Origin of the sequence: Sulfitobacter sp. W027, assembly GCF_025143985.1 — a bacterium.
GTDB lineage: Bacteria > Pseudomonadota > Alphaproteobacteria > Rhodobacterales > Rhodobacteraceae > Sulfitobacter.
Genome location: NZ_CP083564.1, coordinates 2,080,794 through 2,136,116, shown reverse-complemented (window position 1 = coordinate 2,136,116; position 55,323 = coordinate 2,080,794). Strand labels below are relative to the sequence as shown.

Below are 55,323 nucleotides of genomic sequence, written 5' to 3'. Positions count from 1 at the left end.
GGGGCTTCAAGGTGCGGGTCTTCCGTATCTCTTTCTCGGGCGAGCTGAGCTATGAGATCGCGGTCGAGGCCGGGCAGGGGCAGGCCTTTTGGGACGCGCTGCTGATCGCCGGGCATGACTTGGGCGTGATGCCATATGGCACCGAATGCCTGCACATCCTGCGCGCCGAAAAGGGCTTTATCATGATCGGGGACGAAACCGATGGCACGGTGATCCCGCAAGACCTCGGCCTCAACTGGGCGATTTCGAAAAAGAAAGACGACTATCTTGGCAAACGCGCGCAGGAGCGCAGCCATATGCAGGATCCGACCCGCTGGAAGCTCGTGGGGCTTGAAACGACCGATGGCAGCACCCTGCCGGACGGGGCCTACGCGCTTGGCGAGGACAAGAACGAGAACGGGCAGAAAGTGGTGCAGGGGCGCGTGACCTCAACCTATCATTCTCCGACGCTCGATCGGGGTATTGCCATGGGGCTGGTGCTGCATGGGCCGGACCGGATGGGCGAAGTCCTCAGCTTCCCCGGCACCGATGGCAAGACCTATGAGGCCAGAATCGTCGATCCCGTATTTTACGATCCCAAGGGGGAGAAGCAGAATGCCTGAAGCCGTTACCGCCCTGAAGAACGCGCGTTATGACGCGGGAATTGCAACGATTTATGAGGTTGGCCCTCTGGGGATGATCACCATTCGTGGCGATCTGGAAGCGGCCTTTCTGCGTAAGGTCGTCAAGAAAACCATCGGGTTGGAGCGTCCCGAAAGCGGCATGTGCAACAGCGATGGCACGTCGGCGGTGGCGTGGATGTCGCCGGACGAATTGCTACTGATTTGCCCCCATGCACAGGTGGCTGAGGTGCTTTCGCGGCTGCATGCAGCCTTTGAGGATACCCATACGCTGGCCGTCGATGTCTCCGGCGCGCGGGCGACATTTCGTATCGAGGGCACCCATGCCCGAGAGGTCTTGGCCAAGCTTGCGCCGGTTGATCTGGCCCCCGCGAAATTCACGCCCGGCATGTTTCGCCGCACCCGCGTGGGTCAAATCCCGGCAGCCTTTTGGCTCCGCGAAGATGGGGCCTTTCAAGTGGTCTGCTTCCGCTCTGTCGCGCAATATATGTTCGATCAGCTTAAAGTCGCAGCGCAGCCGGGCAGCGCGGTGGGGCATTTTTCAGCGCCGTAAACCGGGAAGAAATCCGACTAAATCGCTCGGAACAGATATGATTTGCGGACGTTGATCTTGACGTTACCGCTTGATGCACATCAAGTGGCCGCAGCGAAATTCCAAAATGAGGAGGCCCCCGAAATGGCTTTTCAACTTCCCGATCTTCCCTATGCCCATGACGCGCTTGCATCCAAAGGCATGTCCAAGGAAACGCTGGAATACCACCACGACAAACACCACAACGCCTATGTGACCAACGGGAACAAGGCGATTGAAGGCACCGAGTGGGAGGGCAAGACCCTCGAAGAGATCATCAAAGGCACCTATGACGCGAATGCGGTCGCCCAGAATGGCATCTTCAACAACATCAGCCAGCTGTGGAACCACAACCAGTTCTGGGAAATGATGACCCCGAACGACAGCAAAATGCCCGGTGAGCTGGAAAAAGCGATCACCGAGAGCTTTGGTTCGGTCGACAAGTTCAAGGACGAGTTCAAAGCCGCAGGCGCGGGTCAGTTCGGCTCCGGTTGGGCATGGCTGGTAAAAGACAAAGACGGCGGCCTGAAGGTCACCAAGACCGAAAACGGCGTGAACCCCGTTTGCTTTGATCAGACTGCGCTGCTGGGTTGTGACGTGTGGGAGCACTCCTACTACATCGATTTCCGCAACGCGCGTCCCGACTACCTGACGAACTTCCTCGACAACCTTGTGAACTGGGACAATGTCGCCTCGCGTCTGTAATCTGACGATGCGGCCGTCATCAACGTCCGCGTTTGTAGCGGATGTTGCTCTCCCAGTCACCGACGCCCACGGCACGCCGCAGGCTGGGTGAATTGGGAAAACGTCGCCTCGCGTCTGTAATCTGACGATGCAGCCGTCATCAACGTCCGCGTTTGAAGCGGGCGTTGCTCTCCCAGTCACCGACGCCCACAGCGCGCCGTAGCCTGGGTGAACTGGGGACAACGTCGCCTCGCGCACGATCATTGGGCACCAGTTTGCTTCTGAACCCCGCAGGTTTTGCCTGCGGGGTTTTTGATTGTCGGCTCAAAACCAACGCGCACGGACTTTTCCCACCCCACTGACAGGCGATACCCCTCTCAAGCCGTTCGCCGCAGCACCTTTTCATGGAACGCCCCAGCCCCGTGCAGGGTTGGTCCAGTGAAACAGAGCAGCCAGAGGAGGACGATATGGCCGAGCGGAAACGATCTAACGACGGTACCAAGGAAACAGAAAAATTCCTCTCCGACACCGAAACGCCAGCGCAGGGTGGCCGCGCAGGGGGGGATCTGCAAAAGGACGTCGGCACCCAAGATGCCAAACGTCGCGCCGAAAAGGGTGAAGACGGGGTGACCCGCGTCACTGGCGAGGACAAACGCAATCACGGAGAACCCTCATGACAAAACTGAGCCAAGACACATGGGTGCTGATCGCGGACGGCGAGAAGGCTCTTTTCCTACAAAACCATACGGATGGCGACGATCCTTATCTTCAGGTCGTGCGCAAAGAAGAGCAGGATAACCCGCCCACAAGAGAACAAGCCGCCAACCGTCCCGGTCGGATGAGCGATGGGCCGAGCGGCCACCGCTCTGCCTTTGACGACACGGACTGGCATGAATTGGAAAAAGAGCGCTTTGCCAAAGACTTGTCAGACATTCTTTATAAGCTGGCGCACAATGGGAGGTTTGACCGGATTGTGCTTGTGGCGCCTCCGGCGGTGCTGGGTGACCTGCGCGACAACCTCCACAAAGAGGTTCAGAGCAAGGTCGTGGGCGAAATTCCCAAGACCTTAACCAACCATCCTATCGACGAGATCGAAAAGATCGTTGCGGGGGAGTTGGCAGAAGCCTGACTTTTCCCTTGGCGCGGGAATTGATTGCCTTCACAAGTGGGCAGTCTACCGCGCCAAGGATTTCAAATGACCGACACCACTAAAGGTTTCGCCGCGATGATCGTGGCATGCTGCATATGGGGGCTGTCGTCGATCTTTTACAAATTGCTGTCGCATGTGCCTGCCGCCGAAGTTCTGGCGCATCGCACGCTGTGGTCGCTGGCTTTCTTTGTGATGGTGCTGACCCTGCAGGGGCGTTTGCGTACGATCCTGGCCGCTATGGCCGGGCCGCGTGCGTTTGCCCTGCTGGGATTTGCAGCAATGATGATCGCGACAAATTGGTATCTCTTCATCTGGGCCGTACAGAGCGGGCAGGCGACCGAGGCCGCATTGGGATATTACATCTTTCCGCTGGTGTCTGTGCTGCTGGGCCGCTTGGTTTTTGCCGAACGGATGAACCGCGTGCAGCTTTTTGCGGTGGGGCTGGTGGCTGTGGCCGTTTCGCTGCTCACCTACGGTTTGGGCACCGCCCCGTGGCTTGCAGTGGCGATTGCGGCGTCTTTCGGGCTTTACGGTCTTGCGAAGAAGCGGTTGGCGGTGGGGCCGGTGGTCTCCGTCACGGCGGAGGTCATGCTTTTGTTGCCCCTCGCGGTGCTCGTTCTGTGGCAAACGGGTGACAATGGGGCCGGGGCCTTTGGTGCGTCATTTCGCGATACGGCGCTTTTGGTGTTGGCCGGTCCGATCACGGCGACACCACTGATCTTGTTCAGCTACGCCGCGCGGCGGCTGTCAATGGCAACGGCCGGATTGCTGAGCTACATCAACCCGACCTTGCAGTTTTTCTGTGCCGTGGTTCTCTTCCGCGAACCGTTTACCGGCTGGCATGTGCAGGCGTTTATGCTGATCTGGGGCGCGCTGGCGCTCTATTCCATCAGCACTTTCCATCAGGATAAGGCGCGGCGCAGGGCGCTGAGGGCGGCATCCGCATCCGCCACCACGGTGACGTAATCAAGGAGCGTCGCATCGGCGAAACCATGCGCCACGACATGGTTCATCAGCGACATGAAGGGATCCCAGTAGCCATTTGTGTTTACTAGGAAAATAGGCTTTTCGTGCAGGCTAAGCTGACGCCATGTCAGCACCTCGAACAGCTCATCCAGTGACCCCGCACCGCCAGGCAAAACCGCCACGGCATCGCAGTTCATGAACATCACTTTTTTGCGCTCATGCATCGTCTCGGTCACGATGTAGCGGGTCAGATCGGTCTTGCCGACCTCCCATGCCACCAAATGCGCGGGGATCACGCCAAAGGTGTCGCCGCCCGCTTGCTGCGCCGCGCGTGCGACGCTACCCATCAGGCCCACATCGCCCGCCCCGTAAACCAGCCGCAGCCCGGCGTCGGCCAGACCACGGCCCAGTGTTTCGGCATCTCGGGTGAACGCCGGGTTATCTCCGGGGCGGGAGCCGCAATAGACACAGACAGAATGTTGCATGGTAAAGTGTCCTGATGACTAGGAAAATTCGGCGCGGATCGTCTGCGCTTTTGACCCCTGTTAGCCTGCTTGCTAAAAAGGCTCAACCACAGGGGAAGTAGAAGATGTTCAAGGGACTTGGCCGGTTTGGCGGCATGGGGGCGATGGCGGGGGGCGCCTTTGCGGCGGCGGTGCTCGCGCTTGGGGCGTGGATCGGCAGCAAACGCGCCGGGCCGGAAGACGCGCCGCAAAGCGCTGTGGCCGTTGTCCCTGAACGCGATGCTACACCCGAAAATGCCACCCTTGCGCCAAATGCCGTGCAGGGCGTTTCTGTCGGGCCAGAAGGTGTGGCGGCGACGGAACCTGACGCCCCGGTTGAAACGGCTGAGGTGGCCCCCAAGCCCCAGGCGCCCTCTTTTGACGAAGTGCGCCGGGAAAGCGACGGGATGACCGTAATCGCAGGCCGCGCAACCCCTGGCAGCACCGTCTTCGTGTTGAAAGATGGCGAAGAGATCGCCAGCGCTACCGCTGATGGGTCTGGGAAGTTTGCCACCCTCGCGTTGATCCCCCCAGATGGGGCGGGCCATGTGTTGACCCTCTTGGGGCAGGACGGCGAAGCCAAGATCGCGTCGGAAGAGGAGATCATCCTTACGCCGACCTCCGTTCCAGATGCGCCGGTAGAGTTAGCTCAAGTGGATACCGCGCCGGAGCAGAGCCCGCTTAATTTGGCAGATAAGGCTGCGGACCTAGGTGCTGATGATACGGAGAGCGAGAGTGCAGCATCTAGGACGGCTGGGGCAGAAGGTACGCCAGAGGCGACGCCGCTTGCTGGGACTGGGACGGCTCTAGCACAGAGCGCAGAGGAAGAATCGTCAAAGAAGACCAGCGTTTCCGAGAGGCCTGCCGAGGCGTCGGTAGAGAATGACGAAGAGGCGACGTTGTCCGAGACAGCGCCTGAGCAGGCGACCCCGCTCGCTGGGACTGCGACAGCGGTTTCGGAGAATGCTGAGACTGAAAGCCCGATGGGAACAACCACCGCTGCAACACCGCTTGCAGGCACCGGTACCGCTCAGGTCGAAGATACCGTAACGACGGGCCAAGATGCGCCGAGGGACAAGGCGCGCCAGACCGATGGTGCGACCGAACCAGCGCAGGCCACGCCGCTGTCCGGGACTGGCACCGCTGGGCCCAAAAACACGGTGTCGACAGAGCAGAACCTTGCGACTGGAGACGCGGCACCTGCCGCCGAAACCAATCCCGCACAGGCTACGCCCTTGGCTGGAACCGGGACCGACGTGTCGGACGCCACCGCGCCCGCAGAGCAGACCCCCGCTGCTGAGGAGGGGGGCGCATCATCAGCCGAAACCGATCCGCCGCAAGCCACACCGCTTTCCGGAACCGGCGCCGCTACGACCGACGGTCCCGCGCCGACTGTGCAGAACCCAGATGCTGACGAAGCGGAAGCGCCTGCGAATGGAGCGGCTCCATCTCAGGCCACACCGCTGGCTCAGACCGGGACTGGGGATGCAGGGACGCCGTCCAATGCTGAACCATCCGCGCAAGCAGCGGCAACCTCTGACACTGCCGCCGGTCCGGGAAACACGAAGCCCGCCACGGAAAACCCATCTGCGCCAGAAATCGCACCAACCCAACCTCCCGCGCCAGCCCCGGTACTGAAATCCACTGCCGAGGGGGTGGAGCGTCTCGACACCGCGCCGCCGCAGGTCATGACCAATGTGGCGCTCGACACCATCGGCTATTCCGATCAGGGCGATGTGCAACTTGCAGGCCGCGCCCAGCCGGATACCAGCGAAGTGCGGGTCTATCTGAACAATAACGCGGTGATCAGCCTGCCGGTCGATCAAGAGGGCCGCTGGCGGGGCGATCTGCCCAATGTCGATGAGGGCGTCTATACCCTGCGCGTGGATGAGCTTTCCCGCGCGGGCGACGTGACCAGCCGGGTGGAGACTCCGTTCAAGCGCGAATCCCCCGAGGTGCTGGCCGCCGCCACCGAGGGGCTGAGCGGCCCGCTGAGCGCTGTGACAGTCCAGAAAGGCGATACGCTCTGGGCAATCTCGCGTGACCGCTACGGCGACCCCTTGCTTTACGTGAAGGTGTTTGAGGCCAATAGCGCCAATATCCGCGACCCCGATCTGATCTACCCCGGACAGGTCTTTGACCTGCCAGAAGAGCCTGTGTCGGAGTGATCTGACGCCCGACCTCAGGGGCCCAAACCGGGGTGGCATTCGCAGCGCGCAGAGCGGCTGTGCGCCGCCCCGCACTGGCAACCCTCGGCTTTGGAGCCTATGTAGCCTGTAATCACTTCAGGAATTTCCATGCCAGCCGATACAGATCAAACGCCCGCCGCGCGTCGGCGCGACCGCAAAACCCCTAAGCCTGAGCGCATCCCCACAGAAGCCGAGATGATCGACGCCGCCGAGCGTCAGTCGGGCTTCTTGGTGCTGCGCAAGGTGGCGCCCTACCTCTGGCCCAAGGATATGCCATGGGTGAAGCGCCGGGTGATCTTGGCCATGCTGGCGCTTTTGGTGTCGAAACTGATCATCGTCGCCACGCCGTTCTTCTACCGCGACGCGGTGGATGCGCTTGCGGGCGAGGGCGCGCCGATGCTGGCGCTTGGGGCGATTGGGCTGACCGTGGCCTACGGCATGGCGCGGCTGATGGGCGTGGGCTTTCAGCAGGTGCGTGATGCGGTCTTTGCCCGTGTCGGGCAGCGCGCCCTGCGGATGTTGGCGCTTGAGACCTTTCAACACATCCACAAACTGTCGATGCGCTATCACATCACCCGCAAGACCGGGGGCCTCAGCCGGATCATCGAGCGTGGTGTCAAAGGCGTCGATTTTCTGCTGCGCTTCTTGCTGTTCTCCATCGGGCCGCTGATCCTTGAGTTGATCCTTGTCGGCGTAATCCTCGCCGTATTGTTCGACATTTGGTATCTGGTGGTCGTGACCGTGACCATCGCGATCTATGTCTGGTTCACCTTTGCCGTCACCGAATGGCGCGTGCGCCTCCGGCGGCAGATGAACGACAGCGACACCGAGGCCAACCAACGCGCGATCGACAGTCTGCTGAACTATGAAACGGTGAAATACTTCGGCGCCGAGGGCCGCGAGGCCGCGCGCTATGACTTGGCGATGGCGGATTATGAGAACGCGGCGATCAAGACGAACTATTCGCTGGCCTTCCTGAACTTTGGCCAAGCGTTGATCATCACGGCGGGGCTGGTGGGCGTTATGGTCATGGCGGCGATGGGCGTGCAGAGCGGCGAACTCAGCGTCGGCGACTTCGTCATGGTAAACTCCTATATGATCCAATTGACCGTGCCGCTGAACTTCCTTGGCACCGTTTACCGGGAGATCCGTCAAGCGCTGGTGGACATGGGGCAGATGTTCGGCCTGCTCGAACAGCCGGCAGAGATTGATGACAAGCCGAATGCGCCAGACCTCAAGGTAACGGGCGGCCATGTGACGCTGGAGAATGTGCGCTTTGCCTATGATACCGACCGCGAAATTCTCAAGGGCGTCTCGCTTGAAGCGCGTCCGGGGGAAACGGTGGCGATTGTTGGCTCGACCGGCTCGGGAAAATCCACCATCGGGCGGCTGTTGTTCCGTTTCTACGATGTCGCAGGCGGCGCGCTGAAGATCGACGGGCAGGACGTGCGTGATGTGACCCAGCATTCGCTCCATATGGCGATCGGCGTGGTGCCGCAGGACACGGTGCTGTTCAACGACACCATTGGCTACAACATTGCTTATGGCCGCGACGGCGCGACGCAGGCCGAGGTCGAGGATGCGGCCCGCGCGGCACAGATCCACGATTTCATCATGTCGCTGCCGCAGGGCTATGAAACCACGGTGGGCGAGCGGGGCCTGAAGCTTTCAGGCGGGGAGAAGCAGCGCGTGGGCATCGCTCGGACGTTGTTGAAAGACCCGCCCATCCTGTTGCTGGACGAGGCGACCAGCGCGCTCGACAGTGAGACAGAGCATGAGATCCAAGACGCGCTGCGCCGCGCGGGCCAAGGGCGCACGGTGCTAACTATCGCCCACCGCCTGTCGACCATCGCAGAGGCGGATCGCATCGTCGTGCTGGAAAAGGGTGAGATCGTCGAACAGGGCAGCCATGAAATGCTCTTGGCGCAAGGCGGGCGTTATGCCCAACTCTGGCAGCGCCAGCAGGCAGAGGAAGAACAGAACTAACGCAAACCTCGCCCCTCTCTTCAGCAGGGGGGCGGAGCATTGCCGCCGATGGCGTTTTTGACGATGATCTGCTCTTGCGTTGTGCCAAGCGGCACACGATATCTACCGCCATGACCGATCTCTCCACCCCCTCTCAGACGTCGCTGCGCGCCCGCGCGGCACGATTGGCTGACCGCCCCTCGTTCCAGAACTTTATTCTGGCCGTGATTCTTTTTAACGCTGTCATTCTGGGGCTTGAGACCTCGGATGAGGTGATGGCGCAGGTGGGGCCGCTGATCCTGCTGCTCGACAAGGTCTGCCTCGGCATCTTTGTCATTGAGATCGCGATTAAGCTCTACGGTCGGGGGATGGACTTCTTCAAACGCGGCTGGAGCATCTTTGACTTTGTGATCGTCGCCATTTCGCTGATCCCCGCCACCCAAGGGCTCAGCGTTCTGCGGGCGCTGCGCATCTTGCGTCTGCTGCGCGTCGTCTCCGTTGCCCCCTCGCTGCGCCGCGTGGTTGAAGGGCTGGTCAACGCGCTGCCGGGCATGGGCTCGGTCTTCCTGCTCATGGGGGTGATCTTTTATATCGCATCCGTGATGGCCACCAAACTCTTTGGCGCTGACTTCCCGCAGTGGTTCGGCACGCTGGGCCGGTCGGGGTATTCGCTGTTCCAAATCATGACGCTTGAGTCTTGGTCCATGGGCATTGTCCGCCCGGTGATGGAGGTTTATCCCTATGCGTGGATGTTCTTTGTGCCCTTCATCATGGTCACGACCTTCGCGGTGGTGAACCTGCTGGTGGGTCTGATCGTCAACTCAATGCAAGACGCGCACCATGAGGAAAGCAACGAGCAGACCAACACCTACCGCGATGAGGTGATGTCGCGGCTGACCGATCTGGAAAACCTGATCAAAGCGCAGAACACCCCGCCCAAACGCTAGAGTCCGGGCGGGGGAGAGGCGTTACTCTTCGCCAATCGCCTTGGCGGTCAGGCTATCCAGCGCCTCGGTCATCTTGGTTATATATTCCGCCTCTTCGGGCAAGCCGTGGGCTGTCACCAGCGTTTCAGGGTCGGCATAGGTGACATGCACGGCCCCTTCGCCATCGGCATAGACCAGCACGCGCAACGGCAAATCAAGCCCGGCAGTCTGGGCATCCTGCATCGCGGGCGTGCCCAGCTTGGGGTTACCGAAGATCAAAAGCTGCGTCGGGCGCAGCTCCATCTCGACCTTCTCGGCCCCGGCGGCGTGATCGACGCGGGCAAACACTTCAGCCCCGGCCTCTTCAACCGCGCTTTCCAGCCGGTCCATCGTCGTCACGACATCATGGGGTGAGACTTTGGCTACCAAATCCTGCGCCAAGGCGGGCATCGCTGCCATGATTGCACCTGCGGCCATTGCTATCGATCTCATCATCGTCTCCTTTGCTGCATCCTGCCCCTGACCTAGCGTGACCTTTGCCTGCGCCAAGCGGTCATCAGAGGGCGCGCGTAAGTTCGCTGGGTCTTGGCTTGGCTGTCCACGCGCGGTAAGAGGGGCAAAATCAGGCCGGGGGCAGGGCGCGATGAGCGATACCGACAGTTTTATTGACGAAGTGAACGAAGAAGTCCGCCGCGACCGGTTTTATGGTCTGCTGCGCCGCTATGGCTGGATCGCGGTGGTCGCGGTGGTCGCCATCGTCGGCGGTGCCGCGTGGAACGAATACAGCAAAGCACAAGAGCGTGCGCAGGCCGAAGCTCTGGGCGACGCCATGCTCGGCGCATTGGAAGCCGACGCCAGCAACGCCCGCGCCGAAGCGCTTGCCCCGATTGAGGCCGAAGGCCCCGGTGCCCGCGCCGTGCTGAATTTCATGCGCGCCGATGCATTGGCCGAGGCCGGTGAGATTGACGCCGCCGTGGAACAGCTCGACGCCGTGGCACTCGACGGCGATCTTGCGCCGATCTACCGCCAGCTTGCGCAGTTCAAGGCCGTGACCCTTCAGGGACAATCGGTGCCTGTGGCAGAGCGGCGTCAGGCCCTCGAAGCGCTCGCCCAGCCCGGCGCGGCCCTGCGTCTGCTGGCCGAAGAGCAACTGGCCCTGATCGATATCCAAGAGGGTGAGACCGACAAGGCCGTCGCGCGCTACCAATCCATTCTTTCCGATGCGGAAACCACCCCGGACTTGCAACAACGCGCCCTTCAGGTGATTGTGGCCTTGGGTGAAGAACCGGGGGCTGAGAGCGCTGCTGCAGCGGCTGAGCTGGAGATCCCCGAAGCAACGGGTGACTGACACATATCCACTCGCCAAGAATGGCGGGGGCGTGAAGGTTGAGGAAAGACAGAAAGTGAGCAGGTCCATGACGAAGCATCGCGAAACCAAACCCGGACGTCCGGGTCTGCGTGGTTTGGGCGTGGCGGGTGCCATCGGCACCGTGCTGCTGCTAAGTGCCTGCGAAGACAAGCAGACCTATCTGCCGGGCAAGCGCGAAGATGTGCGCTCGGTGCTGCAAAATCCCGGTCTGCAAGACCCTGCATTTGACGCCATCGACGGCCCCGTTCCGGCAAACACCAGCCGTGCCATTGCCTTGGGTGGTACAGTGAACAACGCCAACTGGACCCATAGCATCGGCACTGCCGCGACGCGCATCAGCCATCCCGCGCTGCGCAGCACATTGCAGCCGGTTTGGAGTGCCAAAATCGGCGCGGGCGACAGCCGCAAGCAGCGCATCACCGCCGACCCGGTGGTCGCGGGCGGGCGTATCTTTACGCTTGATGCAGGCGCGCAGGTCACCGCGACCTCGACCTCTGGTCAGACCCTCTGGACTCGTGATCTCACCCCTGCCTCTGACCGTCAGGGGCAGGCCACTGGCGGCGGGCTCGCCGTGGATGGGGAAACGCTTTATGTCTCTATCGGTTTCGGCGTTTTGGCTGCCCTCGACGTAAAAACCGGCGGCGTGCGTTGGACCCAAGACCTCGACGCTACAGGTTCCGGCACACCTACTGTCTCGGGCGATTTGGTCTATTTTACGGCTGGAGACGATACCGGTTGGGCACTGAACAAGACCGATGGTCGCATCCAATGGCAAACCGGCGCCACCACAAGCCTCAGCAACGTGCTGGGCGCGCCTGCGCCTGCAGTGACCAATGATCTGGCGATCTTCGCTTTTGGGTCGGGCGAGGTGCAGGGGCTGTTCCGTCAAGGCGGGCTTGAGCGGTGGGCGACCTCTGTTCTGGGCAAACGTCCGGGCCGCGCGCTGAGCTTTGTGGGCGATGTGACAAGCGCGCCCGTGGTCTCAGGCGGTACGGTCTATGTGGGCAATCATTCGGGCCGACTGGCGGCACTCGACGTGAACAGCGGTAACCGCAAATGGGTCGCCCGCGATGGGGCAATTGGTCCGGTTTGGCCTGCCGGCGATTCTGTCTTCGCAGTGACCGATCTCAATGAACTCGTGCGGCTTGACGCCAGCACGGGCCGTCGCATCTGGGGCACACCGCTGCCGAATTTCGTCAAGGATAAGCCGAAAAAGCAATCCGAAGTTGTGGCGCATTATGGCCCGATCATCGCCGGGGGCCGTGTGATCGTGGCCTCCAACGATGGCGTGCTGCGCAGCTTTGATCCCGTGAGTGGCGGGCTCACCGGCACCACCCTAATCCCCGGCGGCGCGACCACAGCGCCCGTTGTGGCGGGCGGCACGCTTTACGTCGTCTCGTCCAAGGGGCAATTGCACGCTTTCCGTTAGGCCGCAAATAGGCTAAGGCGCGTGTCTGAACTGGCCCAACCGGGGCCCGGAGCCTGAATTATGTCCTTTACCCTTGCCATCGTGGGCCGCCCGAACGTCGGGAAATCCACGCTGTTCAACCGCCTCGTTGGAAAACGTCTCGCGCTGGTCGACGACCAGCCCGGCGTGACCCGTGACCTGCGCGAAGGTGCTGCCAAGCTGGCTGACCTGCGTTTCACCGTGATCGACACAGCCGGTCTCGAAGAGGTGACGGATGACAGCCTGCAGGGCCGTATGCGGCGCCTGACCGAACGCGCTGTTGATATGGCCGACATCTGCCTCTTCATGATCGACGCCCGTGTTGGGGTAACCCCATCTGATATGGTGTTCGCTGAAATCCTGCGCAAGAAATCCGCGCATGTGATCCTTGCGGGCAACAAGGCCGAGGGCAAAGCCGCAGATGCAGGCATGATCGAGGCCTATTCGCTGGGTCTTGGTGAGCCGATCCGCCTCTCCGCTGAACATGGCGAAGGTCTGAACGATCTCTACTCCATGTTGATGCCGCTGGCCGATCAATACGAAGACCGCGCTGTGCAGGATGCGCCCGAGACGGATGTGGACTTGCCCGAGGATGATGCCGACCTTGAGGCCGAAACCGTCCGGATGCCGACCCGCGCCAAGCCGCTGCAGGTCGCCGTGGTTGGCCGCCCCAATGCGGGCAAGTCGACTCTGATCAACCAGATTCTGGGCGAGGACCGCCTGTTGACCGGCCCCGAGGCCGGGATCACCCGCGATGCGATCTCACTGATGACCGACTGGGCCGGGCCGGACGGCGATCCTGTGCCGATGCGGATTTTCGACACTGCAGGCATGCGTAAGAAAGCCAAGGTGCAGGAGAAGCTGGAGAAACTCAGCGTCAGCGACGGTTTGCGCGCGGTGAAATTTGCCGAGGTTGTCGTGGTTCTGCTCGACGCCGAAATTCCCTTTGAGCAGCAGGACCTGCGCATCGCCGATCTGGCCGAGCGTGAGGGGCGGGCGGTCGTGATCGCCGTGAACAAATGGGACATCGAGGAAAACCGTCAGGACAAGCTGCGCGAATTGAAGGAAAGCTTTGAGCGTCTTCTGCCGCAACTCCGTGGCGCACCGCTAATTACAGTCAGCGCCAAAACGGGCAGGGGCCTTGATCGCCTGCAGGCCGCGATCATGCGGGCCTATGAGACGTGGAACCGCCGGATCACCACTGCCCAGCTGAACCGCTGGCTCTCGGGCATGATGGAGGCGCACCCGCCCCCCGCGCCGCAAGGCAAACGCATCAAGCTGCGCTACATGACCCAAGCCAAGACCCGCCCGCCCGGTTTCGTGGTGATGTGCAGCCATCCCGACAAGGTGCCGGAGAGCTATTCGCGTTATCTGGTCAATGGGTTACGGGTCGACTTTGACATGCCCGGCACGCCGATCCGTCTGTGGATGCGCGGCCAGTCGGATGCGAACCCTTACAAGAACCGCAAGAAAGCCGCGCCGTCGAAGCTGCGCAAGCACACGGCCGGCCGCCGCAAAGATTAAGACGCCTTACCCACGTCTGAGAAACGCCCGCAGGGTGGGCAGCGCCATGATGACGCTGCCCCCAAGCGCCATATAAGCGATCAGCGGAGTGTGACCCCAATTGGCCGCGACAATCCCCAACAGCCCCCAAATCACCGCGATGCCATAGGTTGGAATGCGGCCCAATACAGTCTGCACGATCAATCCCAGCACCACCGCCAGCCCGATAAAGACCGCTGCTGCCGTTTCCCCGTCCAAGTAGCCGTAGCCCGCCGCCAAAAGCGCCAGCGAGACACAGGAGGCAGCAGAGAGCCACCCGGCATAGAGGCCTACAGGGGCCGCCGCCCAGAGCGGGTCCTCGACGGGGGCGACGAACAACGCGATCAGCGCGGTGATCAACATGACCCAGATCAGCACCGCCGCCCAGATAGGGCTCATGACGGCGACTGCAAGCCATGTGGTGCCCACTGCCAGCGACAGACACAGCGGCACGCGCATGTCATGCCATTGCGCATCCCGTGGCGCACGCAACAGCCCGTAAGCCAGCCCCACAATCAGCCAGAGGTAGATCACGCCCCAGATCGAAAAGGCATAGCCCGCAGGCTGTGCGGGCGGGTTGTCTTGCGGGATCGGGAACTGGTTGGGGTCAAAGCCCGAGAAGCCTGGCACGAAGAACGGGGAAACCGCGAAAGCGATGCTGAGAAGCAGCGCAAGGGCTGCGATCAAGGTGCGGGATGATTTGGGCAAGTGGGGCCTCGCGGGATGGGTGTTGCGATGCATCTAATCCTAGAGCGTCGGCCCGCCACGGCAACCAAGGGCCAACGCCTGCCCGCGGGTCGGCGATCCTGACCGTGATTTATGCCACTTCATATCTCGGCCATGATGTGCGTCTTCAATGTCGCACCCAGCCTCACCAAATCGCCTACCCGCCGCACCAAAGGTGCGCCAGTATGTATTGGCACGCCTCTGGCGTGACGGGCGGGCAGGCGATGGCCCGGCGCCTGCGGCTTGATCCCGGGCCTTGTGATAGCCTTAGGCCAACACACCTTCAGCCGTCAGGGTCGTCTTGCCCCCCAGATACGGCGCAAGCGCCTCAGGCAGCTTCACCGAGCCATCCGCTTGCTGGCCATTCTCCAGCACAGCGATCAAGCACCGCCCAACCGCCAGACCCGAGCCATTCAGCGTATGCACAAACTGCGGCTTGCCACCGCCCTCGGGCTTGAACCGCGCGTTCATTCGCCGCGCCTGGAAATCCCCCGTGGTCGAAACCGAGGAAATCTCGCGGTAGCAATTCTGTCCCGGCACCCAAGCCTCGATGTCATAGGTGCGGCGCGCGCCAAAACCCATGTCGCCGGTACAGAGGATCACCGTGCGGTAAGGAACGCCCAGTTTTTCCAAGATACCCTCGGCACAGCCCACCATGCGCTGCTGCTCCGCATCGCTTTCGTCGGGGTGTGTGATCGACACCATCTCGACCTTCTCGAACTGGTGCTGACGCAGCATGCCTGCGGTGTCACGGCCCGCACTGCCTGCCTCGGAACGGAAGCAGAGCGTATGCGCGGTGAGACGAATGGGCAGGGCGCTTTGCTCCAAGGTGTCGCCGCCCACGGAATAGGTCAGCGGCACTTCGGAGGTCGGCACCAGCCACCAACCATTGGTCGTTTGATAGCTGTCTTCGCCGAACTTTGGCAGTTTATCCGTGCCATACATCGCCTCATCGCGCACCAGCACCGGCGAGTTCACTTCCGTAAGCCCGTTCTCATCCACATGGGTGTCGATCATGAATTGGGCTAATGCCCGGTGAATGCGGGCCACGGCGCCTTTCAGCATGACAAACCGCGCACCTGAGGTTTTGGCGGCGGTTTCGAAATCCATGCCGGGTTTGACACCTTTGATCTCGTAATGCTCAACCGGCGTGAAATCAAAGCTGGGTTTGTCGCCCCAGCTTTTCACTTCGACGTTATCATTCTCATCGGCGCCCTGCGGCACGTCTTCAGCGGGATTGTTGGGGATGCGGGCCAGCATATCGGTCAGCTTCGCGTCCAACTCCTGCGCCTCGGCCTGCATTGCGGCGACCTCGGCCTTTTTGTCGCTGACCAAGGCCCGCAGACGGTCAAACTCTGCCTCGTCGCCTTTGGCTTTTGCTGCGCCGACTTCCTTGCTGGCCTTGTTTTGCTCGGCTTTCGCCGTCTCAGCGGCAGCGATCTTGGCGCGGCGTGCGGCATCAAGGGACAACACTGCCTCGGACATTGCAGCCTCACCACGGCGGGCCAAAGCGGCGTCGAAAAGCTCGGGATTGTCGCGGATGGCGCGGATGTCGTGCATGGTCTGTCCTCGGGATCAGGTGAGTCGGTTTGGCTGCGTTATGCCTTAAAGCGCAGCGCGGCGGTAGGGGCCGCAACCCTGCGGCGATCCGGCCCAAGCCGTAGCCGTATGTACCATAGGCTTTCCACCTTGCACCCGGCTGTTACCGCGCTTAGGTTCTGGCCAAATTCTCAAGGCCCATTTGCGGCCCAATACCCATCGAAAAGGACGACCCCCATGGAAGGCATCCAGCAATTTGTGCCGCTGATCCTGATCTTCGCGATCATGTATTTTCTGCTCATCCGCCCACAGCAGAAGAAGGCGAAGGAACATCAGGCCATGGTTGCCGGGCTGCGCCGGGGCGATCAGGTCGTCACCCAAGGCGGGATCATCGGTAAGGTGGTTAAGGTCAAAGAAGACGGCGAAGTCGAAGTCGAGATCGCCGAAGGCGTGAAAGTACGCGTGGTGCAGGCCACCATCGCGACCGTCGTTTCCAAGACCGAACCGGCGAAATAAACCCTATCCCGAGGCCGCAACCCAAAGGCGGAACCATGCTTCAGATTGATCTGTGGAAGCGGATTGCCATTGTCCTGACCTGTTTGGCAGGACTTTGGCTGGCGCTTCCCAATGCGTTTTACACCCCTGTCGAGCAGCATAATGATGCGGTTGCGGCGATCGAAGTGCAGGGCAGCACCCCAGAGCTTGAAGCGCAGCGCGCGCTTTGGCCTGAGTGGATGCCCTCGGGGCTGGTGAACCTTGGCCTTGACCTGCGCGGCGGCGCGCATCTGCTGGCCGAAGTGCAACTGGCCGATGTCTATGCCTCGCGGATGGAAGCACAATGGCCCGAGGTTCGTGACGCTCTGCGCAGCCTGACCCCGGTCCGGCGCGAAGAAGCGCCCGAGGGCGAACTGCGGGTGCGTCTGAACGATCCGTCCAAAATGGAAGAAGCGCTGCAGATCACCCGTGATCTGGCCCGTCCCGTCACCACGGTCACCGGGGCAGGCGGCAGCGACATCAACGTGAGCGGCGCCAATGGCACCATTACCATCACCCTGTCGGATGCCGAAAAACAGGCGACTGACGAGCGCACCATGCAGCAGAGCCTCGAAATCGTGCGCCGCCGCATCGACGAGGTCGGCACCCGTGAGCCGACGATCCAGCGCCAAGGCGCAGACCGCATTCTGATCCAAGTGCCGGGCATCGGCTCGGCCGCGGAATTGAAAGCCATCATCGGCACCACGGCGCAGCTGACCTTCAACCCGGTGGTCAACCGTGGCTCGAATGAGAACGACAACCCCGGCATCGGTAACGCCATCCTGCCCGCAGCGGATGAAGAGGGGGTCTTTTACACGATTGAAACCGCCCCTGTCGTCACCGGCGAGCAATTGGTCGACGCGCAGCCGAGCTTTGACCAGAACGGGGCACCTGCTGTGTCCTTCCGCTTTGACACTTCCGGCGCGCGCAAGTTCGGCGATTACACGGCGGAAAACATCGGCTCGCCCTTTGCCATCGTGCTCGACAACGAAGTCATCAGCGCGCCCACCATTCAGAGCCATATCCCCGGCGGGTCGGGCATCATCACCGGGCGCTTCTCGGTTGAGGAAAGCACCAACCTTGCGGTGCTGCTGCGTGCCGGTGCCCTGCCTGCGGGGCTGAGCTTTGTCGAAGAGCGCACCATCGGGCCGGAACTGGGCCAAGACAGCATCGACGCGGGCAAGATCGCCACGATGGTGGCCTTCGCCGCCGTGCTTTTCTTCATGTGGGCGTCCTATGGCCTCTTCGGGTTCTTTGCCAATGTCGCGCTGATCATCAACGTCGGGCTGATCTTTGGCCTGCTAAGCCTCATCGGCGCCACGCTGACACTACCGGGCATCGCCGGGATCGTGCTGACCGTCGGCATGGCGGTCGACGCCAACGTGCTGATCTTTGAGCGTATCCGCGAAGAGCAACGCAACGCCAAAGGGGCTGCGCGGGCGATCTCGCTGGGCTATGAACGCGCGCTGAGCGCCATTTTGGATGCCAACATCACCACTTTCATCGTGGCGGTCATCCTCTTTGCCCTAGGCTCTGGCCCGGTGCGCGGCTTTGCCGTGACGCTTGGTCTTGGCATCGTCACATCGGTATTCACCGCCTATTTCGTCACCCGCTTGCTGGTGGTGATCTGGTTTGAACGCCGCCGTCCCAAGACAATCGAGGTTTGACATGCGACTGAAGCTGGTACCCGACAACACGAACTTCGATTTTTTTGGCTATGCCAAGATCACCTTTGGCGCTTCCGTGGTGGCGATGATCCTGTCGCTGATCGCTTGGGGCGTGATGGGGCTGAACTTTGGCATCGACTTCCGCGGCGGCACGACCCTGCGGACCGAAAGCTCTGAGGCCATCGACGTGGGCGCCTACCGGGATGCGCTGAGCCCGTTGGAGCTGGGCGACGTGACGATTTCCGAGGTCTTTGACCCCGGTTTCGGCGCGGACCGCCATGTGGCGATGATCCGCGTTCAGGCCCAAGAGGGCCAAGAAGCGGCGACCACCGACACCATCGAAACCATCGAAGCGGCGCTGCAAAGCGTGTCTCCGGACATCAAATTCACCTCTGTCGAATCCGTCGGGCCCAAGGTCTCGGGCGAATTGATTCAGACCGCTTTTCTTGCCGTGGGCGGGGCGCTGGCGGCGATCCTGATCTATATCTGGTTGCGGTTCGAATGGCAGTTTTCGGTCGGCGCGGTGGTGGCCTTGTTCCACGATGTGGTGCTGACCATTGGCCTGTTCTCGATCTTGCAAATCCGTTTCGACCTGCCCGTGGTGGCCGCGATCCTGACCATCATCGGCTATTCGATCAACGACACCGTGGTGATCTTTGACCGCCTGCGGGAGAACCTGCGCAAATACAAAAAGCGCCCCCTGCGTGAGGTGATGAACCTATCCGTCAATGAAACGCTGAGCCGGACGCTGATGACCTCGGGCACCACGTTGCTGGCTCTGATCGCGCTGCTGATCTTGGGCGGTGATGTGATCCGGGCATTTGTTTTTGCGATTACATGGGGCGTGATCGTCGGCACCTATTCCTCGGTCTATGTGGCCAAGAATGTGGTGCTCTACCTTGGCGTGAAACGCGACTGGTCCAAGCCCGACGCGGGCGCGGGCACGCAATTCGCCAATATTGATGCCTGACCTGCTGGCGCAGGTCATGGCCACCCCCGGGGTGGCTTGGCTTGCGCTGGCCGTGATCGTGGCAGGGCTGGTCCGCGGCTTTGCGGGTTTCGGCTCTGCCATGATTATCATGCCGGTGGCGGCCTCTGTGCTCTCTCCGGTCGAGGCGATCCTGTTCATGACCGCTGCCGAGTTGATCGGCCCCTTGCCAAACCTCCCCGTTGCCCTGCGCGAAGGTGCCCCCCGTGAAGTGGGGCGGTTGTTGCTGGGCGTGCTGATCGGGATGCCGCTGGGCCTGTGGGGGCTGTCGCTGATGTCGCCCGAGGGCTTTGGCTGGATCGTTTCCGGTGTGGTTCTGGGGCTTCTGGTGCTGCTGCTTGCTGGCTGGCGCTATCACGGACCACTGGGCGCGAAGTTGGTGACCGCCACCGGCGCTCTGGGGGGCTTCATGACTGGTTTTGCTGGCATCGCCGGGCCGCCGGTGATCCTGCTCTATATGGCCAGCCGTCGGCCCGCTGCGGTGATCCGGGCCAATTTCCTGCTCTATCTGCTTGGGATCGACCTTATGCTCTTCGCGATGCTGGCGGCGACGTGTCAGGTGGTCTGGGGGGTGCTGGTCCTCGGGCTTCTTGCTGCGGTGCCCAATCTCATCGCCAATATCATCGGGGCGCGGTTGTTCGATCCGTCCGGAGAGCGGCTTTTTCGCGCAGTGGCCTATATCGTCATCGCCGCATCGGCTATCCTTGGTCTGCCGCTGTGGAATATCTGAGCCTGAGAGGGACATGACATGCGATTGAACGAGATCACCTATACCGACGCCAAACCGGTCGACGGCTATGGCCCCGGCTTTTTCCGCATTGGCGGAGAAGTCGTGCAGGGCCCACTGGTGATCGGTCCCGAAGGCATCACCGGTTGGGGTGGTCTGGCCGATCCCGCGCCAGTGCTGGCGCTGGCGGGCAAGGTCGATGTGGTCTTCCTCGGCACCGGGGCGGAGGTGGCGCATATCCCCGACGACCTGCGTGAGACCTTGGAAGAGGCCGGTCTGGGGGTTGAGGTCATGTCCTCCCCCGCCGCCTGTCGGACTTATAATATTTTGCTGAGCGAGGGGCGGCGCATCGCGCTGGCCCTCTTGCCGGTCTAAGGGCGGAGCGGCGTCGCCAGTGAAAGTGAGCGATCTCAGCGTGGCGCGCGGCGGAGTGCCGGTGCTTTCGGGCGTATCCTTTGCTCTGGAGGCGGGGGAGGCCTTGGTGCTGCGTGGCCCTAATGGGGCAGGCAAGACAACGCTGCTGCGCTGCATTGCTGGGCTGCAAACGCCGCTCACGGGGCAGATCGAAGGGGCGGAGGACCGCGTGGCCTATGCTGCCCATGCGGACGGGCTGAAATCCATGTTAACGGTGCGCGAGAACCTAAGCTTTTGGGTGCAAGTCTTTGGAAATGTTGATATTGCGCAGGCGCTTGACGGTTATGCGCTGCGGCCGCTTGCAGATCGTTTGGCAGGGACGCTCTCTGCCGGGCAAAAGCGGCGTCTGGGGTTGGCGCGGCTGTTGGTAACCGGGCGGCCGATCTGGGTACTGGATGAGCCGACGGTTTCGCTCGATGCGGATGCTGTCGCGCTGTTCGGCAGCGTTCTGCATGGGCATCTGGCGGCGGGTGGTTCGGCCCTGATGGCCACGCATATTGATCTGGGGGTCGATGCCCGTGTGCTTGACATCAGCACCTACCGCGCGTCCTCCGATGCCGATCTCGGCGCCAGCGACGCGGCGTTTCTATGAAGGCGCTGCTCCTGCGAGACTTGCGGCTGGCGCTGCGCGCGGGCGGGGGCTTTGGCCTTGGGTTGGCGTTTTTCCTGATCGTGACGATGCTGGTCCCCTTCAGCGTCGGGCCGGAGGCCACGCTGCTCAAGGCGATTGCCCCCGGTGTGCTTTGGCTCGGGGCGCTGTTGGCCTGCCTATTGTCGCTCGACCGTCTGCTGGCGCTCGACCTCGAAGACGGCTCTCTCGAACTGCTGCTCATCGCACCTTTGCCCCTCGAAGGGGCGCTGGCGATCAAGGCTTTGGCGCATTGGCTGACCACGGGTCTGCCGCTGGTGCTGGCGGCGCCTTTCCTTGGGGTGATGCTGCAACTCGCGGCACCCGGTCATCTGTGGCTGCTGGCCTCGCTCGCCCTCGGCACCCCGGCGCTGTCGGTCATCGGCATGTTCGGCGCGGCGCTGACGGTGGGGATCAAACGCGGCGGGCTGTTGCTGTCCTTGCTGGTGTTGCCGCTCTATATTCCGACACTGATTTTCGGGGCCGAGGTTGCGCGGCGTGGCAGCGCGGGGCTGGATGCCAGCACACCGCTCTTGATGCTGGCGGGGCTGACGCTGGCCGTGGTGGCTTTGATGCCATTTGCCGCAGCGGCGGTGCTTCGGATGGGGTTGCGATGACCCCAAGAAATCGTGCATTGAGCACCACCCACCCGCGCGATAGGTAAACCGCATGTCCCTTTGGCAATACGCAAACCCGGTCAAATTCCTTGCGCTATCAGAGCGTGTGCAACCTGTGCTTTGGGCGCTGGCGGCAGTCTTTGTAAGCGTCGGCCTGCTTTGGGGGTTCTTCGGCACGCCCGATGACGCGCGCCAAGGCAGCACGGTCAAGATCATCTATCTGCACGTGCCTGCCGCCCTCATGGCGATCAACGCGTGGTTCATGATGCTGGTCGCCTCGCTGATCTGGCTGATCCGTCGGCACCACGTCAGCGCGCTGGCGGCCAAGGCCGCGGCCCCCGTGGGGCTGGTCATGACGTTAATCGCGCTGGTGACGGGTGCGATCTGGGGCCAACCGATGTGGGGCACATGGTGGGCTTGGGATCCGCGGCTGACATCGTTTCTGATCCTGTTTTTGTTCTATCTTGGCTATATTGCGCTGTGGCAGGCGGTCGAAGACCCGGACACTGCCGCTGATCTCACTTCGGTCCTCTGCCTCGTTGGCTCGGTCTTCGCGGTGTTGTCGCGCTATGCGGTGCAGTTCTGGAACCAAGGGCTGCATCAGGGCACGTCGATCCCCGTGGCCACCGGTAACCGCAGCGTGGCGGATGTGTTTTTCTACCCATTGGTACTGGCGATGATCGGCTTTGGCCTGCTGTTTCTGGCACTGGTTGTTTACCGCACGGGCACCGAAATTCGCCTGCGCCGCACGGCGGCGCTGCGGGCGCGGATGAACAGGGGGGCGTGATGCCGGAACTTGGAAAATATGCGGCTGAGGTGCTTTCGGCCTATGGCGTGTCACTGCTGTTGCTGGCCGCGCTGGTCGGGGTGACCCTGCTGCGGGGCCGCGCAGCCCGTCGTGCGTTGGAAGAGACTGAGCAGGAGGCCGGACGCCGTGGCTAAACTCTCTCCCATGATGATCGCCCCGCCGCTGATTTTCGCGGCCTTCGTGGCACTGGCAGCGCTCGGCATGTACCGCGATGACCCCGAGGGGCTACCCTCTACGCTGGTTGGCCAACAGGCGCCCGCGATGCCCGAGGTCGCGCTGCCGGGCTATCCGCAGGCCGCCGACAACATGCTGCGCGGGGGGGAGGTGAGCCTCGTTAACTTCTGGGCAAGCTGGTGCCCGCCTTGCCGTGCCGAACACCCCAAGCTGCTGGAGATGCAGGCCGAGGGGATGAACATCATCGGCGTGAACTTCAAAGATACCGAGAAGAACGCCACCGCCTATCTGGAAGACGAAAAAAGCCCTTTTGCCGGGGTTGGTTTCGACCCTCAAGGGCGGGTGGCGATTGATTGGGGCGTGACCGCCCCGCCAGAGACATTCATCGTTGGCGGGGACGGCACGGTGCTGTTCCGCTTTGCCGGGCCGCTGGTCGGCAGCGACTATGAGCAGCGGTTTCTCCCGGCACTAAAAAACGCGCTTAGCCGCTGATCTTGCCTGCGAATTCGACCAGACGTTTGGCTTGGAAGGCGACGGATTTCTTGCCGGTTTCATCCAGCGGGCCGGGTTCGCAGGAATAGCCGTAGGGGTTGCCGCCGTCTTCGAACTTCACCCCATCGGCATAGCCCGGCGGCACGATGATTGCGCCCCAGTGCATGGCGGTGACATAGATCGATTGGATCGTGGTTTCTTGGCCCCCGTGCGGGTTCTGCGCAGAAGTGGTCGCGGTGACTGCCTTATTGGCCAGCGCTCCTGATTGCCACTGTGGCCCCAGCGTGTCGATGAAAGCGCGGAACTGGCTGGCGGCGACGCCAAAGCGCGTCGGGGCAGAGATGAAGTAGCCATCGGCCCATTCCATGTCTTCGGGCTTGGCCTCGGGGATGTCCTTCATCTTGTCTAACTGCTCACGCCAAGCGTCTTGACCATCGACAACGGCCTGCGGGGCGGTCTCTGCGCAGCGGCGGAGGCGAACCTCGGCGCCGGCTTCTTCGGCGGCGCGGGCGGCTTCCTCAGCAATGGCGTGGTTTGTGCCATAGGTGGAATAGAAAAGAACGGTGATTTTCGGGCTCATGAAGTTTCCTTTCACTTGGGTGAGTCAAGACCAACGGCTCGCAGGGTGTTCTGTTCCTCGCGCTCAAAGTGAATACTGCCGCGCCCAGCCTCGCAGCCGGGCGATGAACTGCGCATCGGTCAGTTGATCCAAGGTGCCCTCAGGCGCGGTAAAGTCGGGCAGCGGCTCTAGTGCAATGCGCAGGCGGCGCATCTGTTCGGGGTAAGGCGCGACCCGCTGGGCCATCTCGACCATCGCCGCAGGCACGCGGCGGGCAGGGTGTTCGGCACTGTAGTAGAGCGCGAATTGCATCGCGTTGAGGTTCGACACCAGATCGGCAAGCTCGGGCAGGACGATGGTGTTCATCTCTTCGCTATCCGCTGCGAACATAGACGCTTTGGTCAGCAGTCCGCGCGCTTGAGCGACAGTGGTGGTGGTCGACAGCACAAAGCTGACCGACAGGGTGAGGATCACCATACCGTTGACCCCGGCAAGGACCGACATTACCAACCAAATGGGGTTTTCGGTCTGAAACGGCCCGCCGCCGAGGGTTGAAAGCAGGTGGCCGACGAATGCGAAATCGCGCAGAAAGCCCGCCGGGCGTTCGCTTTCGGTCATCACCACGGCCTCGCGGCTCATCTGAAAGACTAAGGTCCAACCAAGCGAGACGAGTATGATCCATGTCACCGCAATGGCTGTCATGACCACCGGGCCAGAGAGGCGGTGGCGGGCGTTGCCCTCTGGCATGATCTTGGAAAAAACGAAGAACGCCGCCCGTGCAACCCGCTCTGACAGGGGCGCGACAGGGGCGGCACCGATGGCGGTGTAGAGAAAGTCCAGCAGCACAACAGCTAGGATCACCGCGCCCAACGCGCCAAGCGCGTAACCTGCTATCATTGCTTTGCCTTCCCCGAACGCGATCGTCTTACAGGGGCAACCCGTGATCGGCAGGCAGGTTCCCGCGCAGGAGCTTGGGGCCAAAAGAAAAGGAGCGGCCCGCTGGGGGGCCGCTCCTTGGATCAGTTCGCGAGGGCGATTGGCGCTTAGGCCGATTTCGCCAAGTTGCGCAGCACGTAGTGCAGCACGCCGCCGTGTTCGATGTATTCGATCTCAATCGCGGTATCGATGCGGCACTTCAGCGTGATCTCTTTGGTGCTGCCATCGGCCATTGTGATCGTGCAGGGCACTTCCTGCAGCGGCTTGATGGTGTCCAACCCGCTGATCGACACGGTTTCCTCGCCGGTCAGGCCCAGCGATTTGCGGGTGTCGCCGCCGGTGAACTCAAACGGGATGACGCCCATGCCGACGAGGTTGGAGCGGTGGATGCGCTCAAAGCTCTCGGCGATCACGGCCTTCACACCCAGCAGGGCAGTGCCTTTGGCAGCCCAGTCACGCGAGGAACCCGCGCCGTATTGTTCACCACCGAAGATCACGAGCGGTGTGCCGTTTTCCTGATGCGCCATGGCGGCATCGAAGATCGAGGTCTGCTGACCATCGGGGCCTTTGGTGTAACCACCCTCAACGCCATCCAGCATCTCGTTCTTGATGCGGATGTTGGCAAAGGTGCCGCGCATCATGACTTCGTGGTTGCCACGACGGCTGCCGTAGGAGTTGAACTCCCGCACCGGCACCTGACGCTCGGTCAGGTACTGACCTGCGGGTGTGGTTTCCTTGAACGAGCCGGCAGGCGAGATGTGGTCGGTGGTGATCATGTCACCCAGCACCGCCAGCACTTTCGCGCCGTCGATGTTGGAGATCACGCCCGGCTCTGGCGACATGCCTTGGAAGTAGGGCGGGTTTTGCACGTAGGTCGAGGTTGGCGGCCAGTCGTAGGTCTTGCTGTCGGTGGTTTCGACCGACTGCCACTTCTCGTCGCCCTTGAAGACGTCGGCATATTTCTCTTGGAAGGCTTCGCGCGTCACGGTCTGTTCGACCAGCTCCGCAACTTCCTGCGTCGTGGGCCAGATGTCTTTCAGGTAGACATCATTGCCGTCCTTATCCTGACCCAGCGGGCTGTTGGCCAGATCATGGTTCATGTCACCGACCAGCGCATAGGCCACCACGAGGGGCGGGGAGGCGAGGTAGTTAGCGCGCACGTCGGGGCTGATGCGGCCCTCGAAGTTACGGTTGCCCGACAGGACCGAGGTGCCGATCAGATCATAGTCGTTGATCGCCTTGGAAATTTCGGGCTCCAGTGGGCCAGAGTTGCCGATGCAGGTGGTGCAGCCGTAGCCAACAAGGTTGAAGCCAATCGCGTCGAGGTCTTCTTGCAGGCCCGCAGCCTCAAGATAATGCGACACGACCTGCGAGCCGGGGGCCAGCGATGTCTTGACCCAAGGCTTGCGTGTCAGGCCCAAGGCACGGGCTTTGCGCGCCACAAGGCCCGCACCGATCATCACATAGGGGTTGGATGTGTTGGTGCAGGAGGTGATCGACGCAATCACGATAGAACCGTCGTGCAGCTGGTAGTGGCCATCATCCGTGGAGACAAAACCGCGGTTGTGATGACCTTCGTCACCGGGGATATCCACGGGCTCAGGCTGGCCGCCTTCGCCTTCCCAACGGATTTCCGAGTTCGCGGAGGTGTCTTTGCCTTCGCGGACCCCTTTGACGTAGTCACCGAATGCCGTGTGGGCCGAGGTCAGAGCGATATAATCCTGCGGGCGTTTGGGGCCCGAGATCGCAGGCACGATGGTGCCCATGTCAAGGGTCAGTGTGTCGGTATAGACCGGTGCGTAATCCGCATCGCGCCACATGCCGTTTTCTTGCGCATAGGCTTTGACCAGCGCCACGCGATCCTTGTCGCGGCCGGTGTTGGTCAGGTAGCGCAGGGTTTCGTCGTCGATCGGGAAGAAGCCACAGGTCGCGCCATATTCAGGGGCCATGTTGGCGATGGTCGCGCGGTCCGCCAGCGGCAGGTGATCGAGACCTTCGCCGTAGAATTCGACGAATTTGCTCACCACGCCTTTTTCGCGCAGCATTTCCACGACTTTCAGCACGAGGTCGGTGCCGGTGGTGCCTTCCATCATGCGGCCAGTCAGCTCGAAACCGATGACTTCAGGGATCAGCATGGAGATCGGCTGCCCCAGCATCGCGGCTTCGGCCTCAATCCCGCCAACGCCCCAGCCCAGAACGGCAGCGCCGTTGACCATGGTGGTGTGGCTGTCGGTGCCGACGAGCGTGTCGGGGTAGGCGACTTCGACGCCGTTCTGGTCCTTGTCGGTCCAGACCGTCTGGCTAAGATACTCAAGGTTCACCTGGTGGCAGATGCCGGTGCCGGGGGGCACAACGCGGAAGTTGTTAAACGCCTTTTGGCCCCACTTGAGGAAGGTGTAGCGCTCGATATTCCGCTCATACTCGCGGTCCACGTTCATCTGGAAGGCGCGCGGGTTGCCGAATTCGTCGATCATGACCGAGTGGTCGATGACCAGATCAACGGGGTTCAGTGGATTGATTTTGTCGGCGTCGCCGCCAAGCGCCACCAGACCATCGCGCATCGCGGCAAGGTCAACGACCGCCGGCACGCCAGTGAAGTCCTGCATCAGCACGCGGGCAGGGCGGTAAGCGATTTCACGCGGGTTCTTGCCGCCTTTGGTCGCCCATTCGGCAAATGCCTTGATGTCGTCCACGGTGACGGTCTTGCCGTCCTCGAAACGCAGCATGTTTTCCAGAACGACTTTCAGCGCCGCTGGCAATTTCGAGAAATCGCCCAAGCCCGCAGCCTCGGCGGCAGGAATGGAATAGTAGGCGATGTTCTGGCTGCCAACGGAGAGGGTCTTGCGTGTCTTGGCACTGTCGTGACCGACTTGAATTGTCATGGCGGGCTCCCTTCGGGGTCTGATGGGTGGCTAGATTGCCGTCTCAATGCCACTAGAGGCGCGGCGGTTCAACACTTATCAAGCCGGTTCGCGCGATTTTGTATACCATTGTGTACCGAATTTGAAGGGGGAGGCACACCGAGGGCGGCAGGGGGGCGCTAACGGGCGTTTCAACAAAGGTTGATTGGTATTTCACTATTCAGACAGCTAAACCAGAACAACACCCCGATAGTGACGCGTTTGGAATTTTATGAAGCCCCTGATTTATCCCGTTCTCACCGCGCTGTCGCTGCTGGCCGCTCCTTTGCAGGCCCAGCAGGATCAGCCTGTGGTGGTCGAACTCTTTACCTCTCAGGGCTGTTCCTCTTGTCCCGCTGCCGATGAAATGCTGGCCGAACTGGCCGAGCGGGAGGACATCATCGCGCTGGCATTGCATGTGGATTATTGGGACTACATCGGTTGGAAAGACCCCTTCGGCGATCCGGCCCATGCCGAGCGACAGCGCGGCTATGCCGCCGTGGGCGGGCGGCGCAGCGTCTATACGCCTGAACTGATCGTGCAGGGGCAGACCGATATTGTCGGTGCCAAGCCGATGAAGTTGATGGATGCGGTCGAGAAACACGCCGAGGCCGCGCCGCAAGTGGCCGTGGAGATCAGCCGCTCAGGCGAAGCGGTTCAGATTGATGCGGAGCCGCTGGCCGAGGCATCAGGGCCGATGCAGGTGCATATGCTGCGCTACTCTCCGATGGAGCGGACCAAGGTCACCCGCGGCGAGAATGCCGGCCATGTCATGGAGCACAGCAATGTCGTCCAAGGCTGGCAAGTCTTGGCGGATTGGGATGGGTCTGCACCCCTGTCGCTGAGTGCGAAGGCCGAGGGTAATCTGCCTGTTGTGGTGATCATCCAACGCCAAGAAAAGGGCGGGCCGGGTGCGATTCTCGCGGCAGCACGCAGCAAGTAAGCCGCGGCATCCGTTACTTCTCGTGCGGACGCCAGCGGCGGTGCACCCAGAACCACTGTTCCGGCGTCTTGGTGACCTGTGCGGTCAGGCTGTCGTTCAGCGCCTGCGTCATGGTCATTGCATCGCTATGCGGCACGGGCGCTTCAAGCACCACGTCGAAACTGACCCCGTCGTCTTGTCGAATGCCGTAGAAGGGGATCAACAGCGCGTCATAGCGCAACGCCAGTTCCGCGGCTGAGATCGCCGTGCGGGCGGGTTTGCCGATGAAATCTAGGATCGGCGCGCGGATGACATGCTGGTCAAACAGCAGCACCAGCCGACCGCCCTGTTTCAGATGCCGCACAAAACCTGCCGTGCCGCGCCGCCCCTGCGGGAACACCGGCCCGCCGAAGGCTTCGAGTGTCTTGACGTAATGGGCGTTGAAATAAGGGTTCTTCATCTCACGATAAAGCCCGCCGATGTCATAGCCCCGCGCCACGAGGGACGCCCGCGCCGCTTCGTAATTGCCGTAATGCCCTGTCACAAGGATCACCGGCTGGCCAGTGCGATTGGCCTCTTCCAGCGCTGCCATGCCGGGGCCGCGAGGCTCGGCCTCGGCCATGCGTTTGGGGAAGTCATCGGCCGAGTAGTTTTCGATAAAGGAACGACCAAGGTTGTTGAGGCAGCGCGTCGCGATTTCCTCGCGGCGGGCAAGAGGCATCTCGGGCCAGACATGCTCAAGATTATTGAGGGCGCGACGACGGTAGCCTGCAAGCGGCGCCAAGACATGCTGCACCAAGCTGCCGACAAAGCAGAGCCGCGCCTTATAGGGCAGGGCCAAAGCCGTGCGGATGATCCCGACGATCAACAGATTGCTCAGGTAATGCCGTGCCCGGCGACCGAAGGGATAGGGCTTTTTGACTCTGGTGGCTGGGTCCGACATGGGCTCTGACAGGCTGTTAAACTTTTCCTGACATAGCCTGCGCCGCCCCGCGCAACAAGCCATACCGGGTGGCATAGGCCGGGGTCAGCCACCAATGGTCACGGCAATTGGGGCCGCAGAGGCGCGGCCCTGTGACCAAGCGTTAAGGAAACCTGCTGCTGGCGAAAGCCTCAGGCCGTGGTGTCCGGCACGCAGGTGCCACTGCTGGTATCGAGTTTCATCCCCTCGGCGCAGGTCATGACCTGTTTGCCATGATCGCAGCCCGATGCAAGGGCGAGGGAGGGGGCCGTGAGCGCCATGAGGGCGCCAAGTGTCAGTGCAAGTTTCATATCGTTTGCTCCTTTGACAGGCGCGGACAGGATACACCTGTCTGCGCCAATCTCAAAGCATTACGATTCTCAGATCATTCGCCGAAGACGCGTTTGAAGATCGTGTCGACATGTTTGGTGTGATAGCCCATGTCGAATTTCTCGTTCACGCCGTCTTCGCCCAAGGCCGCGACGACCTCTTCATCAGCCAGCAGCAACTCGCGGAAATCAAGGCGTTCTTCCCAGACCTTCAGCGCGTTGCGCTGCACCATAGAATAGGCATCCTCGCGGCTCACGCCTGCTTGGGTCAGCGCCAGAAGCACCCGCTGGCTCATCACCAGACCGGGGAATTTATTCATATTGTCCAGCATGTTCTGCGGGAAGACGAGCATCTTGTCGATGACGCCCGCCAGACGGTGCAGAGCGAAGTCCAGCGTCACGGTCGCGTCTGGGCCGATGCCGCGTTCGACAGAGGAATGCGAGATGTCGCGCTCATGCCAAAGGGCCACGTTTTCCATCGCCGGGATCACCGACATCCGCACCAGACGTGCAAGGCCGGTGAGGTTCTCGGTCAGCACCGGGTTTTTCTTATGCGGCATGGCAGAAGAGCCTTTTTGGCCCATCGAGAAGAACTCCGCCCCTTCAAGCACCTCAGTGCGCTGCATGTGGCGGATCTCAATGGCGACATTCTCGATGCTGCTGGCGATAACGCCGAGTGTGGCAAAGAACATCGCATGGCGGTCGCGTGGTATCACTTGGGTCGAGATCGGCTCAGGGGTGAGGCCCAGTTTCTCGCAGACATGCTCTTCGACCCGCGGGTCGATATTGGCGAAAGTGCCCACAGCGCCCGAGATCGCGCCGGTGGCGATTTCTTCTCGTGCCGCGACGAGGCGAGCGCGGTTGCGGTCCATCTCGGCGTAGAAACGGGCGAAGGTCAGGCCCATGGTTGTCGGCTCGGCGTGGATGCCGTGGCTGCGGCCAACGCGAACGGTGTCTTTATGCTCAAGCGCGCGTTTTTTCAGCGCTTCGAGCAGCTTATCAAGGCCAACCAGCAGCAGGTCAGAGGCGCGCACAAGCTGCACGTTAAAGCAGGTATCGAGCACGTCCGAAGAGGTCATGCCTTGGTGCACAAAGCGGGCCTCGTCGCTGCCGACATGTTCAGCCAGATGGGTGAGGAAGGCGATAACGTCATGCTTGGTGACGGCTTCGATCTCGTCGATGCGGGCCACGTCGAATTCCACGTCCTTGGCTTTCCACACAGCTTCGGCGTTTTCGCGGGGGATCACGCCAAGGTCGGCCATGGCGTCGCAGGCATGGGCCTCAATCTCGTACCAGATGCGGAATTTCGTTTCCGGCGACCAGACGGCAACCATATCGGGACGGGAATAGCGGGGGATCATGCGCGCACCTTTTCAGGACAGGGGAAGGGTCAGGGGCGGCATAGACTGACTTTGGGGTAAGGACAAGTCTGAGGGGGTTATGGGGCGGTGAGGGCCAGCGCTGGTGTTTCGCTTGCGAGTTGTAGTTGCCACGGAGGGCCAGCGCCTACCCGTCCGGGCGGGCAGGCGATGGCCCGGCGCCTACGGCTTGATTCCGGGCTAGGGTGGTAAAGTCACCGTACCTAGAGGAGTTCGGTTAGCACCGTCGAGCTCCGCTCTAACGTCCTATGCACTGGGCACTTATCCGCAATCTCCAGCAACCGCTGCCGTTGTTCCTCGGTCAAATCCCCCTCCAGCCGGATCCGCCGCCGCCATGTGTCGATCTTCTCCGCAGCACCGGTGCCCGCATCCTGCGCATGAACCTTGTCGTGGCAGACATCCACGTTCACGCCCATCAGCGGCCAGCCCTTGCGACGCGCATACATGCGGATCGTCATCGACGTGCAGGCCCCAAGCCCCGCCGACAAAAATCCATAGGGCGACATGCCACGGTTGGTGCCGCCGTAGGCCAGCGGCTCATCCGCCAGCGCATGGTGGTGTGGACCTGCGTTCACATCTTGCAAGAAGCCATCGGGATCGGCCTCGCTCACCCGAACGATCCCTTCGGGCGCGCCGGGGGGTGGGGCGGGCGATTTCAGCGCCATATAGCGGTCGGCCCAAGTGGCGATGATCTCAGCCGCATATTCCGCATCGCCTGCTTGGGTGATGAGGTGGTCGGCATCATCCAGCGTGACGAAGCTTTTGGGGTGTTTCGCGGCCAAGAAAATCTGGCCCGCATTGTCGATGCTGACAATCTCATCGCGCGGGGCGTGGAGCACCAGCAGCGCGGCTTTCAGCTTGGCAATATCCGGGGCGAGGGTGGCCCCTTGGACGTCCTCGATAAAGCTCTGACTTATCGTAAAGGGCCGCCCGCCAAGATTAACCTCGGCGCTGCCCTTGGCCGAAATTTCAGGCAGGCTTTCGGCGAAATTATGGGTCACATGGGCCGGATCGAAGGGCGCGCCCAAGGTAGCGACCGCTTTGACATGCGACAGTTGCGCCGCGGCTTTCAGCACCGCCGCGCCGCCCAGCGAATGACCGATCAACAGCGCCGGGGCCATGTCACGGCTGGAAAGGTAGCTGCAAGCGGCGATCAGATCATCGACGTTGGAGGAGAACGACGTGTTCTCAAACTCGCCGCCCGAATGCCCCAGCCCGGTGAAATCAAACCGCAGCACCGCGATCCCCATCGCTGCCAGCCGCCCCGCGATGCGCCGCGCGGCGGGGATGTCTTTGCCGCAGGTAAAACAATGCGCGAAGAGGGCGGTCGTCAGATGCGGCCCCTCGGGCATGTCCAGACGTGCGGACAGTTCCGTGCCATCTGGGCCGGGGAAGGTAATGCGTTCGATGGCCATGTGGCTCTCCAAATTGCTTGCATCAAAGGTGACATGTTCAGCGGTCTGATCAAGAGCTGCGGGGGAGCGCTCACCCAAGCGTGACGCGAAAGCATTCTGCGTGATCGCATTTGCCCCGCCTTGTTGCTTTGTATACCACATGAGCAAAACACTGTCGGAGACATATCTTGGCCCAGCCCCCCAAACCAAACCTGCACCCTGCCACCATCGCGGCCCAGGCCGCCGGGGCCGTCGATCCAGCTTCCGGTGGGGTTGTGCCGCCGGTGCAATTCGCCACCACCTATCTGCGGGACGAGAATTACGATCTGGTGAACCCCGCCAATGTCTACCTGCGCTCGCATAACGAAAACACCCGCGTGGCAGAGCGTATCCTGAATGCGCTCGAAGGGGCCGAAGAGACGCTGATCTTTCCCTCCGGCATGGCGGCCATCGCGGCGGTTTTCCGCACCGTGCCCAATGGCGCGAGCGTGGTGGTGCAAAGCCAGATTTACTGGGGCACAACCAAATGGATCCGCGATTTCTGCACCCGTCGGCAAATTGCGTTGCATGAGGTGGATGCGAGCAATCTTGACGCCTTCGCCGCCCTGTGCCGCGCCGAAAAGCCTGACCTGTGTTTGATAGAGACGCCCTCGAACCCGTGGCTGCGGATCACCGATATCGCCGGGGCCGCCGCTGCCGCGCATGAGGTGGGCGCGACGCTGGTCGTCGACAGCACCGCGGCGTCGCCCGTCCTGAGTCACCCGCTGGAGCATGGCGCGGATATTGTCATGCATTCGGCGACCAAAGGGATCAACGGCCATTCCGACGTGCTGGCCGGGTCTTTGGCCACCAATGATGCGGGCGGAGCGCGCTGGCAGATGATCCGCGATGACCGCAACGAAGCCGGCGCCGTGATCGGCCCAATGGAGGCGTGGTTGCTGGCACGCGGGATGCGCACCTTGCCGCTCAGGATGCGCGAAATGTCTCGCAACGCAATGATCTTGGCAGAGTTTCTGTCGGATCACCCGCAGGTGGAACAGGTGACGTACCCCGGTCTGCCGGACCATCCCGGCCATGCCCTTGCCGCCCAGCAGATGAGCGGCGGCTTCGGCGGACTGTTGTCTTTTGTCGTCAAAGGTGGGGCAGAAGCAGCACTGAAAGCCGCAGGACGGTTGCAACTTTTCCACCGCGCCACCTCGCTCGGTGGTGTCGAAAGCCTTGTTGAGCATCGCCACACCATTGAACCGCACACCGGGATCCCCGAAGGGCTGTTGCGGCTGTCGGTCGGGATTGAGGATGTCGAAGACCTCGGCGCCGATCTGGGTCAGGCACTCGGCCAGTAAAGATCTTCTGGCCGCGGGTTTTTGCGGCCAGTTTTGCCCATAGCGGCCCTATTCTACCGCGGCTGTCTGTGCCACTCTGACGCGAATTCTGCGTGACGCTTGAATAGGATGACGGAGCCAACACCATGCGCTTGTTGCTGATCTGCCTAAGCCTGCTGGCGCTTTCGGCCTGCGAAGGGCGGCAATCGGTACTGAACCCCGCCGGGCGCGATGCGCAGGATGTCTTGTCGCTTATCTGGGTGATGTTCGGCGGGGCGGTGCTCCTCTGGTTTCTGCTGGCAGCAATTTTTGTCTATGTCACAAGGGTCGAGCCGCGCGAAATGCCGCGCCGTTGGGGGGAGATACTGATCGTCGGCGGCGGGGTGATCTTCCCGGTGATCTTGCTGGGCGCCTTGCTGACCTACAGCCTGCCAATGATGAAACCCCAACGCGAGGCCGATCCGGGTCTCAAGGTCCACATCACGGCAGAACAATGGTGGTGGCGCGTGGATTATGAACTGCCCGATGGCAGCCGCGTGACCTCGGCCAATGAGTTGCGTCTGCCTACGGGGCGGCGCACAGGGTTGGTGCTGAACGCGCATAAGGTGATCCATGCCTTTTGGGTGCCCGCCCTTGGCGGCAAGGTTGATATGATCCCGGGGCGCGAGACGTTTCTGTCGTTCCTTCCAGAAGAGCCGGGCATCTACCGGGGCCAATGCGCCGAATTCTGCGGCGCGTCCCATGCATTGATGGCATTCGAAACAGTGGTAATGACGCCCGAAGACTTTGCCGAATGGTTGACGGCTGAGGCCGAGGCAGCCACCGCGCCCGCCAGTGGAGAGGCCGTTCGTGGGGCGCAGGTCTTTGCCCGCGAGGGCTGCGGCGCTTGCCATAGCGTGCGCGGCACACCGGCGGTGGGGCAGGTGGGGCCGGATTTGACCCATGTCGGCAGTCGCAAAAGCATCGGTGCTGGCATTCTGAACGGCAGCGAAGAAGATTTCGCCCAGTTCATCGCCCATACCGAAAGCCTGAAACCCGAAGTCGCCATGCCAAGCTATGACCATATCGCGCCTGAAGACCTGCGCGCGCTGGTCGCTTATCTCAAGGGGCTGACATGATAAAACCCGCATCGCTTCCCGTGGCCGAAGGGCCATATCCGCCAAGCGAGGCGGCATTGGCCGAACCGGTACCGCAGGCCGAGCAGCAGCGCGGCGCCGAGGAGTTGCGCGCGGCGTGGAAGACGCCGCAAGGCTGGCGCTATGTCACCGCCGTCAATAACTCTGAGGTGGGCAAGTGGTATGCGCTGACGGCGCTGGCCTTCATGCTGATCGCAGGGGTGCTGGCTCTCTTGATGCGGGTGCAACTGGCCTTTCCAGACATGACCTTTTTGGACGCGGATCGGTTTAACCAGTTCTTCACCATGCACGGCTCGGCGATGATGTTTCTTTTCGCCGTGCCGATGTTCGAGGCGATATCGATCCTGTTGCTGCCCGCCTTCCTCGGCGCGCGGGACATGCCGTTTCCCCGGCTATCTGCTTATGGGTATTGGTGTTTCCTGATTGGCGGCTGTTTCGTTCTGGGCTCATTGCTGTTTGATGCCGCGCCCAAGGCGGGCTGGTTCATGTACCCGCCGCTTGCCACCAAGGAAGAGGGGATCGGCCCCGATGTTTGGCTTTTGGGGCTGAGCTTCATCGAAGTTGCCTCCATCGCCGCGGCGGTTGAGTTGATCGTCGGCGCGCTGAAATGCCGTCCGCCGGGGATGCGGGTTAACATCATGCCGCTCTATGCGTGGTATGTGCTGGTTGTGGGGGGCATGATCCTGTTCGCCTTCCCGCCGCTCATCGCCGGGGATTTCCTCTTCGAGCTGGAGCGGTCCTTTGACTGGCCCTTCTTCGATCCGACACGCGGCGGCGATCCAATCCTGTGGCAGCACCTCTTTTGGATCTTCGGGCATCCGGAGGTCTATATCGTCTTCCTGCCCTCCATTGCCATCGCCGCGATGATCGTGCCCACCGTCGCGCAGCGGCCCATCGTGGGCTATTCGTGGATCGTACTGAGCGCGGTGGGCACCGGGTTCCTCAGTTTTGGGCTCTGGGTGCATCATATGTTCACCACCGGGCTGCCTCAGATCAGCCTTGGCTTCTTCTCGGCAGCCTCTGAAGCTGTTGTGATCCCCACTGGCATCCAGATCTTCGCCTTTGTCGCCACACTGATGGTGGGGCGGGTGAAGCTGACGCTGCCGATGCTTTGGATCGCCGGCGCACTGGCGATCTTTGTGGCGGGTGGGCTAACGGGTGTGATGCTGGCCATCGTGCCGTTCAATTGGCAGGTGCATGACACCTATTTCATCGTGGCACATCTGCATTACACGCTTTTCGGCGGTATGGTCTTCCCGGTGATCGCGGGGGTCTATTATTTCTATCCTTTCATCGCCAAGAAACTGCTCAGCGAACGCTTGGGCCTCTGGGCGTTCTGGCTGATCTTCTCGGGCTTCAACATCACCTTTCTGCCGATGCACCTGACCGGGTTGATGGGGATGCCGCGCCGGGTGTTCACCTATCCCGAAAGTTCCGGCTGGGGCTGGCTTAACCTGATCTCGACGCTGGGGGCTTTCATCATCGCGGCGGGCTTTGCCGTGTTCCTTTACGACCTGCTGCGCCCGAAAAAGGCTCAGGGTGAAATCCCGCGCAATCCGTGGGGCGCGGGCACGCTCGAGTTCTCCCATGAGGTGCCGGAGGAGGCGTGGGGCGTGCGCTCGGTCCCGCATGTGACCTCGCGCTATCCGCTGTGGGATCAGCCGCAATTGGTCGAGCGGATGGACGCGGGCCGCTACTATCTGCCCGATGCGCCTGATCATCAGCGTGAGACCATCGTAACCAGCGTGATCGACGCCAAGCCCGTGCATGTGCAGCGTGTCACCGGACCTGCGTGGATCACCATCCTTGCTGCTGGTTTCACCGGCGGGGCGTTCATCTTTCCGACCTTCCACATCTACACACCGGCGATCATCTGCGGTGCCTTCGCCATCGTTTGCATTATGTATTGGCTCTGGACCAGCACCGCTCGCCCTCCGAAGGAAGAGATGCGCGATGCTGGGCTGGGCCTCCGCTTGCCGACCTATGCTTCTGGGCCCGACTCGGTAGGCTGGTGGGCCATGTGGATCACCATGTTAGGCGATGCCACGGCCTTTGCCAGCGTAGTTTTCGGGTTCTTTTTCTACTGGACAGCACGGCCTGATTTCCCGCCCGAGGGGGCACTGCATCCCATGGGCCATTGGGTCGTCTTGGCAGCGCTGGCGGGCGTGGCGGCTTGGGCGCTGACGCTTGCGGCGCGCGAGGCGAATGTGCGCGGCAAGGTCGCGCTGGCCCGCGTGGCGCTGGTCTTGGCGCCCTTGGCCGCTGGGGTGGCAGGCGTAGCCGCTTGGGCCGCCGTGCGCGAACTGGACCCGACGTCCCATGTCTACCCCGCAATCCTCTGGGCGCTAATGGTCTGGCTGGTGGCGCATCTGAGCGCGGGCGTGTTGATGCAGGGGTATTGCTTGGCCGGGAGCGTCTTTGGCAAGCTGACACCGCACCACGACGCCGACCTGCGCAATGTCACCCTTTATTGGCACTTCATGGCAGTCAAAGCGCTGGTGACCGCCGCGATCTTGGGCCTCGCGCCGGGGTGGCTGACATGAGCGACATCCGCGACGAGGAAGACGCCCATGAGTTCCGCGCCGAGGCGCTGAGCCTGTGGCGGATCACCTTCAGCCCGCTGATCTGGGCGGTGCATTTCGTGACTTCTTACGGGGCGACCGCGCTGGTCTGTGCCAAGGGCGGGGTCGGGGCGGTGGCGCTGCTCCGGCTGGGCATCGGCATCGGCACGGTTTTTGCATTGACGCTGATCCTCTGGCTGGCGTGGGGGGCATGGCGGCAATGGGATTTGCGGCGCGACCGGGCGTGGGAGAATGACGCGGGCACGAGCGAAGACCGGCACCAGTTCCTCGGCCATGCGGCGTTTTTGCTGGCGGTGATTTCTTTTATCGGGGTGGTCTATGTCTCCCTGCCGGTGCTGCTGATCGGCGGCTGTGGATGAGGGTGGGGCTGGGATATGGCGGGCTGGCGCTGCTGGCGGTGCTCTGGATTTTGCCGCTGGGGCAATGGCTCGGCGCGGATTTCCCGCATCACATGCTGCGGCATATGGGGCTGGTGGCTGTGGTGGCGCCGCTGCTGGTGTTGGGCTTTCCGAACGTCACAGGGGTTTTCGCCCTGTCGCCGCTGCTGGGCGCGGTGGTCGAGTTTATCGTGGTCTGGGGCTGGCACCTGCCTGCGCTGCACGGCTGGGCCGATGGCGGATGGCCGGGGCTGGTGCTTGAACAGCTAAGTTTCGCCTTGGCCGGGCTGCTGGTCTGGGCCGGATGCCTGCGCGGCGAGCCACTGGCCGGAGCTGGCGGGCTGCTGCTGACCTCCATGCATATGACGCTGCTGGGCGGGTTGATTATTCTCGCCCCGCGCGACCTCTATGCTGCGATTTGTGGCCGTGCCCCGGACCTTGACGCGCAGCAATTGGGGGGGCTTTTGATGTTGGGGATTGGCACGCCGATTTATCTGGTCGCAGGATTGGCGCTGGTCGCTAAGACGCTGGAAGACAAAAGGGAAACGGCATGAAGCGGGTAATCCAAACCCTCGCCGCAGTGGCGGCTGGCGGAGCCTTGGTGGCGGTCTTGATCGTGACAATCGGGCTCTACAACGTCTCGGCCCGTGAGGGGCATATGTGGGGCGTGACCTGGCTGATGCACACGACCTTCAAGCAGTCGGTCAAACTGCGCGCGCCGGGGCCAAAGGAGGTGCCAGATGACCTTGGTGTGCCGGATCGCGTGACGTTTGGGGCGCTGCATTTCAAGTCCGGCTGCGCCTTCTGCCACGCGCTGCCCGGCCAGCCGCAAAGCGCCACGGCTCAGGCGATGGAACCGACGCCGCCGCATATCAGCACCATCACCGATTGGACGCCGGGTGAGATGTTTTGGATCATCGACGAAGGCGTGAAAATGACTGGCATGCCGCATTGGCCTGCCAAGGATCGCGACGACGAAGTTTGGTCGGTCGTGGCCTACCTGAACGCGCTGCCTGACGCGGCGGGGCAGGTGGCGCTGGCAGGCGAAGGGCGTGGCCGCGCAAGTTGCGCAGAGTGTCATGGCGAAAGTGGTAAGAGCGGCAACAGCTATATCCCCCGGCTTGACCTGCTGACCCCCGGCCAGATCGCCGAGGCGTTGCGGCAGTACCGTAGCGGTCAGCGGCCCAGCGGGATCATGCGAGAGGCGGCGATGGCGCTGAGCGACAGCGAGATCGCCACGCTGGCGCAGCAGTTCGGTTCTTCCAAAGGTCCGCGGCGGCAGTCTGAACCTGCGCCCGAGGCCACAACCCCCGGCGCGCTGCTGGCGCAACGTGGCACTGGTGACGTGCCCGCCTGCACCGTTTGTCACGGGCCGGGACGGCAGGCCGATGCGCCCATCGCGCCGCTGCTGACCGGGCAAAGCCGCAACTATCTGGCGGGGCAACTCAGACTATGGCGTGACGGTCATCGCGGTGGGGGGGAGAGGGCGCATCTGATGCGCAAGGCCGCGCAGGATTTAAGTGACGCGGATATCGCAGCCTTGGCGGACTACTTCGCGGGGCTTCCGACTGAGTAGCCCTTAGCCCTCAGACCATGTTTGCAATTTCTCGATCACCCCATCGGTCAGCGCTTGCAGATCGTTTTGCACCGCCATCGCCGGGCAGGGCTGATCCAGTTGCGCAGCCATATCGCCCATGCGGAAACCATTGGCGCTGTCGAGTTTCTCTAATTCCTCCCAAGTCACTGGCACGGCCACCGGCGCACCGGGGCGGGCGCGCAGGGAATAAGGCGCGATGGCCGTGGCGCCGCGTTCGTTGCGCAACCAGTCGATAAAGATGCGGCCCTTGCGCTTGGCCTTGGACATGGTCGCGACATAGCGGTCGGGGTTTTGGGCGGCCATGACATGGGCGAAGGTTTTTGAGAAAAGCTTGACCGTCTCCCAGCCGCGTGTTCGGCGCAAGGCCAGCCAGACATGCACGCCCTTGCCGCCAGTGACGATGGCCCCCGATTGCAGGCCCAGAGCCGTCAGCGCATTGCGTACCTCGAAAGCCGCAGCGCGCACATCGGGCCAGTCCAGCCCCTCATCGGGGTCGAGGTCAAAGACCAGGCGGTCAGGGCGGTCCAACCGATCCACCCGCGCGCCCCAGATGTGATACTCAATGCTGCCCATCTGCGCCGCTGCAATCAGGCTGTCGGGCCGCGTGGCATAGAGGTAATCCGCTGCGTCGCCGTCACTTTCTTCGATTGAAACCCGCGACAGCGCATCGGGCATCCCGCCGCTGTCGTGCTTTTGAAAGAAACACTGTCCGTCGATCCCCGAAGGGCAGCGGAACAGCGACAGCGGACGGTGGCCCATGAGGTCAATCATGCGCGGACCGACACGCTCGTAATGTCGTGCCACATCGCCCTTGGTGCAGCCCGCATCCGGGAAAACTTTGCGGTTGGCATTGCTGATCTGAACGCCGCCAACCTTGCTGTCATCGGCCATCTGCGGCTCCTCTTGCGGTTCTTCCACGGTCACTTGGGTCGCGTCCTTATCGTGGCGCAGGCCCAGAAAACTGCCGTGCCGGATCACGCCGTCGGCGGTGAACTCGGTGAAATCCACCTCTGCCACCAGATCAGCGCGGACCCATTTCGCATCGCCGGCGACTTCAGGCGGAACGTCCCGCGCGGGCGGGGTCTTGCGGGCGGTCATGGCGCGGACAAGGTCATTCATCATCTCTTCGGAGAACCCCGTGCCGACGCGCCCCTTGTAGCGCAACTTGCCCCCCTGATGGCTGCCGAGCAGCAGTGAAGCAAAGGCGCGGCCTTTCTTGTCAGAAGGGGAATAGCCGATGATGACGAATTCCTGCCGCCGGGTGCATTTGATCTTGAGCCAGTTCTTGCTGCGTCTGCCGGAGTAGGGCGCGTCGATGCGCTTGCTGATGATCCCTTCCGCTCCGGCTTCACAGGCGCGTTTGAACACTTCGGGGCCGTGGCCGACCACATGCTCGCTCAGCCGCAGCGGTCCGCCTGCGGTGAGACCAGAAAGCAGTTTGGCCAGCCGTGCGCGGCGGTCTTCTTGTGCGGTGCCGCGGAAATCCTCGCCATCGAGCGACAACAGATCGAAGGCGTAGAAAACCAGCGGATGCCCCTCTTTCAGCGCCCGCTGCAACGATGAGAATGCCGAGCCTTTGATCCTGGCCGCCATGACCTCTCCATCCAGCAGGGCACGGTCGCAGGGCAGAGCGTCAAAGGCATGAGCCAGCCCGTTGAACTTCTCGGTCCAATCCTTGCCTGAGCGGGTGTAGAGTCGCGCACCGCCCTTGCCGAGGGATACAAGACAGCGGTAGCCGTCGAACTTGGTTTCATGCATCCAGTTCTCGCCCTCTGGCGCATCGCTGACGAGAGTGGCGAGTTGTGGTTTGACGAAGGCCGGGCGTTTGCCTTTGCGTTTAGGGCTTGGATCAGCGACTTTTTTCGCGGGGGCGTCCTTGGCGATCTCGGCCATGGTGCGGCCTGTGGTGATGGACCGGGCGGTGCCCTTGGTCAGCCCGTCCGGCACATCGCGGGCATAGTCGTCGCGTTCCTTGATCAGCAGCCAGTTCTCGCGCTTTTCCTGGCCCCGCATCCGCACCAGCGTCCAACCGCCCTGCATCTGTCGGCCTTGAAGCGTGAATTTGAGCTTACCGTCTTTCAGCCCCTTGGCGACATCGCCCTGCGGCATCCACGTGCCACGGTCCCAAAGCATCACCGTGCCGCCGCCATACTGGCCCTTGGGGATCGTCCCCTCAAACCCGCCATAGTCGAGCGGATGATCCTCTGTCCGCACGGCGAGGCGCTTTTCCGAGGGGTCGGGCGAGGGGCCTTTGGTGACTGCCCAACTCAGCAGCACCCCTTCCCATTCAAGGCGAAAGTCATAGTGCAGGCGGGTGGCATCGTGTTTCTGAACGACGAAACTCTGCCCCGCACCACTGCCGATTTGGCCGCGCGGTTCTGCGGTCGCCTCGAAATCGCGTTTGGCATTGTAGCTGGCGAGCCTGTCGGGGGATTTTGCCATTACGAAGCCTTTTTACGCGGTGCCTTTTTCTTGGCGCTGGATTTCGCGCCGCCCGCTTCTTTCAGGCTCTCTTTCAGCGCGCTCATCAGGTCGATGACGTTCTCGCCCTCAGCAGGGCCATCATCGCCGGTCTGCACGCGCGGGGTCTTTTTGTTCTTCACCTTCGCATCCAACAGCTTTTGCATCGCCTCGGCATATTTGTCGGTATAGGCGGAGGCATCGAAGGGCGCGGTCTTCTTGTCGATGAGGGAGGTGGCGACCTCAAGCAACTCCTTGTCGGTCTCATCATCTTCGATATCGGTGAAAATCTCGTCCGCCTCACGCAGTTCATCGGCGTAGTGCAGCGTCTCCATCAACAGCCCGTCGCCGCAGGGTTTGACGCAGGCAAGGTATTCCTTGCCACGCATGGTCACCTGACCCAGCCCCACCTTGCTCGCCTGCCGCAGCGCATCGCGCACCACGCGGTAGGCGTCTTGTGCCAGATCGTCAGAGGCTGTGATGTAATAGGGTTTGTCGAAATAGAGCGGCGAGATTTCGCAGGCGTCGACGAATTGCACCAGTTCAAAGGTCTTTTTCGTTTCAAGTTTGATCTGGTCCACTTCGTCAGGGTCAAGCAGGATATATTCATCACTGCTGACTTCATAGCCCTTGACGATATCCTCGGCCTTGATCGGGCCAATGCCGGGTACGGACTTCTCATAGCGTACGCGTTTGCCGGAGGGTTTGTGAATTTGCCGAAAGGACACTTTGGAACTGGTCTTGGTGGCCGAAAATATTTCGACCGGGATCGACACCAGCGAGAGGCGAAGCTGACCTTTCCAAAGTGCGCGGGGTGCCATGATCTCTTCTCCTACTTACCCTTGGCGCGACCCAGCCGGTCTGCCTTGACCGCATCGCGCTGGCCCATCGGTTCATCCGGTCCGGTGGTGCTGTCCTTGCGAGTCTGGGCTTCCATCTCGGAATTGAACTCTGCGCCCAAGAGCACGATGAATGCCGAAATCCAGAGCCACATTAGCAGGATGATCGCCCCGGCCATGCTGCCAAAGCTTTCGTTATAGCTGCCGAAATTGCTGACGTAGATCGAAAAACCGACCGAGGCGACGATCCACAGGATGCAGGCGATGACAGAACCGGGGGTAAGCCACTTCCATTCGGCATTGTCGCGTGCGGGGCCATAGCGGTAGAGCACGGCCAAGGCGACAACGGTCAATGCGGCCAATAACACCCAGCTGCCGTAGGTCAAAAATGTCTCAAACCAGTCAGGCAGGGCGAGAAATGCGACGATCGCAGGTACGGCCACGGTGGCCGCTAGGCCCAGAAGCAGCACGCCGATTAACATCAGGGTGAGGCCAAGGGTCCAGATCAACTTGGTCACAAACCCGCGGGTCTCATCTTCATCATAGGCGACGTTCAGACCTTCCATCAGGCTGCCAACACCTTTGGACGCGGAATAAAGGGCAAGGCCCAAGCCGATCAGGAATGCCCAGCCAAGGCCGGTTTCTTCAGAGCCAGTTACAGCGACGGCTTGATCGAGAATAATATTGGCGGCTTCTTCGGGGATAAGGTTGGTCAGCGCCTCAAGTTGCGCAGTCACCTCGGCAGGTTCCATCACCAGCCCGGCCAGCGCCATAAGGGCAGTCACGGCGGGGAAAATCGCCAGCAGCGCATAAAATGCCACGCCAGCTGCAACCAATGACACGTGGTCCGTCGCGATTTCGTCCTTGACCCGCAGCAGGATGTCTTTCCATCCGGGGGCCGGTATCTCCATCGGCGTTTCCGCTCCACGTCCGCGCGCCATAGGTAAACCTCTGTCTTTTAATATGTATCAGGAAAACGCCCGCCCCCAAAGTTTGGGAGCGGGCAGTAGTGTCGCTTAGCTTTTCACGTCGCCAAGCTTTTGCTTGTTGGCTTCGTTCTTGGCCGCGTCGGCCACGCGCTGGCCGCTTTCCTTGGCCTTCTTTACTGCGGCATCGGCTGCGGTTTCTTCGTCGGCTGCGGCGTCGGCATTGGCTTTCGTCTCTTTCAAGACTTTGCCAGCCTCATCCGTTGCTGCCTTGGCAACTTTGCCCAGCTTTTCACGCTCTTCCGAATAGATACGCTCAGCTTCGCTGAAAAGCGCATCGCTATGTTCGCCCATATAGGCGTCTTCAGTGCGGCTACGGGGCAGGGCGGCACCGATGGCAGCCCCTACGGCCAGAGCCAATGCACCGGCGACCAGCGGATGCTCTTCGAACATGTCAGAGGCGCGCTCGCGGCCCTGACGGGCATAGCGGCCACCGGCGTTCCAAGCATCTACTGCGCGGGCACGGGCCATGACGATCCGCTCGCGAGCTTCAGCGCTCATATGCTCGGTGCCTTCCGACAGGCGGTCCCGGAGGGCGTGGGCACGCTCATTCGCGGCATTGGCACTGTCGCGCACGCTGTGGGCTGCACCGCTTGCGGTGTTGCGGATGCTATCCACGGCAGAGCTTGCACCATAGGATGCGCGGTCGCGGGCATAACGTGCGCCACTGGCCACGGATGACCCGGCAGAGCGGACACGACCCGCGGCAGAGCTTGCCGCACCTTTGACGCTGCCAGCGGCAGAACCTGCGGCACCGGCCACACCACTTGCAGCAGAGCCAGCGGCCCCTTTAACGCTGCCAGCAGCGGAGCGGGCACGATCACCCATACCACGGCTGTCATCGTCGTCATGATGCACGTCGCGGGCCCATGCAGGGACATTGTCACCGGCACCGCGCTCTGCACCATAGCTCGAGGCATAGGCACTTGCAGGGGCGGAGGAACGGCGGTTGTCACGCACAGCGGGGCGATTTTCGGTGTTCGTCACCGGAACAGGCACGGGATGCGCGCGGTCGCGGTCCAGCCCCTCATAGCCCCGGCGGTCACGGGTGTTGCCGCTGCCGAACATCATCCACGCAAGGCCAGCGCCGGTTAATGCCAGAGCCACTGGGTTGCGTTTGGCCGCGTCCGAGATCGAGCGGCTCCATTCGCCGCCATGCTCGCGGAATTGATCCGAGAACTGTCGCGCAATACCTTCGACCGAAAAGCGGTCTTGCAGATCGTCCAGCGTGTTGGCCAGACCAGCGCGCTCGCGTTCGATTTCGCGTTCAATTTCTTCGGGGTTTCTGGAATCATTTGTCATCGTAAACCTCCTTCATGGTCTGTGCGTCACGCTTGACGTTTTTCGCAGTGCGGGTCGGTGCAAGGCTGCTGAGTTTCAGATCGTTGGTGCCCTTCTGAACCATCACATAAGCGACGATGGCAAGCAGCAGGCCTACGATCACGGCGGACCAACCTGCAGGAATGCCAGCTTCGGTCAGGGCAGCGACGAGCGCGGCGCTCAGCACGTTCAGTGCGGTGAGGGCGACAACGACTGCGCCGACGATCAGACCAATGGCTACGCCCGCGTGTTTCAAGTTCTCGTTCACCTCTGCACGGGCGAGATCAACCTCTTTGCGCATCAGCGAACTGACATGGGAGAGCGCTTCGGTCAGCAGGCTCCCGGCGGATTTATTGCTATCGGTGGTCATGCTTTCTCTCCTGTTACGACGCTTGGCGCAGCAGGCTGCGCGGTGGCGCGACCGGGAACAGTGCTTGCAACAGCTGTCTGCGGCGTGCCGGGCGTGGGCCGGTCGATGCGGTCATCGTCGTCATATTCAACGCCGGAACCGCCATAACCGCCGCTCGGGCGCTCGCTGGAGGCTTTGGCGAAACGGGTGGCAACAAAGCCAAGCAGCGCGGCACCGCCGAGAAAGACCAGCGGGTTGCGTTTGGCAAAACCATTCAGGTCTTCGACAACTTCGCCCAAGTCCTTGTCGCGCATGGTCTCAGACACATCGGCCAGACCATCTGCAAGCTGGCTAAAGCTGCGCTCTTGCGGGGAGCCGCTGCGCAGTTCTTCGGCAGCGGTGCGCAGAGCGGACGCGACGCCTTTGACTTCGTCGGCAGCCGTGTCGCGGGCTTGATAGGCATAGTTGGTGGCTTCGGCAGAAACGGTGTCGGCCACTTCGCGGGCCTGTGCCTTGGCGGTTTCGGCAGCGCTGCTGGCGGCAGCGGCAGCTTTATCTTTAACTGCGGTGGCTTGGTCTTTGACGGCCCCGCTTTGGGTCGGTGTATTCTTTTCTTCGGGCATGGTGACCTCCTTTAAAATACGAGATTCAGGATCGCGAGAACGACCACGATCAGGCCGATGAGGTAGAAAATTCCGTGCATAAGTCCCTCCATTCGTGTGCAGCAATCAGCTTATCTACAGCCCAACGACTGACGCTGCTGGCGGTTCCCCGTGGCGGGCAAAAGAAAGCGGGGAACCCGTTGGCCTGCGGCGATTAAAGCGGGGCTGCAGTAAAGCGAATGCTATAAACGCAAGCGGCGCGCCCCCTGAGGGACGCGCCGCCGCTTAACAAAGTTTAAGGCGGTTAACCGTCGATGCGGCTGGCCATGATTGCGATGGCCTTTTGATAGACGCCTGCCGCGTTCCACGCTTGAATGACGCGGAAGTTAGGCTGCCCCTCTTGATAACCAGCCCCCGGCTGCCAGCCTTTCTGGCGCAGGAAGTTGGCGGTAGAGGCAAGCGCATCAGCTTCGCTATAGAAATCCACGCGACCGTCGCCATTGCCGTCAACGCCATAGCTCAAAGCATTGCCGGGCAAAAATTGTGTATGGCCCAACTCGCCATGTTTTGCGCCCTTGGTGTTGGGCGTGATCGCGCCCCGGTCCACCAGCTTCAGCGCGCCAATAGCATGAGGCACAAAAAAGTCAGAGCGGCGGCAGTCATAGGCAAGTGTCGTGATGGCCGAGACAACCGCGCTGTCGCCCATAAAACCGCCAAAGCCGGTCTCCATCCCGTGGATCGCCAGAAGAACCCCGGCAGGGACGCCGTAGCGCTGCTCAAGCGAGCTGTAGAAGCCAGCGTTGCGGGCCTTGCGCTTGCGACCTTGGGCTACGATCGTATCCGCACCGCGGACCTGCATGAATTTCGACAGGGAGTATTTGAAGGACTTCTGGTTGCGGTCTGCGGCGATGGTGCCGTTGGCATAGCGCGCGCTTGCCAATGCGTTCAGACCGGGTTGGCCAACACCAGCGGCGCGGGCCTCTTGGGCAAAGGCGCCCTTCCATGCCTCAAAGCCATTGGCTGTGTTGCCGCATTGCGCAGCCAATGTTGGGGCGGCCATGAACGTGCAGATGGCCGCGGTGGTGGTGAAAAGTGTTTTGAACATGAGTTAGACCCTCTGCGTCTGTGTACCGAGCAGAGGTTAGCCCAATTGAACAACGGTTCAACTAAGTTGGCCAATGAACTTAGAAAACTTTTGTGAGTTACTCAGGCAGAAGGGCGCGGACGTAGTCGAAGGCAACCTCCGCCCATGCGGTAAGCTGTGGCATGCTGTCTTGCGCGATACTCGCCCCGGCGATAAGCGCGCCGATGATCGCCAATACTAAAAGCAGATTCCGCCGACGGGCCGCAGCGCGTTGTTTGCTATCTACGCGTTTGGCGCGCTCTTCGATGCGGTTCAGCCGCTCGTTAAATGTGGTCGTGGTAGGCATCGAATCTGCGTCCTTTGCAGGGGTTCGCTAGAGATTGGTTAAGCGCTGTGGCTGTTTTATGGCGCGGGTAGGGCAGCCGGATGTTCAGCCGCCGAGGAAATAGGACACCCCAGCAAAGCCTGCGATCCCTGCTGCGATGAAACCCAGCAGCATCAGCAAACCGTCGCGGTAAAGCAACGCCAGACCGAAGATCGAGATGACGATCATCGGCGCAGAGGTTGCAAAGGGCACCACCTCAAGCGGGGGCACGGCAAGGCAAAGACAAAGGATCACGAGGCAGGCTGCTTTTTGGCCCATGGGGCCTGCGACACGCGACAGTCGGGCGTGCAGCTTGTCGTCAATCCATCGGGATACAGGTTTAAGCCATTCGACGGATTTTAGTACCTTACTTGTTTTAAGGCTTCGGTCGCGCAGCCAATCAGGCGCCCAGAAATGCTCATAGCCCATCAACATGCGCAGGGCGAGAATGGCCACCATAAGCGCCAGCAATGTGGGAAAACCGGGGATGCCGCCCAGTGGGGTCAGCTCAATCAGCGGAAGCACCGCAAGGGCGGGGCCATAGCCGCGCTCATCAAGTGCGTCGATCAATTGGCCAACTTCAACGGTGTCTTTCCCCTCGGAGGCGTCTTTCAGCTCGTTAACAACATCCGTGAGCGCCGTTGAATCGTCAGCCATCATACGCACTCCTATTTACGCTGCACTGCAAAGCCAACGCGGTGCGGCACCCTCTGTTCCACGCGGCCAACAGCAAAAGGGCGCGGTGTGACCCGCGCCCTTTGTAGTTTTGGCTAACCGCCCCTTGGGGCGGAAAGATCAGCAGCTGTAGTACATGCCGAATTCAACGGGGTGCGGGGTCTGTTCGAATTTCAGAACCTCTTCCGTCTTCAGCGCGATATAGCCGTCGATCTGGTCGCGGGTGAACACGTCACCGGCCAGCAGGTAATCCATGTCCTTGGACAGCTCGTCGAGCGCTTCGCGCAGCGAACCGGCCACTGTCGGGATGTCCGCCAGCTCTTCTGCGGGCAGGTCATAGAGGTTCTTGTCCATCGCCTCGCCCGGGTCGATCTTGTTCTTGATGCCGTCAAGGCCAGCCATCAGCAGGGCCGCGAATGCCAGATAAGGGTTCGCCGCCGGATCGGGGAAACGGGCCTCAACGCGCTTGGCTTTGGGGCTTTCGGTCCATGGGATACGCACGCAGCCCGAACGGTTACGCGCGGAATAGGCGCGCAGAACGGGGGCTTCGAAACCGGGGATCAAACGCTTGTAGCTGTTGGTCGTCGGGTTGGTGAAGGCGTTGAGCGATTTGGCGTGGCTCAGGATGCCGCCGATGAACCACAGGGCTTCTTGGCTCAGGTCAGCATATTTGTCGCCCGCAAACAGCGGCTTGCCGTCTTTCCAAATCGACATGTTAACGTGCATGCCAGAGCCGTTGTCGCCAAAGATCGGCTTGGGCATGAAGGTCGCCGACTTGCCATAGGCATGGGCCACGTTGTGAACAACGTATTTGTACTTCTGGATCTCGTCCGCCTGTTTGGTCAGCTCACCAAAGATCAGACCAAGCTCGTGCTGGCAGGACGCAACCTCGTGGTGGTGCTTGTCGACCTTCATGCCAAGGCGCTTCATAGTTGAGAGCATCTCGGCGCGCAGGTCTTGCGCTTCGTCCACCGGGTTTACCGGGAAGTAGCCGCCCTTGAGGCCCGGGCGGTGGCCCATGTTGCCCATTTCATACTCGGTGTCGGAGTTCCACGAGCCGTCGGATGCATCAACTTCGTAGGATACCTTGTTCACCTTGTTGGAGAACTTCACATCGTCAAAGAGGAAGAACTCAGCCTCGGGGCCGAAATAGGCGTTGTCGCCGATGCCGGAAGACTTGAGGTAAGCTTCGGCCTTTTCGGCGGTGCCGCGTGGGTCGCGCTCATAGCTTTCGCCGGTGTCAGGCTCAGCAACGGAGCAATGCACGCAGATAGTGGTTTCAGCGTAGAAGGGGTCGATGTAGGCCGTGCTCACATCGGGCATCAGCTTCATGTCAGAGGCTTCGATGCTTTTCCAACCAGCGATGGAGGAGCCGTCGAACATAAAGCCTTCTTCGAGGAAGTCTTCGTCAACCAGATCGCTCACAATGGTAACGTGCTGCAGGGCGCCACGGGTGTCAGTAAAGCGGATGTCGACATATTCAATGCCCTCATCCTTGATTTTGCTCAGGAATTCCTGGTTGTCCATCGAGTTGGTCCTTTATGGTCTATTCGTAGTCTAGGCCCGGGGGCCGTTGTCACAACGCGTCTGAACCGGATTCGCCGGTACGGATGCGGATTGTTTGTTCAACAGGGGAGACGAAGATTTTGCCGTCACCGATTTTCTCCGTCTTGGCGGCGTCGACAATGGCTTCAATAGCGGCATCGACCTGATCGTCATCCAATACCACTTCAACCTTCACTTTGGGAAGGAAATCTACGACATACTCCGCACCGCGATAGAGCTCGGTGTGGCCTTTCTGACGGCCAAAGCCTTTGACTTCAATCACACTCAAGCCTTGAACACCCACATCTTGGAGGGCTTCTTTGACTTCGTCGAGTTTGAACGGTTTGATGATGGCTTCGATCTTTTTCATGGTATTCCCCTGACAATTCCCGCGCATTTATGCTCTGGTTTTGACAGAGCATCCCGCCCGGGTAACGTCCAGCGCCGGGCAGGGGGTAACATGGCGCAGCGTTTGCATTTGCCAAGGGGCGCTGAGAATTTGCGCAGCCTGCCTAAAAAACAGGCGTTAGTGAATCTGTCATGAGCTGTACCTTTACAAGGGAGTTGCTAGATCCTGCCTCATGAAGATTTCAGAGATTACCCGCGCGACCATCAACGTCGCATCGCTGCGCAAAAAGCCGGGGCATAAGTACGACCACGGCCATGCGCTCGTTCTCTCCGGCGGCCCGGGCCAAACCGGGGCCGCGCGTATGGCGGCACGGGGCGCGCTGCGGGTCGGCGCGGGGGCGGTGACCTTGGGCGTGCCGCCCGCGGCGCAGCTGGAAGTGGCGATGCAGGTTACGGCGATCATGCTGCAACGGCTGCCCGATGCCGCGGCGCTGTCGGAAGCACTGAGCGACAGCCGGATCAATGCGCTCTGCCTCGGCCCTGCATTGGGAGTGGACGCGCGCACTGCTGACTTGGTCAAGGCCGCCCTTGCCGCGCCAAACGTGGTTCTGGACGCCGATGCGCTGACCTTGCTGGGGCAAGACGCCGATCTGCGCGCATGCCTTCATGCCGGATGCATCCTGACACCCCATATGGGGGAATTCGCGCGGCTGGCGCCCGATCTGGCCGGAGCCGCCAAGGCCGACGGGCAGGGCGCGAAAGCGCAGGCCACACAAGAGGCGGCGGCGCGTTTCGGCTGTGTCGTTTTGCTGAAGGGGCCGGAGACGAACATCGCCACGCCAGAGGGTGACCTGCTACGGCACCGCGCCACCAAGGACCGCGCGACCCCATGGCTGGCCACTGCGGGGGCTGGCGATGTGCTGGCGGGCATCATCACGGGGCTGCTTGCACGGGGGTTTGCACCGCTTGAGGCCACATCAACGGCCACATGGCTCCATGCAGAAGCGGCGCTGAGCCATGGTCCCGGTCTGATCGCCGAAGATTTGCCGGACCTGCTGCCGCAGGTCCTGCGCGAATTAGGGGTTTAAGCCGCGTGAAGCACCGCCCCGCGGGCACGGGCGGCGTCCGCGGTGCCAAGCTCTAACCCATCGGCGTAGATGATATGCGGCCCGTTACAGAAAATCTGGATTAGCGTCGTCTCTTCTTCGCCAAGATCGGTGATGAATTCATCGTCCACCAGCGCCCGCGCGGCGACCAAGGCGCGCTCAGAATTGAACAATGCGCGGGCGCGCCAATCGCGGATCAGCACCATCTGATCTCCGGCAAGCTGCGCGTCACGTTCGGGCCGCGTATGGCCCAACGACCCGGCCGCCAGCGCAATGCGCCGCACTTTGCGGGTGGAACGTTGAATATGCATTATTTTAGCAAAGCCACTGTCGCGTGTGATGACCCGATCCCCGACCGAGAGGAACTCAACCGGGATCTCTCCGTCCAGTGTCAGGATAAGGGCGCCCTGCACAAGACCTGTGTCCAGCGCAGCATAGGGGGAAAACTGGCCCGCATGGCGATCTTTGCCGCCTACGCACCCGACCGTATTCGGTTTCATGGGCGTCTCTTTCTGTTGTACCTGTGTACCTGCCTCAGGTATGATCAACCATATGCAAACATCTGGTTAATGTCTTGTGTTTTTTGCTCTCGCATCTGCCGCGCGGGTTTGCTAATCAGCGCGGGCACCGGTTGGTGCAGTGCGGGTGTGGCGGAATTGGTAGACGCACCAGATTTAGGTTCTGGCGCCTATGGCGTGGGGGTTCGAGTCCCTTCACCCGCACCACTTCCCCTCTTAATTGACTGGCTTTGAGGTGTTTTCATAGGCGCTTGCGCTTAGCCTAGGACCGTTAGCCAGAGCCATACCGTCAAGATCGAGCTGCCCGTGGCAATTAGGACCGAGCTTGCCGCCACCCGGCGCGCGCGTCCGTACATGTTGGCGAAGATATAGGCGTTGAACCCCGGTGCCATGGCCGCCGTCAGCACGCCTGACCGAAATCCCGCCTGCGGCAGATTAAAGGCGCTGCCAAAGCTCCAAACCAAGGCAGGGTGCACCAGCAGGGCAATGGCGCAGACCATGAGGATCGCCTTCATATCGCCTTCGGGCTTGTATTGCAGCAGTACGCCGCCAAGCGCGAAGAGCGCGGCAGGCAGGGCGGCGCGGACGATCAGCGACAACGCGTCATCCACCACGCCGGGGATTGGCAGACCGATGAGATTGACCGCGAACCCCCCAAGGATCGCGATGACCAGCGCATTGCGGAACATCGCCCGGCTGACATTGCGCAAAAGCGACAGGCCCGATTGCCCTCGGTTGCGCACGAATTCCATTACCGTGATGCCCAGACCATAGCAAAAGGGCGCGTGGAACGACAGGATCGCATAGTTCCCGGCCAGTGCCTCCGGCCCGTATGCCCGTTCGGTGATCGGCAGGCCCAAAAGAATCGAGTTTGAGAACAGACAGCAAAACCCGATCGCCACGCTGTCTTCCCAGTCGCGGCGGAACAGCAGCCGCGCGCCAAGGATGCCAAGCGCAAAGCAAAGCGCCGCACCACCGTAGAAACTGCCCAAGAGACGCGGGTCATAGCTGCTGGACAGGTCTATGCGGGCAATGGCTTGGAACAACAGGCAGGGGATGGCGAAGTTCTGGGTGAACTTCATCACCCCGTCGATGCCAGAAACGGGGAACAGCCCGCGCCAAACGGCAACATAACCAAAGCCAATAACCAGAAAGACTGGCAAGATGACGTCTATAAGAGTTTGCACTTAGATGGCCTTTGAGGGGCTCGACAAGGCGCTGACACTCGGCCCGCGCCCGGCGCTGCCTAGTCGGAATGGGATAGGGGGAAATGCAAGGTCAGCCCGTCATAGGCCGGTTGAATATGATCCGGCGTCTCTGCGGCGACGGTATGGTAATCAAGATCATTGTGCATATTGGTCAGAACGGCGGTTTGTGGGGCCACGCGGGCGATCCACTCCAACGTCTGCGCCAAATGGCTATGGGTCGGATGTGGGTCGCGGCGCAGCGCATCGACGATCCAGCAGCGCAGGTTGTCCATCATCGGCCAGCACGCATCCGGTATGGCCGAGACATCGGGCAGGTAAACGATGTCGTCAAAGCGAAAGCCAAGCGCGTCGATATTGCCATGGGTCACGGTGAAAGGTGTGAATTTCAGCGTGCCGCCCGGTCCGTCGATGCTGACCTCGCCGGTTATGTCATGCATGTCCAGGATCGGCGGATAGCTTGACCATTCGGGCTGCACGAAAGCATAGCCAAACCGTTCAAACAGCGCGTCCCGCGTCGGCGCATCGGCCCAGACCGGCAGCCGCGCGCGCATGTTCATCACCACCATGCGCAGGTCATCAAGCCCGTGCACGTGGTCCGCATGAGCATGGGTATAGATCACCGCATCAAGACGCCCGACGCCCGCGTCCAGAAGCTGGCTGCGCATGTCGGGGGAGGTGTCTATCAACACGGTGGTGGTGCCTGCCTCAGTCACCCGCTCGACAAGGATCGAACAGCGGCGGCGGGCATTCTTGGGTTCATTCGGGTCGCAAGCGCCCCAATGGCCGCCGATCCGCGGCACACCACCAGAAGAGCCGCAGCCCAATATGGTCACCCGCAGGTCAGCCATCAGCGCGCGGGCTCCCAAGCGGCGGCTTTCGCAAAGAGCCGCTCGAAATTCGCCTGCGTGCGGGCCGCGAAGTCTGCGTAGTCGAGGCCGAAGGTCTCAGCCCCGCGGCGGGCGGTATGGGCGGTGAAGGCGGGCTCATTCGGTCTGCCGCGATGGGGGGGCGGCGCGAGATAGGGGGCGTCGGTTTCCACCAAGATACGGTCGAGCGGGGCGGCGGCGAAAATATCGCGCAGCTCCTGCGACTTGGGGAAGGCGGTGATGCCAGACATCGAGAGGTAGAACCCCAGATCCAGTGCCGTGCGGGCAAGGTCAGCCGAGGATGAGAAGCAATGCATCACGCAGGAGTAGGCACCCTGCGCATGTTCTTCGCGCAGGATGCGGGCCATGTCGTCATCCGCGTCGCGGGCATGAATTATGAGCGGCAGCCCGCTTTCCCGTGCCGCGGCGATATGGATGCGCAGGGAGGTCTTTTGCATTTCGGCACTCTCGGCGGTGTAGTGGTAATCAAGGCCAGTCTCACCGATGCCGACCATCTTGGGATGCTGGGTAAGAGAGAGCAGTTCGTCGACGGAAGTCAGGGGCTCTTCGGCAGCGGACATCGGGTGGGTGCCTGCGGCGTAGAAAACCGGATCATGCGCTTCGGCGATGGCCCGCACGCTCGGTTCGTTCTTCAGCCGGGTGCAGATGGTGACCATCCGTGTGACGCCAGCTTCACCTGCTCGGGCGATGACGCCGGGCAGGTCTTCTTGCAGGCTCTCAAAGTCGAGGTGGCAGTGGCTGTCGGTGATCTGGGGCGTGTCGGTCATGCTGTCCTTTCGGCTATCGTGGCGCCGTCTGGCCTATTTGCCGCAGGGTATCTAGGACCAGCGCGGCAGGGTCAAGGTTCACCGCCAGCCCGTGGCGGGCGCGCTCAGATATCTGCTGCGCCGCATCGGCCCAAGCGCGGCCCTGTGCGGGGCTGGGCGAGAGCCGTTGCAGCACGGCAATCTCATCGGGGCAGGCGGCTTGCGCGGGCGGTGCGCCGGTGGCCCCGGTGCGGGCCAAACGCACCAGCAGCAGGTCGAGCAGGGTAAAGAGCAGGTCAAGTTTGGCCTCGGCTCCACGTTGCGCGGCAGCCTCAGCCAGTTTGATCGCGCGGCCTCGGTCCATCTGAGGGAGTGAGGAGATTAGTCCGACGAGGTCGGCATAAGTTCTCACGCCGCCCATCAGCGAGAGCCGCAGCGCCCCACCGACAGAGCCGCCGGAGAGCTCTGCCAAGGCCGCTGGATCGCCTTCGACCTCCACACCGGACCCGGCCAGCGCCTCGGCCATCTGATCCGCGTCCAGCGTGCCAAGCCGCAGCGTCCGGCAGCGTGAGCGGATGGTGGGCAAGAGGCTGGAGGGTTGGTGGCTCAGCAGCAGCAGAATGGCCCGCTCAGGCGGTTCTTCGAG

General features: G+C 61.6%; 57 protein-coding genes and 1 tRNA gene (2 of these 58 running past the window's edge). 31 read left to right on the top strand and 27 right to left on the bottom strand.

Features of this window, described 5'->3' with window-relative positions:
- The 6 genes from K3759_RS10465 to rarD all read left to right on the top strand — a co-directional run.
- On the top strand, positions 1–602 hold the 3' end of the coding sequence (locus tag K3759_RS10465) for a sarcosine oxidase subunit alpha family protein (protein ID WP_259981656.1). 2,416 nt of this gene lie to the left of the window's left edge; only the last 602 of its 3,018 coding nucleotides appear in the window; its start codon lies beyond the left edge, outside the window; the stop codon is at positions 600–602.
- Positions 595–1,173 (top strand): sarcosine oxidase subunit gamma, encoded by a 579-nt coding sequence (locus K3759_RS10460; protein ID WP_259981654.1) that lies wholly within the window; start codon positions 595–597, stop codon positions 1,171–1,173. Before K3759_RS10465 ends, K3759_RS10460 begins: the two co-directional genes overlap by 8 nt.
- Before the next feature lie 123 nt (positions 1,174–1,296).
- The gene (locus K3759_RS10455) at positions 1,297–1,896 is read left to right on the top strand and encodes a superoxide dismutase (RefSeq protein ID WP_259981652.1); all 600 of its coding nucleotides are present in this window, start codon (positions 1,297–1,299) and stop codon (positions 1,894–1,896) included.
- Positions 1,897–2,279: 383 nt separating this feature from the next.
- Positions 2,280–2,552: a hypothetical protein gene (locus K3759_RS10450; RefSeq protein WP_259981651.1), complete on the top strand. Its 273-nt coding sequence runs from the start codon at positions 2,280–2,282 to the stop codon at positions 2,550–2,552.
- Positions 2,549–3,004 carry a host attachment family protein gene (locus K3759_RS10445; protein ID WP_259981650.1) on the top strand — a complete coding sequence of 152 codons (456 nt, stop codon included), beginning with the start codon at positions 2,549–2,551 and terminating at the stop codon, positions 3,002–3,004. Before K3759_RS10450 ends, K3759_RS10445 begins: the two co-directional genes overlap by 4 nt.
- A gap of 66 nt (positions 3,005–3,070) precedes the next feature.
- Complete coding sequence (gene rarD / locus K3759_RS10440; RefSeq protein ID WP_259981648.1) at positions 3,071–3,991, top strand: EamA family transporter RarD; 921 nt, start codon at positions 3,071–3,073, stop codon at positions 3,989–3,991.
- Here the strand turns inward: rarD and K3759_RS10435 are convergent.
- Positions 3,928–4,476 carry a TIGR00730 family Rossman fold protein gene (locus tag K3759_RS10435; protein ID WP_259981646.1) on the bottom strand — a complete coding sequence of 183 codons (549 nt, stop codon included), beginning with the start codon at positions 4,474–4,476 and terminating at the stop codon, positions 3,928–3,930. The two genes, rarD and K3759_RS10435, sit on opposite strands and share 64 nt — an antisense overlap.
- 104 nt (positions 4,477–4,580) lie before the next feature.
- On the opposite strand from K3759_RS10435, the gene K3759_RS10430 reads away from it, so the two are divergent.
- The 3 genes from K3759_RS10430 to K3759_RS10420 all read left to right on the top strand — a co-directional run bounded on the left by K3759_RS10430 (position 4,581) and on the right by K3759_RS10420 (position 9,595).
- Positions 4,581–6,662 carry a LysM peptidoglycan-binding domain-containing protein gene (locus tag K3759_RS10430; RefSeq protein WP_259981644.1) on the top strand — a complete coding sequence of 694 codons (2,082 nt, stop codon included), beginning with the start codon at positions 4,581–4,583 and terminating at the stop codon, positions 6,660–6,662.
- 216 nt (positions 6,663–6,878) lie between these two features.
- Positions 6,879–8,669, top strand: a complete 1,791-nt coding sequence (locus K3759_RS10425; protein ID WP_259985619.1) for an ABC transporter ATP-binding protein/permease — start codon at positions 6,879–6,881, stop codon at positions 8,667–8,669.
- Positions 8,670–8,779: 110 nt separating this feature from the next.
- Positions 8,780–9,595 (top strand): ion transporter, encoded by an 816-nt coding sequence (locus tag K3759_RS10420; protein WP_259981643.1) that lies wholly within the window; start codon positions 8,780–8,782, stop codon positions 9,593–9,595.
- 21 nt (positions 9,596–9,616) lie between these two features.
- On the opposite strand, the gene K3759_RS10415 is transcribed toward K3759_RS10420, so the two are convergent.
- A complete protein-coding gene (locus K3759_RS10415) occupies positions 9,617–10,066 on the bottom strand; it encodes a DUF302 domain-containing protein (RefSeq protein WP_259981641.1) in 450 nt (149 codons plus the stop codon).
- Positions 10,067–10,217: 151 nt separating this feature from the next.
- Here K3759_RS10415 and K3759_RS10410 point away from each other — a divergent pair, with 151 nt between their 5' ends.
- The 3 genes from K3759_RS10410 to der all read left to right on the top strand — a co-directional run bounded on the left by K3759_RS10410 (position 10,218) and on the right by der (position 13,914).
- Positions 10,218–10,922 carry a hypothetical protein gene (locus tag K3759_RS10410; protein ID WP_259981639.1) on the top strand — a complete coding sequence of 235 codons (705 nt, stop codon included), beginning with the start codon at positions 10,218–10,220 and terminating at the stop codon, positions 10,920–10,922.
- Positions 10,923–10,989: 67 nt separating this feature from the next.
- Positions 10,990–12,372 (top strand): PQQ-like beta-propeller repeat protein, encoded by a 1,383-nt coding sequence (locus K3759_RS10405; protein ID WP_259981637.1) that lies wholly within the window; start codon positions 10,990–10,992, stop codon positions 12,370–12,372.
- 60 nt (positions 12,373–12,432) lie between these two features.
- Positions 12,433–13,914 carry a ribosome biogenesis GTPase Der gene (gene der, locus K3759_RS10400; RefSeq protein ID WP_259981635.1) on the top strand — a complete coding sequence of 494 codons (1,482 nt, stop codon included), beginning with the start codon at positions 12,433–12,435 and terminating at the stop codon, positions 13,912–13,914.
- A 6-nt stretch (positions 13,915–13,920) separates the two neighbouring features.
- On the opposite strand, the gene K3759_RS10395 is transcribed toward der, so the two are convergent.
- Entirely contained in the window at positions 13,921–14,640 is a 720-nt protein-coding gene (locus K3759_RS10395; protein WP_259981634.1) for a hypothetical protein, read from the bottom strand.
- A 285-nt stretch (positions 14,641–14,925) separates the two neighbouring features.
- Positions 14,926–16,218, bottom strand: a complete 1,293-nt coding sequence (gene serS / locus K3759_RS10390; RefSeq protein WP_259981632.1) for a serine--tRNA ligase — start codon at positions 16,216–16,218, stop codon at positions 14,926–14,928.
- A 216-nt stretch (positions 16,219–16,434) separates the two neighbouring features.
- On the opposite strand from serS, the gene yajC reads away from it, so the two are divergent.
- From yajC to K3759_RS10340, 10 genes are read left to right on the top strand one after another with little or no spacing between them, the layout of a single operon-like run.
- A complete protein-coding gene (yajC, locus tag K3759_RS10385; protein ID WP_007120154.1) occupies positions 16,435–16,713 on the top strand; it encodes a preprotein translocase subunit YajC in 279 nt (92 codons plus the stop codon).
- A 35-nt stretch (positions 16,714–16,748) separates the two neighbouring features.
- On the top strand, positions 16,749–18,398 hold the full coding sequence (secD, locus tag K3759_RS10380) for a protein translocase subunit SecD (protein ID WP_259981629.1): 1,650 nt from the start codon (positions 16,749–16,751) through the stop codon (positions 18,396–18,398).
- Position 18,399: 1 nt separating this feature from the next.
- Positions 18,400–19,368 (top strand): protein translocase subunit SecF, encoded by a 969-nt coding sequence (secF, locus tag K3759_RS10375; protein WP_259981627.1) that lies wholly within the window; start codon positions 18,400–18,402, stop codon positions 19,366–19,368.
- Positions 19,361–20,116 (top strand): sulfite exporter TauE/SafE family protein, encoded by a 756-nt coding sequence (locus K3759_RS10370; protein WP_259981626.1) that lies wholly within the window; start codon positions 19,361–19,363, stop codon positions 20,114–20,116. The genes secF and K3759_RS10370 overlap by 8 nt, the downstream gene beginning before the upstream one ends.
- An 18-nt stretch (positions 20,117–20,134) precedes the next feature.
- Complete coding sequence (locus tag K3759_RS10365; protein WP_259981624.1) at positions 20,135–20,488, top strand: Mth938-like domain-containing protein; 354 nt, start codon at positions 20,135–20,137, stop codon at positions 20,486–20,488.
- Between the two features lie 19 nt (positions 20,489–20,507).
- On the top strand, positions 20,508–21,119 hold the full coding sequence (ccmA, locus tag K3759_RS10360) for a heme ABC exporter ATP-binding protein CcmA (protein WP_259981623.1): 612 nt from the start codon (positions 20,508–20,510) through the stop codon (positions 21,117–21,119).
- Complete coding sequence (gene ccmB / locus K3759_RS10355) at positions 21,116–21,772, top strand: heme exporter protein CcmB (RefSeq protein WP_259981621.1); 657 nt, start codon at positions 21,116–21,118, stop codon at positions 21,770–21,772. Before ccmA ends, ccmB begins: the two co-directional genes overlap by 4 nt.
- A gap of 52 nt (positions 21,773–21,824) precedes the next feature.
- Positions 21,825–22,559: a heme ABC transporter permease gene (locus tag K3759_RS10350; protein ID WP_093925839.1), complete on the top strand. Its 735-nt coding sequence runs from the start codon at positions 21,825–21,827 to the stop codon at positions 22,557–22,559.
- A complete protein-coding gene (gene ccmD / locus K3759_RS10345) occupies positions 22,559–22,714 on the top strand; it encodes a heme exporter protein CcmD (RefSeq protein ID WP_259981618.1) in 156 nt (51 codons plus the stop codon). Before K3759_RS10350 ends, ccmD begins: the two co-directional genes overlap by 1 nt.
- 13 nt (positions 22,715–22,727) lie before the next feature.
- Positions 22,728–23,246: a DsbE family thiol:disulfide interchange protein gene (locus tag K3759_RS10340; RefSeq protein WP_259985618.1), complete on the top strand. Its 519-nt coding sequence runs from the start codon at positions 22,728–22,730 to the stop codon at positions 23,244–23,246.
- Here the strand turns inward: K3759_RS10340 and K3759_RS10335 are convergent.
- The 3 genes from K3759_RS10335 to acnA all read right to left on the bottom strand — a co-directional run bounded on the left by K3759_RS10335 (position 23,236) and on the right by acnA (position 27,623).
- On the bottom strand, positions 23,236–23,826 hold the full coding sequence (locus K3759_RS10335; protein ID WP_259981617.1) for an NAD(P)H-dependent oxidoreductase: 591 nt from the start codon (positions 23,824–23,826) through the stop codon (positions 23,236–23,238). The genes K3759_RS10340 and K3759_RS10335 overlap by 11 nt on opposite strands.
- 63 nt (positions 23,827–23,889) lie before the next feature.
- A complete protein-coding gene (locus K3759_RS10330; protein WP_259981615.1) occupies positions 23,890–24,702 on the bottom strand; it encodes a hypothetical protein in 813 nt (270 codons plus the stop codon).
- Between the two features lie 146 nt (positions 24,703–24,848).
- Entirely contained in the window at positions 24,849–27,623 is a 2,775-nt protein-coding gene (gene acnA, locus K3759_RS10325) for an aconitate hydratase AcnA (RefSeq protein ID WP_259981613.1), read from the bottom strand.
- A 250-nt stretch (positions 27,624–27,873) separates the two neighbouring features.
- Between acnA and K3759_RS10320 the strand changes: the two genes are divergently transcribed.
- A complete protein-coding gene (locus tag K3759_RS10320; RefSeq protein WP_259981612.1) occupies positions 27,874–28,584 on the top strand; it encodes a thioredoxin family protein in 711 nt (236 codons plus the stop codon).
- Between the two features lie 13 nt (positions 28,585–28,597).
- Here the strand turns inward: K3759_RS10320 and K3759_RS10315 are convergent, their stop codons facing one another.
- From K3759_RS10315 to K3759_RS10300, 4 genes are all read right to left on the bottom strand, one after another.
- Entirely contained in the window at positions 28,598–29,506 is a 909-nt protein-coding gene (locus K3759_RS10315) for a lysophospholipid acyltransferase family protein (RefSeq protein ID WP_259981611.1), read from the bottom strand.
- A 170-nt stretch (positions 29,507–29,676) separates the two neighbouring features.
- Positions 29,677–29,835, bottom strand: a complete 159-nt coding sequence (locus tag K3759_RS10310; RefSeq protein WP_259981610.1) for a hypothetical protein — start codon at positions 29,833–29,835, stop codon at positions 29,677–29,679.
- A gap of 74 nt (positions 29,836–29,909) precedes the next feature.
- Complete coding sequence (gene purB / locus K3759_RS10305) at positions 29,910–31,214, bottom strand: adenylosuccinate lyase (RefSeq protein WP_259981608.1); 1,305 nt, start codon at positions 31,212–31,214, stop codon at positions 29,910–29,912.
- A 221-nt stretch (positions 31,215–31,435) separates the two neighbouring features.
- On the bottom strand, positions 31,436–32,647 hold the full coding sequence (locus K3759_RS10300; protein WP_259981606.1) for an alpha/beta fold hydrolase: 1,212 nt from the start codon (positions 32,645–32,647) through the stop codon (positions 31,436–31,438).
- Positions 32,648–32,814: 167 nt separating this feature from the next.
- Here K3759_RS10300 and K3759_RS10295 point away from each other — a divergent pair, with 167 nt between their 5' ends.
- The 6 genes from K3759_RS10295 to K3759_RS10270 all read left to right on the top strand — a co-directional run bounded on the left by K3759_RS10295 (position 32,815) and on the right by K3759_RS10270 (position 39,619).
- The gene (locus tag K3759_RS10295; RefSeq protein WP_259981604.1) at positions 32,815–33,969 is read left to right on the top strand and encodes a PLP-dependent aspartate aminotransferase family protein; all 1,155 of its coding nucleotides are present in this window, start codon (positions 32,815–32,817) and stop codon (positions 33,967–33,969) included.
- 125 nt (positions 33,970–34,094) lie between these two features.
- Positions 34,095–35,066, top strand: coding sequence for a c-type cytochrome (locus tag K3759_RS10290; protein ID WP_259981603.1), 972 nt, complete (start codon positions 34,095–34,097; stop codon positions 35,064–35,066).
- Positions 35,063–37,627 carry a cytochrome c oxidase subunit I gene (gene ctaD, locus K3759_RS10285; RefSeq protein WP_259981602.1) on the top strand — a complete coding sequence of 855 codons (2,565 nt, stop codon included), beginning with the start codon at positions 35,063–35,065 and terminating at the stop codon, positions 37,625–37,627. Before K3759_RS10290 ends, ctaD begins: the two co-directional genes overlap by 4 nt.
- Complete coding sequence (locus tag K3759_RS10280; protein WP_259981601.1) at positions 37,624–38,025, top strand: hypothetical protein; 402 nt, start codon at positions 37,624–37,626, stop codon at positions 38,023–38,025. The genes ctaD and K3759_RS10280 overlap by 4 nt, the downstream gene beginning before the upstream one ends.
- Positions 38,022–38,597, top strand: coding sequence for a cytochrome c oxidase assembly protein (locus tag K3759_RS10275; protein ID WP_259981599.1), 576 nt, complete (start codon positions 38,022–38,024; stop codon positions 38,595–38,597). The genes K3759_RS10280 and K3759_RS10275 overlap by 4 nt, the downstream gene beginning before the upstream one ends.
- Entirely contained in the window at positions 38,594–39,619 is a 1,026-nt protein-coding gene (locus tag K3759_RS10270) for a c-type cytochrome (RefSeq protein WP_259981596.1), read from the top strand. Before K3759_RS10275 ends, K3759_RS10270 begins: the two co-directional genes overlap by 4 nt.
- Positions 39,620–39,622: 3 nt before the next feature.
- On the opposite strand, the gene ligD is transcribed toward K3759_RS10270, so the two are convergent.
- From ligD to K3759_RS10215, 11 genes are all read right to left on the bottom strand, one after another.
- Positions 39,623–42,082 (bottom strand): DNA ligase D, encoded by a 2,460-nt coding sequence (gene ligD / locus K3759_RS10265; protein ID WP_259981593.1) that lies wholly within the window; start codon positions 42,080–42,082, stop codon positions 39,623–39,625.
- A complete protein-coding gene (locus K3759_RS10260) occupies positions 42,082–42,921 on the bottom strand; it encodes a Ku protein (RefSeq protein WP_259981592.1) in 840 nt (279 codons plus the stop codon). The genes ligD and K3759_RS10260 overlap by 1 nt, the downstream gene beginning before the upstream one ends.
- 11 nt (positions 42,922–42,932) lie before the next feature.
- Positions 42,933–43,880: a YihY/virulence factor BrkB family protein gene (locus tag K3759_RS10255; protein WP_259981591.1), complete on the bottom strand. Its 948-nt coding sequence runs from the start codon at positions 43,878–43,880 to the stop codon at positions 42,933–42,935.
- Positions 43,881–43,955: 75 nt separating this feature from the next.
- The gene (locus tag K3759_RS10250; RefSeq protein WP_259981589.1) at positions 43,956–45,227 is read right to left on the bottom strand and encodes a DUF3618 domain-containing protein; all 1,272 of its coding nucleotides are present in this window, start codon (positions 45,225–45,227) and stop codon (positions 43,956–43,958) included.
- The gene (locus K3759_RS10245) at positions 45,217–45,615 is read right to left on the bottom strand and encodes a phage holin family protein (protein WP_259981588.1); all 399 of its coding nucleotides are present in this window, start codon (positions 45,613–45,615) and stop codon (positions 45,217–45,219) included. The genes K3759_RS10250 and K3759_RS10245 overlap by 11 nt, the downstream gene beginning before the upstream one ends.
- Positions 45,612–46,217 (bottom strand): hypothetical protein, encoded by a 606-nt coding sequence (locus K3759_RS10240; protein ID WP_259981587.1) that lies wholly within the window; start codon positions 46,215–46,217, stop codon positions 45,612–45,614. The genes K3759_RS10245 and K3759_RS10240 overlap by 4 nt, the downstream gene beginning before the upstream one ends.
- Positions 46,218–46,500: 283 nt before the next feature.
- Positions 46,501–47,301 carry a lytic transglycosylase domain-containing protein gene (locus K3759_RS10235; RefSeq protein ID WP_371810675.1) on the bottom strand — a complete coding sequence of 267 codons (801 nt, stop codon included), beginning with the start codon at positions 47,299–47,301 and terminating at the stop codon, positions 46,501–46,503.
- Between the two features lie 97 nt (positions 47,302–47,398).
- Positions 47,399–47,626: a hypothetical protein gene (locus K3759_RS10230; RefSeq protein WP_259981586.1), complete on the bottom strand. Its 228-nt coding sequence runs from the start codon at positions 47,624–47,626 to the stop codon at positions 47,399–47,401.
- A gap of 84 nt (positions 47,627–47,710) precedes the next feature.
- On the bottom strand, positions 47,711–48,301 hold the full coding sequence (locus K3759_RS10225) for an exopolysaccharide biosynthesis protein (protein WP_259981584.1): 591 nt from the start codon (positions 48,299–48,301) through the stop codon (positions 47,711–47,713).
- A gap of 138 nt (positions 48,302–48,439) precedes the next feature.
- Positions 48,440–49,846 carry a type I glutamate--ammonia ligase gene (gene glnA / locus K3759_RS10220; protein WP_259981582.1) on the bottom strand — a complete coding sequence of 469 codons (1,407 nt, stop codon included), beginning with the start codon at positions 49,844–49,846 and terminating at the stop codon, positions 48,440–48,442.
- 49 nt (positions 49,847–49,895) lie between these two features.
- Positions 49,896–50,234, bottom strand: a complete 339-nt coding sequence (locus K3759_RS10215) for a P-II family nitrogen regulator (protein WP_067266338.1) — start codon at positions 50,232–50,234, stop codon at positions 49,896–49,898.
- Between the two features lie 211 nt (positions 50,235–50,445).
- On the opposite strand from K3759_RS10215, the gene K3759_RS10210 reads away from it, so the two are divergent.
- Entirely contained in the window at positions 50,446–51,300 is an 855-nt protein-coding gene (locus tag K3759_RS10210) for an NAD(P)H-hydrate dehydratase (protein WP_259981581.1), read from the top strand.
- On the opposite strand, the gene K3759_RS10205 is transcribed toward K3759_RS10210, so the two are convergent.
- Positions 51,297–51,818 carry a Hint domain-containing protein gene (locus K3759_RS10205; protein ID WP_259981580.1) on the bottom strand — a complete coding sequence of 174 codons (522 nt, stop codon included), beginning with the start codon at positions 51,816–51,818 and terminating at the stop codon, positions 51,297–51,299. The genes K3759_RS10210 and K3759_RS10205 overlap by 4 nt on opposite strands.
- A 141-nt stretch (positions 51,819–51,959) precedes the next feature.
- Here K3759_RS10205 and K3759_RS10200 point away from each other — a divergent pair.
- Positions 51,960–52,043: transfer RNA gene (locus K3759_RS10200), tRNA-Leu, on the top strand.
- A gap of 50 nt (positions 52,044–52,093) precedes the next feature.
- On the opposite strand, the gene K3759_RS10195 is transcribed toward K3759_RS10200, so the two are convergent.
- The 4 genes in view from K3759_RS10195 to K3759_RS10180 are tightly spaced (at most 59 nt apart) and all read right to left on the bottom strand, a layout consistent with a single transcriptional unit that may run on beyond the window.
- A complete protein-coding gene (locus tag K3759_RS10195) occupies positions 52,094–53,023 on the bottom strand; it encodes an AEC family transporter (RefSeq protein WP_259981579.1) in 930 nt (309 codons plus the stop codon).
- A gap of 59 nt (positions 53,024–53,082) precedes the next feature.
- Entirely contained in the window at positions 53,083–53,892 is an 810-nt protein-coding gene (locus tag K3759_RS10190; protein WP_259981578.1) for an MBL fold metallo-hydrolase, read from the bottom strand.
- Positions 53,892–54,698, bottom strand: coding sequence for a TatD family hydrolase (locus tag K3759_RS10185; RefSeq protein WP_259981576.1), 807 nt, complete (start codon positions 54,696–54,698; stop codon positions 53,892–53,894). The genes K3759_RS10190 and K3759_RS10185 overlap by 1 nt, the downstream gene beginning before the upstream one ends.
- 13 nt (positions 54,699–54,711) lie before the next feature.
- Positions 54,712–55,323: the 3' portion of a DNA polymerase III subunit delta' gene (locus K3759_RS10180; RefSeq protein ID WP_259981574.1), read on the bottom strand. 501 nt of this gene lie beyond the right edge of the window; only the last 612 of its 1,113 coding nucleotides appear in the window; its start codon lies beyond the right edge, outside the window; its stop codon occupies positions 54,712–54,714.

Excerpts from the sequence above, each read along its gene's own strand:
- K3759_RS10460 (WP_259981654.1), top strand. The coding sequence starts at position 595 with ATGCCTGAAGCCGTTACCGCCCTGAAGAACGCGCGTTATGACGCGGGA.
- K3759_RS10455 (WP_259981652.1), top strand. The coding sequence starts at position 1,297 with ATGGCTTTTCAACTTCCCGATCTTCCCTATGCCCATGACGCGCTTGCA.
- K3759_RS10450 (WP_259981651.1), top strand. The coding sequence starts at position 2,280 with ATGGAACGCCCCAGCCCCGTGCAGGGTTGGTCCAGTGAAACAGAGCAG.
- K3759_RS10445 (WP_259981650.1), top strand. The coding sequence starts at position 2,549 with ATGACAAAACTGAGCCAAGACACATGGGTGCTGATCGCGGACGGCGAG.
- rarD (WP_259981648.1), top strand. The coding sequence starts at position 3,071 with ATGACCGACACCACTAAAGGTTTCGCCGCGATGATCGTGGCATGCTGC.
- K3759_RS10435 (WP_259981646.1), bottom strand. The coding sequence starts at position 4,476 with ATGCAACATTCTGTCTGTGTCTATTGCGGCTCCCGCCCCGGAGATAAC.
- K3759_RS10430 (WP_259981644.1), top strand. The coding sequence starts at position 4,581 with ATGTTCAAGGGACTTGGCCGGTTTGGCGGCATGGGGGCGATGGCGGGG.
- K3759_RS10425 (WP_259985619.1), top strand. The coding sequence starts at position 6,879 with ATGATCGACGCCGCCGAGCGTCAGTCGGGCTTCTTGGTGCTGCGCAAG.
- K3759_RS10420 (WP_259981643.1), top strand. The coding sequence starts at position 8,780 with ATGACCGATCTCTCCACCCCCTCTCAGACGTCGCTGCGCGCCCGCGCG.
- K3759_RS10415 (WP_259981641.1), bottom strand. The coding sequence starts at position 10,066 with ATGAGATCGATAGCAATGGCCGCAGGTGCAATCATGGCAGCGATGCCC.
- K3759_RS10410 (WP_259981639.1), top strand. The coding sequence starts at position 10,218 with ATGAGCGATACCGACAGTTTTATTGACGAAGTGAACGAAGAAGTCCGC.
- K3759_RS10405 (WP_259981637.1), top strand. The coding sequence starts at position 10,990 with ATGACGAAGCATCGCGAAACCAAACCCGGACGTCCGGGTCTGCGTGGT.
- der (WP_259981635.1), top strand. The coding sequence starts at position 12,433 with ATGTCCTTTACCCTTGCCATCGTGGGCCGCCCGAACGTCGGGAAATCC.
- serS (WP_259981632.1), bottom strand. The coding sequence starts at position 16,218 with ATGCACGACATCCGCGCCATCCGCGACAATCCCGAGCTTTTCGACGCC.
- yajC (WP_007120154.1), top strand. The coding sequence starts at position 16,435 with ATGGAAGGCATCCAGCAATTTGTGCCGCTGATCCTGATCTTCGCGATC.
- secD (WP_259981629.1), top strand. The coding sequence starts at position 16,749 with ATGCTTCAGATTGATCTGTGGAAGCGGATTGCCATTGTCCTGACCTGT.
- secF (WP_259981627.1), top strand. The coding sequence starts at position 18,400 with ATGCGACTGAAGCTGGTACCCGACAACACGAACTTCGATTTTTTTGGC.
- K3759_RS10370 (WP_259981626.1), top strand. The coding sequence starts at position 19,361 with ATGCCTGACCTGCTGGCGCAGGTCATGGCCACCCCCGGGGTGGCTTGG.
- K3759_RS10365 (WP_259981624.1), top strand. The coding sequence starts at position 20,135 with ATGCGATTGAACGAGATCACCTATACCGACGCCAAACCGGTCGACGGC.
- ccmB (WP_259981621.1), top strand. The coding sequence starts at position 21,116 with ATGAAGGCGCTGCTCCTGCGAGACTTGCGGCTGGCGCTGCGCGCGGGC.
- K3759_RS10350 (WP_093925839.1), top strand. The coding sequence starts at position 21,825 with ATGTCCCTTTGGCAATACGCAAACCCGGTCAAATTCCTTGCGCTATCA.
- ccmD (WP_259981618.1), top strand. The coding sequence starts at position 22,559 with ATGCCGGAACTTGGAAAATATGCGGCTGAGGTGCTTTCGGCCTATGGC.
- K3759_RS10340 (WP_259985618.1), top strand. The coding sequence starts at position 22,728 with ATGATCGCCCCGCCGCTGATTTTCGCGGCCTTCGTGGCACTGGCAGCG.
- K3759_RS10335 (WP_259981617.1), bottom strand. The coding sequence starts at position 23,826 with ATGAGCCCGAAAATCACCGTTCTTTTCTATTCCACCTATGGCACAAAC.
- K3759_RS10330 (WP_259981615.1), bottom strand. The coding sequence starts at position 24,702 with ATGATAGCAGGTTACGCGCTTGGCGCGTTGGGCGCGGTGATCCTAGCT.
- acnA (WP_259981613.1), bottom strand. The coding sequence starts at position 27,623 with ATGACAATTCAAGTCGGTCACGACAGTGCCAAGACACGCAAGACCCTC.
- K3759_RS10320 (WP_259981612.1), top strand. The coding sequence starts at position 27,874 with ATGAAGCCCCTGATTTATCCCGTTCTCACCGCGCTGTCGCTGCTGGCC.
- K3759_RS10315 (WP_259981611.1), bottom strand. The coding sequence starts at position 29,506 with ATGTCGGACCCAGCCACCAGAGTCAAAAAGCCCTATCCCTTCGGTCGC.
- K3759_RS10310 (WP_259981610.1), bottom strand. The coding sequence starts at position 29,835 with ATGAAACTTGCACTGACACTTGGCGCCCTCATGGCGCTCACGGCCCCC.
- purB (WP_259981608.1), bottom strand. The coding sequence starts at position 31,214 with ATGATCCCCCGCTATTCCCGTCCCGATATGGTTGCCGTCTGGTCGCCG.
- K3759_RS10300 (WP_259981606.1), bottom strand. The coding sequence starts at position 32,647 with ATGGCCATCGAACGCATTACCTTCCCCGGCCCAGATGGCACGGAACTG.
- K3759_RS10290 (WP_259981603.1), top strand. The coding sequence starts at position 34,095 with ATGCGCTTGTTGCTGATCTGCCTAAGCCTGCTGGCGCTTTCGGCCTGC.
- ctaD (WP_259981602.1), top strand. The coding sequence starts at position 35,063 with ATGATAAAACCCGCATCGCTTCCCGTGGCCGAAGGGCCATATCCGCCA.
- K3759_RS10280 (WP_259981601.1), top strand. The coding sequence starts at position 37,624 with ATGAGCGACATCCGCGACGAGGAAGACGCCCATGAGTTCCGCGCCGAG.
- K3759_RS10275 (WP_259981599.1), top strand. The coding sequence starts at position 38,022 with ATGAGGGTGGGGCTGGGATATGGCGGGCTGGCGCTGCTGGCGGTGCTC.
- K3759_RS10270 (WP_259981596.1), top strand. The coding sequence starts at position 38,594 with ATGAAGCGGGTAATCCAAACCCTCGCCGCAGTGGCGGCTGGCGGAGCC.
- ligD (WP_259981593.1), bottom strand. The coding sequence starts at position 42,082 with ATGGCAAAATCCCCCGACAGGCTCGCCAGCTACAATGCCAAACGCGAT.
- K3759_RS10260 (WP_259981592.1), bottom strand. The coding sequence starts at position 42,921 with ATGGCACCCCGCGCACTTTGGAAAGGTCAGCTTCGCCTCTCGCTGGTG.
- K3759_RS10255 (WP_259981591.1), bottom strand. The coding sequence starts at position 43,880 with ATGGCGCGCGGACGTGGAGCGGAAACGCCGATGGAGATACCGGCCCCC.
- K3759_RS10250 (WP_259981589.1), bottom strand. The coding sequence starts at position 45,227 with ATGACAAATGATTCCAGAAACCCCGAAGAAATTGAACGCGAAATCGAA.
- K3759_RS10245 (WP_259981588.1), bottom strand. The coding sequence starts at position 45,615 with ATGACCACCGATAGCAATAAATCCGCCGGGAGCCTGCTGACCGAAGCG.
- K3759_RS10240 (WP_259981587.1), bottom strand. The coding sequence starts at position 46,217 with ATGCCCGAAGAAAAGAATACACCGACCCAAAGCGGGGCCGTCAAAGAC.
- K3759_RS10235 (WP_371810675.1), bottom strand. The coding sequence starts at position 47,301 with ATGTTCAAAACACTTTTCACCACCACCGCGGCCATCTGCACGTTCATG.
- K3759_RS10230 (WP_259981586.1), bottom strand. The coding sequence starts at position 47,626 with ATGCCTACCACGACCACATTTAACGAGCGGCTGAACCGCATCGAAGAG.
- K3759_RS10225 (WP_259981584.1), bottom strand. The coding sequence starts at position 48,301 with ATGGCTGACGATTCAACGGCGCTCACGGATGTTGTTAACGAGCTGAAA.
- glnA (WP_259981582.1), bottom strand. The coding sequence starts at position 49,846 with ATGGACAACCAGGAATTCCTGAGCAAAATCAAGGATGAGGGCATTGAA.
- K3759_RS10215 (WP_067266338.1), bottom strand. The coding sequence starts at position 50,234 with ATGAAAAAGATCGAAGCCATCATCAAACCGTTCAAACTCGACGAAGTC.
- K3759_RS10210 (WP_259981581.1), top strand. The coding sequence starts at position 50,446 with ATGAAGATTTCAGAGATTACCCGCGCGACCATCAACGTCGCATCGCTG.
- K3759_RS10205 (WP_259981580.1), bottom strand. The coding sequence starts at position 51,818 with ATGAAACCGAATACGGTCGGGTGCGTAGGCGGCAAAGATCGCCATGCG.
- K3759_RS10190 (WP_259981578.1), bottom strand. The coding sequence starts at position 53,892 with ATGGCTGACCTGCGGGTGACCATATTGGGCTGCGGCTCTTCTGGTGGT.
- K3759_RS10185 (WP_259981576.1), bottom strand. The coding sequence starts at position 54,698 with ATGACCGACACGCCCCAGATCACCGACAGCCACTGCCACCTCGACTTT.